We start from the raw sequence: 57,671 nt of genomic DNA, 5'->3' as shown, positions 1-57,671 counted from the left end.
CGGTTTCTTTGGAATGGATTTATTAAAATAAAACAGCCATCTTCATTGTATTCGATGAAAAACAGTAAAGACAGCTATTGGAAAAAATTCTACATTTAGTAAGGGCTCAAGGCCGAACCACAATATATAGTAACTTGGTGACAATATCAAGCGCAAAAAACCCGCCTGAAAACCTTATTGTGCTCTACAATCAATTGATAAAACAGCCAATTTTCCCCATGCCAGACAACAGATTTTTTTATAAAAAATTACAATTTTTGTTGGTTCACGCCACAGTTTGACTGTTTGCCAACTGGTCAAAAGCCTGCTTAAGCAAAGCAGGATCATTGTTGGCCAACAGGCGATGATCAGACAAAGTGCGACGCCACAGGCGCGATCCTTTCTGACCATTGACCAGCCCCAGCATGGGCTTGACGAGCAAGCGCATGGGCACCCCGTCCTCCAGCTCTTGGCTGACATAAGCCATCATGCTTTCAACAATAGCCTCATTGGAAAGAACCTCAACATCAGGCCATAACAATTGGCTGGCCTCGCGCAACAGATAAGGTTCGTGCCAGGCGGCCCGCCCTATCATAACACCATCAAACTCATTGGCCCTGGCCTGCATTTGCCGTACATCGTTGAGCCCACCGTTCAGAATGAACAGGGCATCGGGAAAGTCCCGCTTGAGCCTGGCAACCACATCATAACGCAAGGGCGGGATTTCCCGGTTATCTTTGGGTGATAAACCTTTTAACACGGCATTGCGGGCATGGGTTACAAAAACCCTGCAACCCGTATGATAAATTTCTCCAACAAAATCACGCACAAAAGCATAAGACTCATCGTAATCAAGCCCCAGACGATGCTTGACGGTGACGGGCAGATCAACGGCATCCTGCATGGCCTTCATACAATCAGCCACCAGTTTGGGCTCGGCCATTAAACAGGCACCAAAAGACCCTTTTTGTACCCGCTCGGAAGGACAGCCGCAATTTAGATTGATTTCATCATAGCCCCATTCCTGCCCCAGTCGGGCACAGTGCGCCAGTTCATGTGGCTCGCTACCGCCCAGTTGCAAGGCAACGGGATGCTCTTGCTCATTAAATCGCAAGTGTCTGGCAATATCCCCATAAATCAGCGCCCCCGTGGTAATCATTTCGGTATACAGCAGCGCCTTGGGAGCCAAAAGACGATGAAAGAAGCGGCAATGACGGTCCGTGACATCAATCATGGGTGCAACCGACAATCGCCATGGCGCATCGGCACGGTGGTAAAGCCCGCCAGGCGCCCCATTTTCCTGCTGTTTATTTTCGACGATCGTCATACAATTTTCTCGCTCTTACATCCAAAATAGCGTCACTGCTGGCATCCAGCAATCTTTTCAATTCATTCAGTTTTTTCAGCACATCCGACTTATAAACCACACCCAGCAATACTGGCCTCTCATCCATACTCAAGACTGGCAAGCGTTCACCGTTGAAGGCTTCAAAATAGTCCTGTACTTCATCCAGCGTCATATCCGGTTTCAGCGCGGTCAAATAGGAACGATTAACCAGCTCTCCGGATAAAGGTGCCTTCAGATCATTGCCCGACAACAGAAAGCTGCTGATGTCCTTATGCGCAATAACACCCTGGTATTCGTTCATTTCATTAACCACATAAATGAAACGAACACCATATTCAATAAACATGTCCAAGGCATCTTGCACCGTTTGATGATGTTTAATGACTGTGCTGACCGGGCTAACCAGACTGGCCAACCTGAGTCGTCGCAGACTATGACGCAGCTGCAAGTCTTTGTCACGCGACTCGGTAACCGCATACATGACTGCACCCGCAATGGATCGGGAGGTGAAATATGAAAATACACAAGCCAGCATCAGGGGCAGTATTATAGTATAACTGTGCGTCATTTCAAAAATCATGAGGATCGCCATTAAAGGCGCACTGGTAGCGGCAGCCAGAAAAGAGCCCATGCCCAGCAACACAAACATCGCGGTATCGGCGGGCACGACCGGCAAGAGCAAACTGAAAACCTGCACACATAGCAAACCCAGGGCACCGCCTACAAACATCACAGGGGTAATGACACCGCCCACCGCGCCTGACCCCACCGTAATACCCGTAGACAGCACCTTGCTAAGCAAGATAACCGCTACCGCCGACCAGGCCCAGGAGTCATGCAAAAAAGAGTTGATGATACTGTAGCCATTGCCGGCCACCCGTGGCTCTATCTGCATTAACAAACCCAGCACCAGGCCTCCGAGCGTCAGCCGCAGTGGCAAACCCAATCCGGTTTTTTTAAACAGACGTTTGGCAAAATCAAGAAAACGCAAAAACTGTGGCGCAAGCAAGCCCGACAACAGACCCAACAAAATGGCAAACACCAGAAAATACGGGGAAACCGGCGCCAGTTCGGGTAAATCGTACATGACATGGTAATAACCCAACAGCCGCATGGTAATGTTTGCCGTTGCCGCCGACAACAGCAAAGGCCCCAGAATCCGCATGGACATGCTACCCAGGACAATTTCCGCCACAAACAAGGCTCCTGCAATGGGCGCATTATAAGCCGCCGAAACCCCTGCCGCCGCACCACAAGCCACCAGGAGGCGTAGGGGAATGGCTTCAAAGCAAAAGAGCCGGCCGGTGGCAGAGGCACCCATGGCTGCCAGGTGAATCATGGCCCCCTCGCGCCCAACCGATCCCCCGGTAGCAATCACGCTTAGTGAAGACAAAACCCGTAAAACCCCCTGCCTCAACGACAAACGGCCATCACCAATGGCGACCGCCTCCATGTAATCGGCATTACTGTCCACCTTGAGTTTGCTTGCCCACCATAACAGCAACCCGGCTACAAGGCCACCCAACGCCGGATACAGGATGCGTTCTGGTGCAGACCAGCTGCGCGCAACCGAAACAATAGACCCTGACTGCCCGGACAGAAACAACTGGACCTGATGGATACCCCAATAAAAAACAATAGTCGCCAGTGCACCGACCACGCCCATGAGCAGGGCCCACACCAGTAAGGCAGGCTGCCCCGAAAGCCACCGGGCCTGTTTGCATTGTTCCCTGAGCACGCCAAGGCCATCACTGAAAATCATTGTTCATCCAAAAATGCCAGGATTAAAAAAATCATTATATCCAAACCTTGTTATAACCCATCAACACCCTGACATGCTTTATTTTTATATACAGCAAACGAATGTATCATTCCCTCTTCAACCTGGACTAAAATACGAAGCATCCGTGTTAACTTAATTTATGTGATCAATACCTGATATGGCTGTTTTTACGAATCTGACTACCTCTGAAGCCGAAGCATTTCTTGCTGAATATGATCTGGGTGAGCTTGTTTCCTTAAGGGGCATTACAGCCGGCATCGAAAACACCAATTATTTCCTGAGCAGTACGCAGGGTGAGTATGTTCTGACCATTTTCGAAGTACTAACCCATGAACAGCTGCCCTTCTACATTGAATTAATGCACCACCTGGCCAGCAAGGGCGTCAAGGTACCCATGCCGCAAACCCGCAAAGATGGCAAGCGCATTGGCACCCTCAAAAACAAACCCGCCTCAATCGTTACCCGTCTGGCTGGCGGCTACGAAGCATCACCCAGTGTCAATCACTGCATTATTGCCGCCCAAACCCAGGCCCAGGCACACCTTGCTGCGCTGGATTTTCCAATTGGACAGCCCAATTTACGTGGACTCGACTGGTGGCAAGCCACTTACCCCAGCATCCAGCCTTTCCTGAACCAGGAATTGACCCATCTGTACCAAACCTCACTGGACGAACAAATAAAGGTCCAGGGTTCGGCCCTGTGGCAAAACCTGCCGGAAGGCCCCTGTCACTGTGATATGTTCCGTGATAATGTCCTGTTTGATGGCACATTTGAAAACCCAAGCATGGGCGGCATTATTGATTTTTACTTTGCCGGCTGCGATAAATGGATTTTCGACGTGGCCGTGGCCGTCAATGACTGGTGCATAGAACGCGACACAGGAGCTTTTCTCGAGGAACATGTAAAGGCCTGGTTGCAAGCCTACAACCGTATACGTCCTTTTACTGAGGAAGAACGGCAAGTCTGGCCTGTCGCCCTCAGGGCTGCCGCCTTGCGCTTCTGGACATCCCGGCTGTATGATTTTTACATACCACGTCCGGCCCAAACCCTGAAACCACACGATCCTACCCATTTCGAGCGCATTCTCAAGTTGCGTACTGTCTCAGCCATTCCACAACTGCCATAAGCAATCATGCAAGCTGCTAAACTTCCCTTTTCCGCAGGGCTACAATGGGTCCAGGCCGCTTTTGCCTTGTTCAAAAAGCAGCCTACGGCATTGCTGGCCATTACGTTTATTATCAATTTCCTGAGCCAAATTCTGATCATTCTGCCACTGATCGGCTTGCCGCTTTTCATTGTCAGTATTCCCATTTCCAGCCTGATAATGGTAACCGCCTGTCGTTCCATCGATCATCACAATAAAGTCATTCCAGCCGAGTGGATCCAGCCGCTCAAGAAACCCGCGGTTATCCAACGTTTGGCCATCATTGGTTTTTTATACGCCAGCATCTTCGTACTGATTACATTCATTGCCTTTTACCCCACCCTGAATGCCCTCAGCCATGAAGACATGCAAAAAATTTCCCGTTTGCTTTCCGACCCCGAGTCCAAGCTTACCCTGAACGACATTCCCAGTTTTTCCATTAGCATTTTTCAGTATGTGTTATGGGCTGCCCTAACATTTTTAACCGCCATTACTTTTTGGAATGTCCCCCAATTAATCGGATGGGAAAACATGAGTGTTAAAAAGGCCCTGTTCTATTCCCTGGTTGCTTCCTGGCGCAATAAACTTGCCTTTATCGTTTATTTTTCCGTTTGGGGTATATTATTTTATGTCAGCCAGTATCTGCTCACCGACCTGCTGGTGGCTATAGGACTCCCGCTCATGCTGGTTGCCTTTGTTATCCAAATCCTGGTCATGATTATTGCCGTCAGCATGTATTGCGGTTTTTATTCCAGTTATATTGCCATATTTGGCAAACCCGACGTTCGCGCCATACAACCCTGAATCACATCCATCCTGTTTTTTTCCAAGAGCCATCATGATTAAAAAACTTGTCATTTCCAGCCTTCTGATTGGATCACTTAGTGCCTGTGAAGGCATGAATACCGCAGGCATGGTTGACGCGGCCTCTTCACTGTTCCAGGCCGCCACCATTAACGATGCCGACATCCAGGCGCTGGGCGTACAGTCACAACAGCAACTTGATCAACAAAATACCGTTGCCGATGCCAATAACAGTTATACCAAACGACTGGACAACATCACCCGCAACCTGCGCAGTTACAATGGCAAGGCACTGGACTACAAAGTCTACCTTAACCCGGAAGTAAATGCTTTTGCCTTGCCTAATGGCAGCATTCGCGTTTATTCGGGCCTGATGGATAAAATGACAGACCCTGAACTGCTGTTTGTGATTGGTCATGAAATTGGCCATGTTATGAATGGTCACTCAAAATCACAGGCACGTACCGACCTGCTTACATTAGCCGCTCGCAAAGCTGGTGCCGCCAGTGGCAACACTATTATTGCTTCTTTGTCAGCCAATGAGATTGGCACGCTGGCCCATAACCTGGTAAATGCCCAGTATTCGCAATCACACGAACTGGAATCTGACAGCTATGGCCTGAAAATCCTGCAGGAAAACAATTACGATAAATCACATGCTGTATCAGCCTTGCGCAAACTGGGAAGCGGTGGTGGTGGCTTCTTCTCCAGCCACCCCGATTCTGCCAAGCGGGCAGACCGGATAGAAAAAATGTAATAAATCCCAACCATAAAAAAAACGCTTCATAAGAAGCGTTTTTTTATGGTTTTGAGAAGGCAAAACAACAAATGTGTTTTGCCTTGTTCATGCTGTGCCTTACAGCGCACCAACCAGTTCAGGAACCGCTGTGAACAGGTCAGCAACCAAACCGTAATCGGCCACACCAAAAATAGGTGCTTCCGCATCTTTATTGATGGCAACGATCACTTTGGAGTCTTTCATACCTGCCAGGTGCTGAATCGCACCGGAGATGCCGACCGCAACATACAGTTGTGGCGCAACAATCTTACCGGTTTGACCAACCTGCCAGTCGTTAGGCGCATAACCGGCATCAACTGCGGCACGTGAAGCACCCAATGCAGCACCCAGTTTGTCAGCCAGAGGATCAAGAATCTTGAAGTTCTCGGCGCTGCCCATACCACGACCACCAGAAACAATAATGGAAGCAGCGGTCAGTTCAGGACGATCGCTCTTGGCAACATCACGGCCAACAAATGAAGACAGGCCTGAGTCGGCAACTGCGTCAACGCTTTGTACCGCAGCAGAACCACCTTCAGCAGCAACAGCATCAAAAGCGGTAGTACGTACGGTAATGACTTTTTTCGCGTCAGCACATTCTACGGTTGCGATAGCGTTACCGGCATAGATGGGGCGTTGGAACACATCGGCAGACTCTACAGCGATGATGTCGGAAATTTGAGCCACATCCAGTTTGGCAGCCACACGAGGAGCCACGTTTTTACCCGAAGCTGTAGCCGGGAACAAAATATGGCTGTAATTACCGGCAACGGCAATAACCTGTTCAGCCACGTTTTCAGCCAAAGCATCAGCCAATTGAGGCGCATCTGCCAGCAATACGGCGCTGACACCAGCCACTTTGGCGGCTTGATCGGCAACAGCCTGAGCACCACTACCGGCAACCAAAACGTGAATATCACCACCAATTTTTGCTGCTGCGGCAACGGTATTTAATGTGGCTGCTTTTAATTCTGCATTATCATGTTCAGCAATAACCAAGATCGTCATATTAAATCACCTTTGCTTCATTCTTTAGTTTATCTACCAGAGTAGCCACGTCAGGAACGGTAATACCGGCTTTGCGTGCTGGCGGCTCTGATACTTTCAATGTTTTGATACGAGGAGTCACATCAACGCCCAGATCTTCCGGTGTAAAAGTATCCAGTTGTTTTTTCTTCGCTTTCATGATGTTGGGCAACGTTACATAACGTGGCTCATTCAGGCGCAAGTCTGTGGTGATAATGGCAGGCAATTTGACTGAAATGGTTTCCAGACCACCGTCAACCTCACGGGTAACCTTGGCGCTGTCACCTTCAATTTCAATTTTGCTGGCAAAAGTAGCCTGAGGCCAGCCCAGTAATGCAGCCAGCATCTGACCAGTCTGGTTGGCATCGTCGTCGATGGCCTGTTTACCCAGAATAACCAGTTGGGCCTGTTCTTTTTCGGTAACGGCTTTAAGCAGTTTTGCCACGGCCAATGGCTGAAGTTCAGCATCTGTTTGAACCAGAGCGGCACGGTCAGCACCGATGGCCATTGCCGTACGCAGTGTTTCCTGGCACTGTGTGACACCGCAAGAAACCGCCACTACTTCAGTAGCAACACCCTTTTCTTTCAATCGTGTTGCTTCTTCAACAGCGATCTCATCAAACGGGTTCATTGACATTTTTACATTGGCAATATCTACCCCGGTTTGATCTGATTTGACGCGCACTTTGACGTTATAGTCAACGACACGTTTTACAGGTACTAATACCTTCATCCAAGTATCTCCTAATATTGGCAACTTTACTGCCATAAACAAAACCCATCAATTCTACAATGTAGTCATGATAAAGGTAAGCTATTTTAATACAACTGACTATTTTTCTTTACTGAAGACCTGTTTCAGCTTTTATAAAGAAGCCAGTGCCTTGATATGTGCGGTTACACTTCTTCCCAACGCCGATAAACTATACCCTCCTTCCAAAAAACTGATGATTCGTCCGTGTGCATACCTATCGGCCACTTCCATCAGTTGTTTGGTTATCCATTCATAATCTTTTTCCACCAGATCCAATTGCCCCATTTCATCCTCACGATGGGCATCGAAACCTGCCGATATAAGCACCAGTTCGGGCTCAAAGGCATTTAAGGCAGGCAACCACCTGTTCAGGACAATGTCCCTGATCACATCGCTTTTGGTAAAGGCAGGTACCGGTGTATTGAGCATATTGGGCGCAACATTGCCAATACCACAGTCAGGATACAGCGGATACTGAAAAAAACTGCACATGATGATATGGGGATCATCCTTGAAAATATCCTCGGTACCATTACCATGATGAACATCAAAATCAATGACGGCAATTTTTTTCAATTGAAATTTTTCAATCGCATAACGGGCAGCAATGGCAAGATTATTGAAAAAACAAAAACCCATGGCCCGGCCACGTTCGGCATGATGTCCCGGAGGCCTGACCGCACAAAAAGCATTAAGCGCATGACCCGCCATAATTTCATCAACAGCCAGAATGCCTGCTCCTGCTGCAGAATACGCGGCCCGCAAGGTATGCGGATTCATGCTGGTTTCCTCGTTGTCTATACTGAAATAACCCTCCTGGGGCAGGTTTTCTTTCAGATAGGCAAGGTATTCTGGCGTATGTACCCTTAACACATCGGTATCTGAGGCATTAGGCGCATCAAGGTGCCTTAGGCATGAGGAAACACCACTGGCCAACAAACGATCATTGATTTCATCCAGGCGGGCAGGCGCCTCTGGATGCCACTTATGCATCATGTGCAAACGACAGTTTGGATGTGTAATATATAAAGTCTCCACGCTCAACTCTCTGATTGAATAGTGTTATGGCTAAAAAAAACACCATTTATTTTAATGAATCATTACAATCTAACATACTTCTTTCAAAGAAGTCGGCCTATCCATTACATTTTTCATCAAATCAAACGTGGTACGCCCTAAATCCCAATTACCGCGTCCAACCTTAAAACAAGCATACCGAATCATGATGTTAAAAACCAGAACCCCGCTCTTGATAGCCCTAAGCTCCCTGCTTTTAACAGCCTGTGCCGGCGCCCCTGTTGAGCAGAAAAATAAAACAGCCATCAACAACGCAAACACATCGACCCAATCCGCCAAAACCGGTTGGCAGCTTGAAAACTCTCCGCTGTCAGCCAATCGGGAGCAGTTTGTAAAACAAGTGTCCCAACGTTATGGCATTCCCGAAACATATGTACAAAACCTGCTGAACAATGCCCAATACAATGAAAGGGTTGCCCGGCTTATTATGCCGCAAGGCCCCAAAGGCCGCATCAAGCGTGTCTGGCCCAGTTACCGTGCACGTTTTGTCGAACCGGTCCGCTTGCAACAAGGTACCGAATTCTGGGAAGCCAACCGAAGCGCACTTGCACGGGCTGAAAGCCAGTACGGAGTACCCGCAGCCGTTATTGCCAGCATTATTGGCGTAGAAACAGTTTACGGCCGTTACATGGGCTCATTCCGCATGCTGGATGCCCTGTATACCCTGGGCTTCAATCACCCTGATGCCTCTCGCCCCGAGAAAAGCCAAATGTTCAGAAATCAGCTGGCTGCCTTGATAAATCTTGACTACCAGGGAAAGCTGAATGCCTTGCACGAAGAGGGTTCTTTTGCCGGTGCAACCGGTCTACCGCAATTCATGCCAATCAGTATTTTGCACTACGCAATTGACGGTGACAAAAACGGCAAAATTGATTTACGTAACAGTACAGAAGACGCCATTATGTCTGTGGCCAATTTCCTGGTTAAACACGGCTGGCAAAAAAACACACCGATCTTTGCACCTGTTCGCCTGCCTGCCAATCCCGCTGCCTTGGTTGATGGTGGCCTTGAGCCTTACCTGAGCTGGGAACAATTGCAATCTTCCGGTGCAACGCTTTCCAACAACAGCAACAACAGCAACTGGAAGTCGGGTAAACAACTGGGCGTTATCAACCTGCCTGATGAAATCCGTGGGCAAACCGAATATCGCACCGCCACACCCAATTTCTTTGCAATCACCAAATACAACCGCAGCTACTTCTACGCCACCGCTGTTGCCGACCTGGCCCAGGCTCTGGCCCAGAAACAACGCAGCAACGGTTACAACATTACTTTTCCATAAGTGCTGCCTTGCAAAGAATGAGTACTGCATGGCAATCGCTTGCTGTGTAAAGAAACGGAGGCCTCGCATCCTATCTTGCGAAGCCCCCTGACGGAGCCTTTACAAGCTGTTTTTAAACCCGGCCAGCTTAGTGAGCGGCAAACTGGGCTTCTTCGGTAGAGCCTGTGAGTGCTGTGGTTGAAGAACGACCACCTTCAATCGTTTGTGTAACCGCATCAAAGTAACCTGTTCCAACTTCACGCTGGTGTTTAACCGCTGTAAAGCCCAAGTCAGCAGCTGCAAACTCTTTTTGCTGCAACTCAACGAATGCGCTCATTTGACGACGGGCATAACCATGAGCCAATTCAAACATGCCATAGTTCAGTGCATGGAAGCCTGCGAGTGTGATGAACTGGAATTTATAACCCATGGCACCCAACTCTTTCTGAAACTTGGCGATGGTAACGTCATCCAGGTTTTTCTTCCAGTTGAAAGATGGTGAGCAGTTATAAGCCAGCAATTTGCCAGGGAATTGTTTATGGATGGCTTCAGCAAATTTTTTGGCATCATCCAGGTTAGGGGTTGAGGTTTCACACCAGAGCAGATCTGCATAAGGCGCATAAGCCAAACCACGTGAAATTGCCTGATCAACACCGGCACGGGTACGGAAAAAGCCTTCAACAGTACGTTCACCAGTGATGAACTCACGATCGTTTTCATCAATATCACTGGTGATGAGGTCGGCGGCATCGGCATCGGTACGGGCCAGCAACAAAGTGGGAACACCCATTACGTCGGCGGCCAAACGTGCTGAAACCAGTTTTGCAACAGCATCACGGGTTGGGACCAACACTTTGCCACCCATGTGACCACATTTTTTGGCTGCAGCCAGCTGATCTTCAAAGTGAACGCCGGAAGCACCTGCCTCAATCATGGATTTCATTAATTCGTAAGCATTCAGAACGCCACCAAAACCGGCTTCGGCGTCGGCAACGATAGGAGCGAAGAAGTCGATAAAGCCTTCATCGCCGGGCTCTTTGCCTTCCATCCATTGAATCTGGTCACATCGGGTTAAAGCGTTGTTGATGCGACGAACAACGTTTGGTACAGAGTTAACCGGATACAGGGATTGATCGGGATACATTTCACCGGCAATATTGGCATCGCCAGCTACTTGCCAGCCAGACAGGTAAATGGCTTTAAGGCCGGCCTTGACCTGCTGCATGGCCTGGTTACCGGTAAGTGCGCCCAAAGAGTTGACGAAAGGCTCGGTGTGCAACAAATTCCACAGTTTTTCTGAGCCACGACGTGCCAGGGTATATTCCTGTTGCAGGGAACCTTGCAACTTGACAACATCTTCCGCGCTGTAATTGCGCTTAATGCCCTGCCAGCGTGGGTTTTCGGCCCATTCTTTTTGCAAGTTACGGATTGCTGTTTCACGGTTTGACATAGTCATCTCCTGGAAAAATAAAGATAAAAAATAAAGATTAAAAATGTTTGAGAAGTTGGATAAATTCTATCTCTTTGCGGCACCGCAAAACACACTTATGTCTTATATAAGACCATTTATTTTTTATATATTTTTCATATACTTATAAATTTCATTTTATAATATGGAATGCTTTTTTTGTTTATGAAATATTTTTTTCAACATCGCAACATCATTTTTTCATATTATGAAATGCTGTATTCACAATATAAAAAACAAACATATAAGCAAGGGTTATGATCAAAACCAGCCAGCCATAAAAAACACCGTCATGATGACGGTGTTGTAAAAAGGGAAAAGTTCAGGCGCTAAAAACAGGACCAAAACTGGTTGGATAATGTAATAAACAGGCTGGGCTGTGTATACATAATAAATACCAGTGCAAGAACCAGTACCAAGCCACCATAAATAAAACATTTTTTTAACATTGGATGCATGCCGATTTTACTCCTGGACTAAGCGACTACCACCGGACGAACAATGGCACTCTCTTTAATCGGTAAATTCATGGCAGTGGCAAAAACACTAAGCGCAATGGCCAAATACCAAACAGGGTCATAACTGCCATAGATATCGTACATGATACCACCCAGCCAGACCCCCAGGAAAGAACCTATCTGATGACTGAAAAACACAAACCCACCCAGCATCGCAAAATGCTGGACACCAAATATTTGCGCCACAATCGCATTCGTCGGCGGCACGGTGGATAACCAAAGCAAACCCATGACAGCTGAAAACACATATACGCTCACAGGCGTCAGGGGTGCCAACAGGAAAATAATAATCGTAATCCCACGCAAGGTATAAATACCGGCCAGCAAATAACGTTTGGGATATTTTTGTCCCATCAGGCCAACCGCATAAGTGCCAAATACATTAAAAAGCCCGATTAAAGCCAGGGCATAGCTGGCCACTTCCGGATTCATGCCTGCATCTTTAAGGTAACTGGGCATATGAACGCCAATGAACACGACCTGAAAGCCGCATACGAAATACCCGGCCACCAGCAAGCGGAAACTGGGGTATGCAAATGCTTCTTTAATGGCAGGGACAATACCCTGGCGTGCACCCGAGGCAACACCGGCCACTGGTGAAGGCTCACGCATGCCCATACCCAACGGAACAATAACCAGGACCAGGCCACTTAACACCACCAGGGCAATCTTCCAATCAAACACATCAATCAGAAAATTCTCAACGGGCACCATTAAAAACTGGCCGAAAGAACCGGCTGCAGCAACAACCCCCATGGCCCATGAACGACGGTCAGCCGGAATATTACGTCCTATGACACCAAAAATAATCGCGTACGTCGTACCTGACTGGGCTATACCAATTAAAAAACCACTGGACAGCATAAATCCCAGACCGGTGGTTGAGTAGGCCATTCCCAACAAACCAAGAGCATACAAAACACCCCCCAGGATAATGACCTTGACTGCACCGAAACGATCAGAAACCATCCCGGCAAAAATACCGGTGAACCCCCAAACGAGGTTTTGCATGGCCAGGGCAAATGAAAAGGTTTCCCTGTCCCATTCGTTGGCCTGGGTAATGGGCTGCAACCACAAGCCAAAACCATGTCGTATCCCCATTGACATGGTGACAATAAAGGCGCCACAAAACAAGAGCTGCGCCATAGTGAGAACTTTTTGTTTTTCTGTTTGAACATCCATTATTACAACCCTTTTAGCTTTGCACAATAAGCAACCCAGAATGCAGCCGCCACGGCCACAAAAGAAGCCAGTCCGGCACCTATCCAAGGCCCCGAAAACTGTCCATAATCAAGCATGACGCCATAGGCAACCGGCCCAAGTGCCGAGCCGACATCCATACCCGAATAAACCAGCCCATAAACCGAGCCCATGGCCCCTTTGGGCGCCACCCGCCTGATAAGCATATCGCGCGACGGTCCGGCCATCCCAAACAGAAAACCAGCTACACATAAACCAAAAATAGCCCAGGACGACGGAACAAGACCACTGGCCAGGAATAAATAGGCCAGCCCTGAGCCAAACAAAGCCACGCCCACTATTTTTTCAGTCCTGCTGGTAGTGCCGGCCAGAAAACCACCAATCAGCAACCCCGCCCCTGCCGAGAGCATATAAAGCGACAAAGCCGTACTGGCAACCTCTTTGGTCGTGTCATAAAGCGCACCCATAATGGGTACGGTGAAATTCTGCACCGAAGACATGGCAATCGTGCCACAGGCAAAAAAGATAAACGCTCCCCATAAAGCCGGATTTTTCAGCAAAAACAACAATTTTTGAACAAACCCCATGCTTTGATGGGGTTCGGGATGTGCAGTCTGCCCACTATCCTTGACGGGCGCAATCAATGCCCCCTTGAGATACGTTAGCAAAAGCAGCAATAGCAACAACACCCCGGCAGCCGCTGCGGCAATTCGCCATGAACCGGTCATGGCAATCATGAACGCCATGAAAACAGGCGCAAATGCCCAACCCAGGTTACCTGACACTCCATGCACACTGAATGCATGCCCCAGGCGTTTTACCCCGACATGTTGATTGATGAGAGAAAAATCCACCGGATGAAAAATGGCATTACCCAATCCTCCGATAATAGCCGCCAATAGCAAAGCCGGATACCCTGGCGCCAGGGCGATAAGGAAAGCGGAAATTGCCATAAATGCCAAACCAAAGCGTAAGACTGGCCGCCCCCCTTTTTTATCAACGATAAAGCCTGAACTGGCCTGCCCCAGCATGGAAACCACGAAAAACACCATGGTGACCAAACCAAGCTCGGCAAAACTGTAACCAAATTCCCGGTTAAGTGAAAGATACAGAGATGGCAATACCAGCTGAAAAAAATGTGACCCGGCATGCACTACCCCAATCAGGGAAATGACTTGCCAGTCACGGCTTGCCGCTTCTTTTTCATCCAGCGTTGCATCAGGAGATAATACTTGCGTGTTCATGTCTCATTTTGTTTTTAAAAAAATTAACCACCCTGATACGAGTGGTTAATTAATATTTTCAAAAAGTTATTTCATGCCTGTTTCCGGAGAATAGGCCATGCCTTGCGCATGTAGTAAAACATGGACCATACCGTTAATATGGCAGCCACATAAATAAGTACCTGCCCCACCTGATAAAAAGGAATACCTTGCCAGGTTTGAGCAAACATCAAACAGGGAATGGCCACCATTTGTGCCGTGGTTTTAAGCTTGCCCAGCCAGTGCACGGCCACACTATCACGGGCACCAACAGTCGCCATCCATTCACGCAGGGCGGAAATGGTTAATTCACGTCCAATAATAATAAGCGCAATAAAAGAATCCAGCCGGCTCAGATCAAGCAAAATGAGCAAGGCGGCACACACCATCAGCTTGTCGGCAACCGGGTCCAAAAACGCCCCGAACGAAGAAGTCTGATTCCAGCGCCTGGCCAACCAGCCATCGAACCAGTCAGTAAGCGCAGCTACAATAAAAGCCAATGCACCAATCGTATCGCGCAAATGAATGCCCATCCACTCGGTAGGCAAGTAATACAGGGCAATGACCAACGGAATCATGGCAACCCGCATCCAGGTCAAAATAATGGGTATGTTCATTGTTTTCATAATGTGTAATCCTACCACTATCTTAGTGATTCGTAGATACGTTCTGCCAAAGCCTGCGAAATTCCTTCCACCGATCGCAAATCATCAATACTGGCGGCTGCCACACCAGAAAAACCACCAAAACGTGCCAGCAGCTTTTGTCTGCGTTTGGTACCCACTCCCTCGATTTCCTCAAGCCTGGATACATTACGGGTTTTGGCCCGTTTGGCCCGCATGCCGGTAATGGCAAAGCGGTGCGCCTCATCACGCACCTGTGCTACCAGCATCAAGGCCGGAGAACCCAAACCAAGCGCCACCGGTTCCCGTTCATCGGTAAATACCAGGGTTTCAAGTCCCAATTTACGCCCTTCACCCTTGGCCACACCAACAATCACGCTGGTATCCAGACCCAACTCTTCAAATACCTGCCGGGCAATTTCAACCTGACCCTTGCCGCCGTCAATCAACACCACGTTTGGCATGGGAGATTCCGCATCGGCCACTCTTGAGAAGCGTCGTTCCAACACCTGGCGCATGGCGGCATAATCGTCACCCGGTGTAATACCCGCTATATTGTAACGACGATACTGCGAAGGTTGCATGTCATGATGAAGATAAACCACACATGAAGCCTGGGTAGCCTCTCCGGCAGTATGGCTGATATCGAAACATTCAATCCGAATGTCATCCAGTGCATTCTCATCGGTATCCAGCCCAAGCAACTCGGCCAGCGCCCGCGTACGGGCCGCTTTTGCCGTCGACTCGGACAACACCCGCGACAAGGCCAATTGGGCATTTTTCACTGCCTGTTCAAGCCAGGCTTTTTTAATACCCTGAACACGCGTCTGCAACCGCACCTTCACCCTGCCTGCCGCATGCTCATTCAGCATATCCAGCAATTCCGGTTCAGACAAGGGGTGAGAGCAAACCAATAAGGCAGGCATCACATTATCAAGATAATGCTGTGCCACGAAGGCACTTAACACATCAGAAGGCGTATCGCCATCTGTTTGTGCCGGAAAAAATGCCTTGTCACCCAGATGCCGCCCGCCTCTTACCATGGCCAAATTGACGCAGACCTTGCCGCCCAGCATTTCAACCGCAATAATATCCACATCACCACCACCGGCTTCTTCCATGGATTGCTGGTGCAAAACCGTGGCCAGGGCATGCATCTGATCGCGCAAAACGGCAGCCTGCTCGAATTCAAGTGCATCGGAAGCCGCCATCATGCGCTTCTCAATATCATCAATCACATCACTGGCCTGACCATCCAGAAAACGCACAGCCCTTTCCACGTCCTGCCGGTAAGCATCTTCGGAAAGCGCCTGCACACAAGATGCGGAACAGCGCCCGATCTGATGCAGCAAACAGGGACGGGAACGGTTGGCAAAGACCGTGTCTTCACAGGTGCGCAAACGAAACACCTTTTGCAGGATCTGAATGGTTTCCCGCACTGCCCAGGAGTTTGGATAGGGTCCGAAAAAGCGCCCTTTCTTGCTGGTGCTGCCCCGATAGTACACAATCCGCGGGAACGCATGATCGCTAACCATTAAATAGGGATAGGATTTGTCGTCCCTGAATAAGATGTTATAGCGCGGGCGCAATGATTTAATGAGATTATTCTCAAGAATCAGGGCCTCGGCCTCGGAGCGCGTGACAGTGACTTCCAGACGCACCACGCGGGCCACCATATGGGCAATACGCGGACTGGACGGGGTTTTCTGAAAATAGGAAGAAACCCTTTTCTTCAGGTCACGCGCCTTGCCCACATAAAGGACCGTACCATTTTCATCCAGGTGTCGGTAAACACCCGGCAAATGAGGCAGGTCACTCAGAAACGATTTTATGTCGAAAGGCTCGGGCATCTTGGTACCGCTTATTCAATTGCAAGGCTTCCCAATTCATGAAAGGCATGGCTGGCATCAGGCGCTGAATCCGTTCAATGGACTCGCTTGTAATGGCAAATTCAAGCCGTTCAAGCAATTCATCAGCCAGGTCAGGACGGTTGCACACCAGCACCATATCACAACCGGCGTTCAGGGCTGCCTGCGCACGTGCGACGATATCGCCAGCGACCGATGCACCTTCCATCGTAAGATCATCAGAGAACACCACCCCATTATAGACAAGTTGCCGGCGCAGAATATCCTGCACCCATTTCCGGGAAAAACCGGCAGGTGAATTATCAACCTTGGGATAAATAACATGGGCGGGCATCACAGCGGGCAAAACCATATCACCCAGCCACTGGTATGGCAGCGCATCTTCATTCATGATTTCATCCAGGGTACGCTCATCCACCGGAATGGCCAAATGGGAATCGGCTTCCACAAAGCCATGCCCCGGAAAATGTTTGCCACAGGCCGCCATACCCGCCAGGCAAAGCCCCTGAATAATGGCTCGCGCCAATGTGGTCACCACCTTGGGATCGCGGTGAAAAGAACGACTGCCAATCACCTGACTGACCCCATAGTCAAGGTCGAGTACCGGTGCAAAGGTAAAGTCCACCCCACAGGCACGCAACTCGGCCGCCATGACATAAGCCAGCTCAGTGGCGGCACGAATGGCCGACTGCGGATCCTTCTCCCAATAACACCCCAATTCGCGCATGCCGGGCAAGTGTGTAAAACCGTTGGTTTTGAAACGCTGTACCCGCCCCCCTTCATGGTCAACCGCAATCAGCAGAGGCGCTTTCCGGACTTCATGGATTTCCCGGGTAAGTGCACTTAGCTGTTCGGGGCTTTCATAATTGCGGGCAAACAAAATAACCGCCCCCACCAACGGGTGACGCAAACGTTCTTTTTCGCGCTGGGTTAACTGCGTGCCCTGCACATCAACCATAACGGGTCCGGGCGGTACTGCCAATGATTGCATTTTATTGTCCTTTTTTAGATTCAACCAGGACAAATGCCATGGCCAGATCAGATTCGTCGGTAACTGACACATGTGCCGTACCAAACCGTTGTTCATACCAGGTTTTAAGCGGTTCAGCCAGCACCACCACGGGCTTGCCACTGGCCGCATTCAGGGTTTGCATCCCGGACCAATACATGGGCATGCGCATGCCCAAGCCAATGGCCTTGGAAAAAGCCTCTTTGGCAGCAAAACGAGTGGCCAGAAAACGGATGCCACGGGCCGCATCACGCGTGTAGCGCCTCTCAAACTTGAGGATTTCCCCTGGCCCCAGGATGCGTTTTACAAAGCGCATGCCAAAACGGTCATAAGACGACTGTATCCGGTGAATATAAATCAGGTCTGTGCCAATACCGGCAATTCCCTGCGGGCCCGCCTGTCCGATTAGTGTCTGCATGTCTTCGCCAGTCCCCAATACATCTACACTTTAATGAAGTGTTCCCGATAATACTTCATTTCCTCAATCGACTCATGAATATCGGCCAGCGCCTCGTGCTTGCTTTTCTTGGCAAAACCCTTGTAAACCTCGGGTTTCCAACGGCGGGAAAGTTCTTTAAGCGTACTGACATCCAGATTGCGGTAATGGAAATACTGTTCAAAACGAGGCATGTACTTGAACATGAAACGCCGATCCTGACTAATGGTATTGCCACACAGGGGAGATGCACCTTTCGGCACATATTTGGACAGGAACTCAATCAAAATATCTTCAGCCTGCTCTTCTGTTAAAGTGGAATCTTTAACTTTTTGGATTAATCCACTTTTACCATGGGTGGACGTATTCCATTTATCCATGGCATCTAATACACTATCAGGTTGATGAATAACCAATACAGGCCCTTCAGCCACAATAGTCAGATCCGGTTCGGTAACCACAACGGCGATCTCCAGGATTTTTTCTTTTTCAGGATCCAGACCGCTCATTTCCATATCCAGCCAAACCAGACGCAAATCATTTACTGCCATTTTCATTTATCCTTAATACTGAGTTTCGTTATTTTCGCACAGAGCAATCATTAACATATGACAACAACGCTGTTTACACTCTTATTTATCCTGTTTCTTGGCCTCGAAGCCATCGTTAGACTTTGGCTGTCAAGCCGTCAAATCCGTCACGTCAGCCAGCACCGCAACGCGGTTCCTGCAGAATTCTCTGAAAAAATAAGCCTGCGCAGTCACCAGCGGGCAGCTGATTATACGATTGAACGCATGAAACTGGGGATGGGCGAGTGGATATTTGACGCAATGATACTCATCAGCTTTACCTTATTAGGTGGTTTACATCTGCTGGATGCTTTCCTGCAAACACAAATTTCAGGCGACATGTGGCGACAACTGGCCCTGCTTGCCGCCATTGGCATTATTACCGGCCTGCTGCACCTGCCTTTCAGTTTATGGCGTCAATTCAAGTTAGAGGCCAAATACGGCTTCAACCGCATGACATTTAAACTGTTTATCAGCGATACGATTAAAGGCATTATAGTCAGCCTGATTCTTGGCCTGCCCTTAATGGCCGCCATTTTATGGCTAATGGCTGAAGCCGGCAACGCCTGGTGGCTCTGGGCATGGGCTCTTTGGGTTGGATTCAATGTACTTATCCTGTATTTGTACCCCACATTTATTGCACCGCTATTCAATAAATTCACCCCGCTTGATAACCCCGAACTGGCTGAACGCATTAATAAACTGGCTTCGCGCTGCGGGTTTACGCTAAATGGCCTGTTTGTCATGGATGGATCCAAACGCTCTGCCCATGGTAATGCCTACTTTACCGGTTTTGGCAAATCACGGCGCATCGTGTTTTTTGACACTCTGCTGAACAAACTCAATGGTCCTGAAATTGAGGCCGTGCTTGCCCATGAGCTGGGTCACTTCAAACACAAACATATTATCAAGAGAATGGCCATCAGCTTCTTTGTTGCCCTGGTGTTTTTTGCCTTGTTAGGTTATGTCAAAAACACCATCTGGTTTTACGAAGGCCTGGGTGCCCCCCCGGCACTCATGCACAGCAATGATGCGCTGGCACTCATTCTGTTTTTCATGGCCGTGCCGGTATTTACCTTCCTGCTCTCTCCGCTGGCAAGCTGGTTTTCCCGTAAAGACGAATTCCAGGCCGATCAATATGCCAGTGAGCAAACCGAAGCCCAATCACTGGTCTCAGCCCTGGTCAAACTTTATGATGACAATGCCGCCACACTCACTCCTGATCCGATACACTCGGCCTTCTATGACAGCCATCCACCGGCCTCTGTCCGTATCCAGCACTTGTTAACCGGTTCAAAGGCGTAAACACATGAAAGGACGCGTAATTTCCGCCCATGGCCGTCATTACCAGGTTGAACTTGAAAACGGTCAACTGCGGCAATGCTACACCCGTGGCAAAAAAACCGGCATCTGCGTTGGCGATTTTGTTCGCATTCAACCCCAGGGAGAGGACGAAGGCAGCATTGAAGAAACCCTGGAACGACAAAACCTGCTCTACCGCTCGGATGAAATGCGTTCCAAGCAGTTTGCCGCCAATGTAGACCAGTTGCTCATTGTGGTCGCCACCGAACCGGTTTTTTCTGATGATCTTACCGGACGTGCCCTGACCGGCGCCTGGAGTGCAAACATCAGCCCCATCATCCTGCTGAACAAATGCGATCTGGAAAGCGGTTTGGCCCGCGCGCAGGAATCCCTTGGAATTTACCGTGAGATGGGCGTTCCGATTATTTCATGCAGTATTTACGAGCCCGAACAGTTAAAGCGCGACCTGCTACCCTTGCTGAAAGACAAAACCAGCCTGTTGCTTGGGCAAAGCGGCATGGGCAAATCAAGCATTTTAAATGTGCTTATTCCAGATGCCAAAGCGCACACCCAGGCGCACTCGGTAGCTTTGGGTACCGGCAAACACACCACAACCAGCACACGGCTGTATCACTTACCCGGCCAAACCGGCTGTCTTATTGACTCGCCCGGCTTCCAGGCATTTGGTCTTTACCATTTGGCACAAACCGATATTGCCAATGGCTTTCCTGAATTCAAGGAACATATTGAATCATGTCGCTTTTATAATTGCACCCATTTGCATGAGCCGGGATGTGGCGTGCTGGCTGCGCTGAAAGACGGCAAAATAAACAGCAAGCGCCATGAGCTTTATGAGCGTATCCTGCTTGAAAGCCAGTCAGCAAAACGCTATTGATTAAAAGAAAAAACGGGCAAAACCACCCCTCGCTTATGCCGTGGCAATCCTGGTGGTTTTACCTGCTTTGCTCAAATGGCTGCCTGGTGCAGGCGATGATACAAATTTCTGATAACCGAGGCCGTTGCACCCCAGATAAAATAAGAATTCCAAGGCATTGAAAAATAATTTCTGATCGTGCCATCGGGCAATTTTGCATTGTGCAAACGGTGGTTGCGTGGATCCATAAGGAAAGACAAGGGGACATAAAACACCTCTTCCACCTCGTTACTGTCCTTCTGGATTGAAAACCCTTCATCAACCCAGCCCACATAGGGCTTCATCAGAAAACCGGTCCCGGTAAACAGGTCTGGCAACTGGCCAACCACCTCTATACTGGAAGCCGGAATACCAATTTCTTCTTCCGTCTCACGCAAAGCGGCATCTTTGGCAGAGGGGTCGCTTGCCTCAACCCGTCCTCCAGGAAAACTGATTTGACCGGCATGTTTTTTCAGCCGAGGGGAACGTTTTGTCAAAATAACATGAATTTCTTTGTTGACATAAACCAGCGGCAACAGGACAGCCGCATCTATATACGTTTGCTGTTCTGTGAATTTGACATTATTCCAGTCGTGCAGCAGCGACTCTGCCTGCCAGACAAAACGATGATCAAAAGCCTTTTGAAATAAATCGGGGGTCAACAATGAGCCTGGCACCGCAGACAGGTTTTCACTGGCCGGAGACCAAGGCTGAATAACCGGATCAAATGGCAATATTATTTTTTGCTGGGGCCTGATAATTTCTTTCGACAAATAAAAATCCTCTGAAATAAAAAAAGCACCTATAAATATAGGTGCTTTTTCCTTCAGGGACAACTGAATTTCATAAAAAATGAAATTATGCTGCCACTGTTTTGCGTACCAGTTTTTCTTTAATACGAGCAGCTTTACCGGAACGGTTGCGCAAGTAGTACAGTTTGGCACGACGTACATCACCACGACGTTTCACTTCGATGGAAGCGATGGTGGGAGAATACAACTGGAATGTACGCTCTACGGCTTCACCGGAAGAAATTTTACGTACGATAAAAGCAGAATTCAGACCGCGGTTACGCTTGGCAATAACAACACCTTCGTAAGCCTGCACACGTTTACGTGTACCTTCAACCACGTTTACGTTAACGATAACTGTGTCACCCGGTGCAAACTCAACAGCTGGTGTACCACCAGTCAGGCGATCAATCTCTTCTTTCTCGAGTTGTTCGATAAGGTTCATGAGAACTCCTTAAATCATCATACACGGCTAAAAACTGATACAAAGCATTTATTTTTTACGCCGTACTTGCAGATAACCCTTTACCCGCAAAGCCGCCAGAGGATGAATACAATAAAGCAGAAAATTATATATCCTTAAACGGATAAATGCCAGTGTTTTCTTATGTTTAAGACATTAAGCACCTTTTTACAGACCAGAAAAAGTAATATTTTCACAACATTCGGGTGCTATTGAGTACTATATTGGCTAATACTAGGCTAATACCCTGCCATGGTACCAATAAACAACACAAGGGGTATGGCCACTGCCCATACCAGTGCGGAACAAACGTCCATAAACATTCGACCTAAAGACAAATGGTTTTTACGGGGGTGGCAATGATGCTTGAGATTGTTTAACATGGCATACGTTTGATCATATGGGGACCAGGAAATGTCGTTAGCCATATGACGATTGATTGAACCTGATGAAGAAAGTTTACCTGCTTGCATTTATAGCCTCCTGAAAGTTCGGGACTGCCGGATATGGCATTAGCCACACCCGGCAGAAGTACCAGGACCCTAACCTGGGATATCGCAACTATGCATGCGATAACCTGTACTGTATATTTATACAGTAATTTTGGCAAGTGATTATTTTCTCCTTGGTGAAAACACAACAAAAAAACCGCCTGCCCCAAAAGGAGCAAGCGGTCTTATATCCGTGCAAACAACAAGCGCTTACTTGCTATCGCGAGGATTCGGGCCCAATAAAAGCCGGCAAAACAAGCGGTTTAAACCGTTTTCAAATAAGCAAGGCTTTCCTGGGCCAGGTCGCCAGCCTGTACAGCTGCTGACAATGCGGAGACGCGAGGCAACAAATGCGCGGCATAAAAAACGGCCGTAGACTGTTTTTGCCTGTAAAAAGCTTCGTCGCGCCCCTGGCATTTAAGCGCGGCACGTGCCAGTTGCCAACCGGCATGCACATAACCAGAGAGCATCAAAAATGGCACGCTACCCATGAAAACAGCACGCACATTACCCGCTTTGGCAGTCTCAAGCACATAATCAATGCTGGCCTCGTAGGCTTGAATGGCAATGTCCAGACGGGTGGCAATAAAAGCCGATTGACTGCTGCTATTGGCTGCCTGCTTAAGCTCAGCCACGGTTTCATGCATGGCTTTGACAAATCCTTTGGCAACGGCACCGCCATCACGCAAGGTTTTGCGACCCACAAAATCATTGGCCTGGATAGCCGTGGTACCCTCATAGATGGATAAAATACGGGCATCACGGTAATACTGGGCAGCACCTGTTTCTTCTATAAAACCCATGCCTCCATGCACCTGTACACCCAGCGAGGAAACCTCAACGGCATTTTCGGTAGAAAACCCTTTTACGATAGGCACCAGGTACTCATAAGCCGCCTTGTTACTGGCCCGGACGGACTCATCCGGATGATTGACTGACAGGTCATTGGCACGGGCCGCATACATGGCAACCGCACGGGCACCCTCGGTAAGGCCACGCATAGTGGCCAGCATGCGCTGCACATCGGGATGATTGACAATGGGCACTGGCCCGGCAGACCCTTCCAGGGCATTGCTCTGGACCCGTTCCTGAGCATACTCTTGAGCTTGCTGCAAGGCGCGTTCGGAAACGGCGATACCCTGGATACCCACGTTATAACGGGCCGCATTCATCATGACAAACATATACTGCAGACCCTGGTTTTCCTGGCCTACCAGGTAACCAATCGCCCCCTCACCCACCTCTTCCGATTTGCCTGAGCCGAACAACAGCACTGCAGTGGGACTGGCATTGATACCCAGCTTCTCTTCCAGGGAAGCGCACCATACATCATTGCGTTTACCCAGGCTGCCATCTTCATTGACCAGGAATTTAGGCACAATAAAAAGTGAAATTCCCTTGATACCCACCGGTGAACCTGGCGTACGGGCCAGCACCAGATGCACGATATTTTCTGCCATATCGTGCTCTCCGTAAGTAATGAAAATTTTCTGGCCAAAAATACGATAACTGCCGTCATCCTGGGGAACAGCCTTGGCATTCACCAATGCCAGATCCGAACCGGCCTGCGGCTCGGTCAGGTTCATGGTGCCGGTCCAGCGCCCTTCAAGCATGGGAGGAATATAGGTTTCCTTTTGTTCCCGGGATCCTGCCTGGGTAATGGCTTCTATGGCGCCATCGGTTAACATGGGGCACAAGGCAAAAGACAGATTGGCTGCATTCAGGTTTTCAGAAGTGGCTGCCGCCACGACTTTGGGAAAGCCCTGCCCACCATGTTCAGCATCATGCTGCAAACCTTGCCAACCACCCGAGGCAAAAATTTCAAACGCTTCTTTAAAACCCTGCGGGGTTTTGACATGCCCATCGTTCCAGATGGAGTGTTCGCGATCGCCAACCACATTCAATGGTGCCACCACCTCTTCCACGAAACGGGCATTTTCCTCTAGCACCGCCTCTACCACATCTTCGGAGACCTCTTCAAATCCGGGCAATGGCAAAACATCGTTCAACAAACCCATATCTTTAAGATTGAAGACAATATCTTCAATTGGCGCTTTATAGCTCATTTTTGTCCCTGCTCAATAGTTATAAATTCAAAAAAACGACCTGACCAATTTCGATGGCCAAAAAACCAATATAAAACGGCCCACATCTGGCTACCAGAAAAAAAACCCAAGTCTGGTTAATATAAACGATTTATTCTACGATAAAACTGTTAAAATTTGTTTCGATCGCGGGTTTTAAATTTAATATAAAACAATATATTGGCGTTTTTATTTTTAAAACGAGTCTGATTGACCCGGTGCGCGACAGGCCCCGCCGTTTAGGGCGGAGAGGATATCAATTCAGCGGTGTTGCTCTGGTGTACGCCAGCCATTGCATCAGTTGCCTGTCCGCTTTTCAGATATCTGCTGAAAAAAACCTTCAGCCAGACAACATGCCTGCTCCCAGGCAAGTGCCTCATCATCAGACAAAACGCCTGTTGCCAGCTCAAGCACACAATATGCCTTGCGACAATAGGCAAACCGCCATGGTTTCAGGAAAGAAATCACTTTAAGCACCTGATAATCACGGCCCAGAAAAATCACGCAGATGGAAAACCGCATGCCCACGGTATGTACGCTGCTGCAGGGCCGAATCAATAATACCTGGTTGGCAGGCCAGTTTTTTTTGCCAAGCAGGCCCTTGAAGCGCTGCCAGAAGGTGTTTGCCTGAGACAGTTGCATTAAGACAGGCCTGAATGAAGCAGTTTCATGCCGATTGGAAAGGCAATCACAATAAATGTACAGGGAAAAATACATAACACCAAAGGCAACAGCATTTTGACAGGTGCTTCCATGGCCAGTTTTTCTGCCCGAAGAAAGCGTTCCGAACGTCGTTGATCGGATTGCGCCCGCAAAATGGGCCCCAGCCCCATACCCAATGCATCGGCCTGCGCCATGGCCGTGACCCACTGACGCAAAGCCTGCACCCCGGTACGGTCTGCCATGGCCCGCAAGGCATCCAGCCGGGGCATGCCTGCACGCATATCATTAAGCGCATGCCCAAGCGCCTGACGCAAAGGTCCTTCAGGACTGAGTCGGGCTGTCTGAATAAGTGCCCCCTGCAGGTTCAGCCCGGACTCCACGCACAAAGTGGTCATATCAAGCATGAAGGGAAAAGCCTTCAATATTTGCCGCTGCCTTTGTCTGCCCCGCAAACGCAGCCAGTGCCGGGGTAACCAGCCACAAAACAGGCCTGGCACTATGGCAAGCAGCAAAGACAAACCCAAAGGCCGTGATAAAACACGAACACTCACCCACATCATCAGTAAAGTGCCAGTCAGTCCGGCCAGCAACTGCAACGCGCTCATATTCATGCAAGTCAGATTGCGTTCCAGTCCTGCATGACGCAACTCTTTGTCAACCCGAAGCCGGTACTTCCAGGGTAAAAATGGTTGCACAAAATGCCCCATACGATCTATCCATGGCCAAAGCAGCCTCAACATCCAGGGATGTGCATCCCCCGAGGGCAATGAGGCACCTTGCATGCCGGGGCGAAGCAACAGAAGCACACACAAACATAAGCAAACCCCCGCAGCACTTATACTTAACCAGAACTTCAATTTCTGCTCCTAAATATCTATGGACACGATTTTTCTAATCATCCATGCCCCGGCCACCTCAAGCACCACAATAACGGCCAGCACAACCCAACCTATAGGTGTTTCCCATAAAAACCGCATGGACTGCGGATCAATCACGTTAAGCACCAGCATCAGGCCAACGGGCAGGCTGGACATAACCCAGGCCTGCATTTTTCCTTGAGAAGTGAGCGCCTTGATGCGTCCCTGAACCTGTATCCGTGAACGTAATGTCAGAGAGATCCGATCCAATGCTTCGGACAGATTCCCCCCGTTTTGAGTCGCGATTTTCAGGACTGACACCACCAACCCGGTTGCTTCCGAAGGCATGCGTTGAGCAAGGTTGTCCAAGGCCTGTTCAAATGACAACCCCAGACGCTGCTCCCGCTGCATCAAACCAATCTCCTGTCCCAAGGGAGACGGTGCTTCCTCGACCAGCAACTTCAGGGCATTTTGCACGCCTGTTCCAGCCTGCAGCGCACCAGACAGGGACAACAACATATCCGGCAATTGGCGGTCAAACCGCTCAAGACGACGTTTTCTTAACACAGACAGCACATGACGTGGCGCCATCAACATCACCAGCCCCATCACCACAGCAACCGGCAAGCTATTAGACAGCAACCAGACCAGAATAACGGTCAACGCGCCCATTAGCACAGCCAATACCCACAACTGCACCGGATCAAAAAACAGGAAAAAATCACCCAGACTTTTTTGGGTCTGGTACTTGAAATCATGTTCATACTTCCTGAAAGCGCTCAGAAACCATTTCAAGGCAAACCAGAACAGAATGGCAGCAGCAACACTGCACAACACCAATACAAACCAGATCATGCTATTTTGCATACGCGGGGCCCATATCATTCCATAACGATATCGTTGAATGAGGCCGCATGAGCACTGCCCTCATGACGCTGGCTGAACAGCGTCGGGTCAAAATCAAGCCCATCCTGTCTCATCCGTTCAAAGCAATTGGGAACAATGCCTGCCCCCACAAAAACACCTCCACCTTTTCGTTCAAAGGAAAATATCTCCTGGGTTTTAATAATGCCGTTCTCCAACCCGCCCACCTCGACAATTGAGGTTACCACCCGACGCCCATTGGACAGGCGGGTTTGCTGAATAATGAATTCAATACTGGCAGCAATATGCTCACGCACCGCAAGCAGTGGCAAGTCCATTCCCGCCATTAAAATCATGGTCTCAAGCCGTGACAGAGCATCACGCGGGGTATTGGCATGCAAGGTGGTTAATGAGCCCTCGTGCCCGGTATTCATGGCCGACAGCATATCGAAGGCTTCCGCCCCACGACATTCGCCCACCACAATCCGGTCTGGACGCATGCGAAGGGCATTGCGCACCAAATCACGAATCATGACTTGCCCCCTTCCCTCGAGGTTGGCTGGACGCGCCTCCAGTGCGACCAGATGCTCATGATTAAGCCGCAATTCCGCGGCATCTTCAATCGTGACAATCCTTTCATCTGCCGGAATGCAATTGGACAAAATATTCAACAAAGTGGTTTTGCCAGAACCGGTTCCCCCCGAAACAATTATGTTTTTACGCTGCCGGACACACAATTCCAGAAAACGACTCATACAGGGGTCCAGTGAACCCAGTTTCAACAAGTCCTGCATGCCGGGACGGCGCTGGGGAAACTTCCTGATCGTCATGCTTGCCCCCTTCAGGGCAATCGGTGGAATAATCGCATTGACCCGGGAACCATCGGCCAACCGGGCATCCACCATGGGAGAACTCTCATCAATACGCCGGCCAATAGGCGCCACAATCCGGTCTATAACGCCCACTACCGCCTGCTCCGAACTGAATGCGGCATGATGCCGTTGCAAACGGCCATTTTCCTCGACATAAATCTCATCATGACGATTTACCATAATCTCGGTAATATTGGCATCTTGCAGCAAAGGCTCAAGGGGCCCCAGGCCCACCGCTTCATCGAGCACCGCCTGCATCAGTCGTTGTCTGTCTGCGTCGGGAGGGATCTCTTCATCGGTCCGGATAATTTCGTCCAGTAATCCCCCCGCTTCGCTCCTGAGCGCCTCGTCACTCATCATGGAAACATCCCGGCGACGCAAATCCAACGCCTCTAGCAAGGCTCCGTGGAGCCGCCGACGGATATACAAGTCTTGTGCCAGATCTTGCCGTGGTTTTTCCCGGACAGACCCAGATGATTGGGGCATCTTCTGTACCGTGAATGCCTGAGACTTTGCCGCCCATTCTTCCTCTGAGACGACCCCATCTGAAAGCTGACTTTTCATTGCACTGGCGATACGCTCTGATCCACCTTGCAAGCCTTGATGATTACTCAAATGACTGATTTGCCTTATTTTCATCATGCAAGGGCCAATAATAATCTCATCGCCTTCCTGCAAAGGCCCGTGACAGCTTATTCGCTGACCATTCAAGACAGTACCGGTAATCGCTCCCAGATCTTCAATAAATACTCCCGCATCCCTGACCTCCATCCGGGCATGTTTCCTGGCTACACGCCAGCTGCGCAATCGCAACCCACATCCGGCCAAACGACCAATATCAAATGGCAATGGTATTTCCCTGATTTCCTTTTTACCATCTTCAAACTGCATTTCAATTCTCAGCATGGCGCGCTCCTTTTCCACTCATCATGAATTACCTTGCTTTCCTGAACCGAATACCGGTTACCGGGGCATCAAGAACCGGATTCCATACTGAACCTTGCAACTTGTTGCCCTGCCATTTACGCTGTCGTGGCTTGCTCTCATTCGCTGTTTTTGTATCGGGAGCCATACTTTCATCTTCCTGTGCTTCGCTTTTTACATGTACATTAAGCACGGGGCCTGCCTCAAAAGTACTATCCAGAATCAGCTTTGAACGCTTGACACGTTTTTGCAAATCCTTGTTATCGGCAGACACCACCACAGGCCGGACAAAAATCGCCAGTTCCGATTCATTGTTCTGGAATTTACGGGACTTGAACAAAGCTCCCAAAATGGGGGTATCCCCAAAACCCGGCACCTTGTCATTGTTTTGGACCTGATCACGCGAAATGAACCCGGCCAGCACCAATGTCTCTCCGGACTGGACATTAAATTCGGTGGATGTACGGCGGGTTTTAAGGGCTGGTCCACCAGCCAGGTTCAGCGAGGCATCGACTGAACTGACCTCGACATTGATTTTTGAGCGCACCGTACCGTTTTTTTCTATCCGGGGTGTAATGAACAGACTCACGCCATAGGGTTTGAAAATAGTCTGGGTATTGCCATTATTGTCAGTCACTGAATACGGTACCTCGCCACCCGCCAGGAACTCTGCGGTAGACCCGCTGCGCGCCATCAGCTGAGGTTGCGCCAGAACCACTGCCTCACCCTGGGTTGCCATAGCCTGAATGGTGGATGAAAGCACGGCACTGACACCAAAATAACCGGCTGGATTATTCATGGGAAACGATACATTCATGACCTGCTCACCGACCCGTTCAAACAATTTTGAAGAAGCGGCATCCCAGGTCATGCCTGCATTGAACCCGCCTGCTGACGCCGGATTCCAGCGCACGCCAAGCTCCTGCAGATAATTGCGCGGCAACTCCAGTATTTGCACATCCAGCAACACCATTTGGTCCCACCCCACCTGGCTGGTCATATCAATGATTTGCGGATAGTGTTTGGCCAAAATACCAACCCGCTCACGATCGGCATCAGTCAGGCTGTCACCCTCGACAATCACTTTGTCACCAACAATACTGGCACGTACTTTGGGAATCCGCACCAGAATGCGCCGGATATCCTGCATCAATTTTTGTTCTTCCGCCGCCTGCACAACAATCTGAAAAATCTGACGCTCTCCGTGCACGTCCCAGATTTGCAACGTGGTTTGCCCCTGGTCTTTGGCAAACACAATCACTTCGCGGTCATCATCGCTGACCGCATTAACCACCTTGCTATCTCCTACCGCGATACGGGCAATATCAGGTATGGGCAAAACCCGTATATCACCAATATTCAAGCGCAAATGAACCGGGTCATCCGCCGACCAAGCCGGCCCGGCAAGCATGATCACTAACCACCCGACGATCATTCTCAATATGACCGCTTTTGTTTTTCTTGCCAACATCAACTTCACTCCTCATCCATCCTGGTTACTGCTCAACTACAAAATCCGCCTGTGCACCGCTTGCCGTCTGCATTGAATCAGGCAATGTATTAATCCAGGCACTGACAATATCGTCTTGCACGGGCAACTCAAATACGCCACGCTCATCCCGTTTACCGGCCGTTTCAGGATTGGGCGGCAGAGCCAGACCGGGCAACTTCCTTAAGGCATCATCACCATAAATAACGGCCGGTTTTTTCCTGACAGGCGGTGGTGGCGTGGCAATGCCCAGAATACTGGCCAGATCTCCCCGCACCGCTTTTTGGGTTGCCTTGTTATCTTCCGGATTTCTGAGCAAGGCCGTAATCATGCCCGCCTGACGGGCAGCCACCAGTTTGGCCGCCTCCTCTGGGGCCGTATCCAGCGTGACGGTTGAATAACCCTGGTCAGCGCCACTGTCTTCAAGGCCTTCGGCATACCCGCTTTTGCTTTGCCGGCCGGTTGCCATCACCAATACCCCTTGCAGCAATGGTGCGGTAATTTGCCGCTTGCGATACTCGAAAGACACGTAAAGGTCGATCAGATCACCGGGCACCAGCATGCCCGATACAGAATTGATCGCATCCACCGGCATGGTGACTGCCCTTCTTCCCGGGTTGATTTTGGCGGAAAACGGTGCATTTTTAGCCTTTGCCACATTGGCCCATAAAACCGGGTCTCCGACTTTTAACGCTGTGGTAATAAGCTGTCCCTCTATCTGAATGAACTCTTCAGGTGCAAGGCTCCCGCTTACCACCCATGGCTCCGGGACTTCACGTACAGCCACGTGTACCGCTTCTATACGGGTACCCTCAGGCAAGTCATAAGCCGCCACCACTCTTTGAATGGTTTTGACCTGGGCTTCCTGTTCGATCTGCCTGATCTTGTCCTGCAAGTACTCCCTGGCCGCCCAAGCGGCAAACAAGCCCGCCAATACAGCCACTCCTACCATCACGGTCGTTTTATTCAGCCATTTACGCTTTTTCATTACTCCGCCTGTTTGTTTTTTTTCATCAGATAAACACCTGTCCCTGCCTTGATTGCATGTACAAAGACATAAAGTGATTGATTGCCTTTATGCCAAACACCCTGCTCCAGTAAATCTTCACTGTCTGGCACCCATTGACTGGCCAGCAAACGGGCCTTCAACTCATGCCGCGTTTGTCCGGCACTTTGGTTTAGCCAATAAAGCTGTTGCAGCACTTTTTCCCTGCCGGGTAATTCGATATCCATCAACAATTGTGCACCTGCCGGTATCCACGGTAAAAACCTGGCCGCCACCCGTTCATTGAAAGATGACTGGCTTAAAGTGGCTGATGACTGATTTTCAATGAGACTTAATTCACCCCTGAAACTGTTTTCAGCAGTGGCAAACAGACGCAACATGACATGCACCTGTGTCAGACTTGCATGCAAAAAAACCTGATCAGCGATCACGTCTGCATAACGGAAAACCGTCTGCTCTTCCTGAATTTGCCGCATAAAGCTATCCAGTGACTGGTCCCGGGTAAATACAACGGTCATGGCCGGTTCCCCAAACAGTTTCATTTCCTGCGCCAGGTCAAACTGTTCAATTTTTAATGAACGCAACAGACGACTGGATATTTGTGGCAAACTTTCTTTTGCCCAAACCGGCATGGCCAATGTCATGCCAACCGTTAAAACCAAAATCCGTATTAGTGGCCTGATCATTTATTGCTCCAGGTGATGGATCGGCAACATGCCTTGCCAGGGTTGCAGCCAGTCCAATACGGGCTGGGGTCGATCCCAGGGAGCATCTACGCTTTGTGCAAACGATTGAATTTTTCGGCCACTTGCATAGGACAGGCCAGCTGCGTTTTGCCAACCTTCTTGACTAACTGAAGACCGGGTATGCGCGGCCTGATCACTGGCAGCATGCCCGGCACCTGTCAGAATGCTGGTATGCCGCTTGATGGAAAGCGAAAAATGATCGAAAAAATCAAGTCCCAAACCAAGCACTGCATTGGCCTCGGGCTGTTTGCGTGCCGCAGCAAACATGGGTGTTACACTTAACGCCAGCCTGGCCAGACCCGGATCCTCAATTTCCCAGTCTTTACGCAGCAATGAGGCCTGTTCATGATTTGCGCCTGGCTGCATAAAGGCACTCAGTTTTTCGCTATGATCTACGGTCACGGCAATGGCATTATTGCTCAGCAATAAATTTCCTCGGCGGTCTCGCCAGTTTTTTTCCGGACCCAGCAAAAAACGGGAGGCCAGTTCAGCTTTGTTAATATCGGGAATTTCCCGACTCAGCTGGAAAGCCCCATAATGACTCGCATGCGAAGCCTGCAACCCCATATCCAGCAAACGCCCCAGCCAACCCATTCCCACAAAGAACAGCAACAAAACCAGCATGATCACCAAACCTTCGGCCAGGGCCTGACCACTTTGCAATGTCCGTTTCATTCAACCACCTTTAGTTCTGTATCAACCAAACGCGCTTGCCAGAATGGGTGCCAAAAATTGGCCTTTTCAATCCGCCTGTCAGTGCGTGCCTGAGGCCTTTCAAAAAAAGTTTGTGCCCGACTGTTAACCGTAAAGTCATGCCCCCATGCGTTCTTGCGAGTCAAAGAAAGCGTGAATGCCACCGAAGACTGACGACCGGCATTGGCAATATCCACATAATTGGCCAGACCACCACCTTGCCAGCGCTGGCGAGCCGCCACTGCACGTGAATTGGCCAGCGGGTTCTGGTTGCCACCATAAATATTCCATTGGGTGGCTTGCCTTACCCAACGCCAGAAATCCATCCCGGAAAAATTATCGGGCGGTGTCTGCGTGTGAGGCAAATCCATGGCCATGCTGTTGGCATTGCCAGGCACCCATCCCCATCCCATGGGATACTCCCTGAAATAACAGCCAATCCAGCGATTCGAACGCAAGGCATGATAAGACTCGGTGTCGATAGACTGCCAATTTCCTTTTTCATCCAGGACGGTTTGCCCCCTGCGCCTTAATTCATGACGTTTCCAGGGACATTTATCATTCACCATCCATGCATTTTTGCGAACATGATTGCGCTCATCCAGAAAACGATACACACCGGCCACCTGCCCGATTAATGAGCGATAATTGCCCGTGGGCTCAAAAACCGCAGAAAACCCTTGCAAATTGTCATGCTGGACTTCCCAGGACAGATTCTCACGAATATGGGATTCTGGATAATTGGCCAGAATCACTTTCTCGATAGCCCGGTTACGGGCGGACTCTAGTGTTTTGTCAATCGCCAGACTGGCTGCCTGCAGCACCTGGTGTACCGCTTTGTCGTGCGCTTCAAAAGCCTGAAACAACTCATTGCCTGGACTGGCAATGGTGGTAATGGCCCGTGCCTTGCGGGCAGATTGATAGGCCTGTAGATGCCCACTACCAAACATCATGCCGATTAAATAGGCAGGTGGATTTCCGGCACTGGCCTGCTGACCCTGCGTGGCACTGAATTTTGCCCAAGACCCCAGGGTAACCAAATGCGCCATGGCCATTTGATGACCAATTTGGGCAATATTGATATAAGCCTGCATGTTCAGGGCACGGGCCTGAATAAGCGCCCCCGAATACGCGGCAGCATCGACCGTATTAAGCTGACGCGCCTTGACACCAATGAGCCTGCCAGTGCTGAACAGGGCATTAATGGCAATGGCAATAACCCCCAGCAACAGTATCCCCAGCACAAGCGCCTGACCAGACTGCCCATGAGTTTGCCTTGCTGCATGACTGGGGAGCATTGCCATTATTGCCCGCCCGAACCTGCATTGCCGGTAAAGCTTTTAAGGGATTTGGCCGTGGTTTGCGCCGAAGCGGCCTGTGCGGCATTTTGTGCGGAAGCGGAATACTCGGTACCGTCTTCACCCGCCAATTCACTGGCCATGGCCGCGGTTTGCGAGCGAATGACCTGACCAAACAATTGATACACGGCAATTGCGGAAATGGCCACCAGGGCAACGATAATAATATACTCGGTCATGCCTTGTCCGCGCTGCCTGAAACGGGCTTTTTTCATGGGGTTCTCCTTATAAATAGCAACAGGCATAGTTTGCTACCACCCTCATGGATCAACAATTCGCAAAAACCGAAATAGCCAAAAGCATCATGGACAAACAGGACCATTTTGCAAATGAGCGCACACCCCCTATAATTTGCCTTCATCCATTTGAATTATTGCCTGTGCCATGACAGATAAACCCATCCCACGCCAAGCATCCAAAGAAACCAATGTCAAAACGGCGCTTCGGGTGATTGAAATCATTGAAATTTTCGCCAAGGAATGCCGTCCCCTGGCGCTATCTGAATTGGCGAAATTGCTGAATGCCCCCATGTCGAGCTGCCTTGCGCTTATCAGGACACTGGTCAGTTTGGGGTATTTGTATGAAACCAATCGCAGGGCCGGTTACTACCCTACCGGACGGCTGCTGGCCATGGCACAGAAAATATCCGCTGCTGACCCCATTCTGGAACGTATTTACCCAAGCCTGGAAGAGTTGCGCAACATCACGAATGAAACGGTGGTGATTGGCAAATTGCATAACAACCAAAAAGTACTTTATCTGGAAGTTTTGCCTTCCGCCAATCCGATTCATTATGTGGCAATGGCCGGTGAGCAAAAAGAAATTAATGCAAACTCATTGGGTAAGGCCCTGTTTTCAACCCTGGGTAACGATGAAAAGGAAGAAGTGCTAAGCCATCTTCCTTTTCACGCCTTCAATACCAAAACCATTGCTGGCAAAGCGGCTTTTCTGGCAGACATCGAACAATCATTGCAAAGGGGCTGGTTTGGAAATTTTGGTGAATCCATTCCCGATGTGGGCGCATTGGCTTGGCCAGTCAAGCTTTCTGGCAGCTACTATGCCATTTCGATTGCCGGACCCTTGTACCGGATTCAGGCGAATCTGGAAGACTTCGCCCAAAAACTAAGAGTCATCAGTACGTTTATTGAAAAATCCGCCTGAACAGAATGAACCGGCAAGCAGATCTTCGCACGCTTTTATGCTTGAAGCGCAGCCAGATCAGTTTAACCTGGGTTCATTTAATATGACTTGGGCAGGCCCAGTACCTTTTCCGCAATAAAACACATAATCAGCTGCGGACTGACCGGGGCAATACGCGGAATGAAACTTTCGCGTAAATAACGCTCTACATGGTATTCCTTGGCATACCCCATCCCCCCCAGGGTTTGAATGGCCGTTTGGCAGGCATTGAATGCCGCTTCAGCGGCCAGATATTTGGCTGTATTGGCAAATTCACCGCACGGTTTATTGCTGTCATACAAACTGGCGGCTTTGCTGACCATCAGGTCTGCGGCCTCCAGATGCATCCAGGCCTGTGCCAACGGGTGTTGAATTCCCTGATTGGCACCAATAGCCCGGCCAAAAACCACCCGTTCTTTGGCATACCGGGTGGCCTTTTGCAGGGCAACCTGTCCCAGCCCCACCGCTTCGGAAGCAATCAGAATCCGTTCCGGGTTCAAGCCATGAAGAATATATTCAAAACCCCGCCCTTCTTCACCCACCCGGTCTTCTTCGGGAATTTCCAGTCCGTCAAAAAACAGCATGTTTGAATCCACGGCCTTGCGTCCCATTTTTTCAATTTCACGCACTTCAACATAGTCACGATTAAGATCTGTGTAGAACAGGGACAGGCCCTGGGTAGGCTTGCTGACGTCTTCAAGCGGGGTAGTACGTGCCAGCAACAGCATTTTATCTGCCACCTGGGCGGTGGAAATCCAGATTTTACGACCATGAACAATATATTTATTGCCCTGTTTGACCGCTCTGGTTTTAAGCTTGGTGGTGTCCAGCCCGGCATCGGGTTCAGTAACGGCAAAGCAGGCTTTTTGCTTGCCCTGGATAAGGGGTGGCAGGGCACGCTGTTTTAAGTCTTCCGAACCAAACACCACCACCGGATTCAGGCCAAAAATATTCATATGCACAGCCGATGCACCGGTAAAACCGGCCCCGGAACGGGAGATGGTTTTCATCAACAAGGCGGCTTCGGTCATTCCCAGGCCCGCACCACCATACTCTTCAGGCATGGCAATGCCCAGCCAGCCCGCTTCAGCCAGTGCCTTGTAAAACTCCTCAGGATATTGGCCATCAGCATCCCTGGCATGCCAGTAATCATCATCAAAATCGGCACATAAGTTTTCTACTGCCTCCACCAGCATCTGCTGGTCGTTGTTCAGCTCAAAATTCATGGTTTACTTCTTCCTGTATTATTAATCAGAGAATCAATCACCGACTGATCCAGATCCGTTTCTTTTAAAACTTCTTCGGTATGCTCACCAAGACTGGGCGCATGGCGGTATATTTTTAAAGGTGTTGCCGAATATTTGCCCAACGTGCCCGGGGTACGAATCCGTCCCTCGGTCGGATGATCCATTTCCACAACCTGCTCAACCGCTTTGATATGCGGGTCTTCCACCAAATCTTCCACACTGTATAAAGGAGCCGCCGGAATATCCGCCCGGGCAAAACAATTCAGCCAGTATTCGCTGTTTTTTTCAGCAAGAATCTGCGCCACAAAACTGTAGACCTCGGCAATATTGTCGGCACGCACCGAATGACTGGAGAATATGGACCCCTCCAGCAAATCTTCCCGACCAATCAAAAGCAGGAAATTTTTCCAGTGTTTATCGTTATAAATCAATACACTGATATGGCCATTGGCGGTTTTATATGGTTTGCGATGCGTGGCCAGCAAACGGGCATAACCCATGTCCCCTTTCTCGGGCACGAATGTTTTTCCGCCCAGATGATCCCCCAGCACAAACTGGCTCATCCCCTCAAACATGGGAATCTCGATTGACTGGCCTTTGCCCGACGCCCGGCTTTGGATGACACCGGCCAGGCAGGCAATGGCAGCCTGCAGGCCAATAGTCCGGTCTGCCAACGTCAAGGGTACATAGCGAGGCTCATCACCCGAGTTTTTCTCGTACAAGACGGGGATACCGGTCATGCCCTGGATCAGGTCGTCATAAGCCGGTTTTCCTGCATAGGGGCCGTCAGTCCCAAAACCGTAGGCACCGGCATAAACAATGGCAGGATTAACCGCGCAAACGTCTTCATAAGATAGTCCAAGCCGCGCCATGGCCTGCGGACGCACATTGTACAGAAACACATCTGCCGTTTTTGCCAGGGCCAGGCAAGCCAACCTACCCTGCTCTGTTTTCAAATCAAGCACAATGGAACGCTTATTACGGTTCAAATGTAAATAAAGTGCCCCCATATCTTCATTAACCATTGGGCCCACTTTTCGCATGTTGTCACCAGATGGCGGCTCTATCTTAATCACATCTGCCCCCAAATCAGCCAGCATCTGGGTGGCAAACGGCCCCATAACCACCGAGCTTAAATCAAGTACTTTGATGCCGCTCAATGGCCCTGGGTTTGGTTCATGATGATTATTCATATTATTTTTGCTCAATGCCAGCCGCCTTGATCAAGTCGCCCCACAACACATATTGCTGCTTCACGAAATCAGCAAATTCCTGCTGGGTTCCACTAAAAGCATCAAACCCCAGATTGGCCAGTTTTTGCTTGATCTCTTTATCTTCCACAATCTCATTGATGGTTTTATTCAAGGTTTGAACGACCTCATCCGATAAACCGGCAGGTCCAAGAAAGCCGTTCCAGGAATTAATATCAAAATTATTAATGCCTGCGGCCTCCATAGAGGGCAAGTCTGGCAATAAGGCACTGGGCTTGGCGGTAGAAACAGCCAAAGCCTTGACCTTATTGGACTTAACGAAAGGAATACCTGAAGCCAGATCGGTAAACATGAAATCAACCTGCCCGCCAATCAGATCGGTGATTGCCTGAGGCGTGCCTTTATAGGGCACATGCAAAATATCAATATCAGCAGTATTCCCCAATGTTGCCCCTGCCACAATTCCGGTACTGTTTCCCGAAGCATAACTTAACTTGCCAGGATTGGCCTTGGCATACTCAACCAAGTCCTTGACCGTTTGATAAGGTTTGCTGGCATGAGTAATTAAAATAAAAGGCAAATTTCCACCGCGTGCTACAGCCGTAAAATCGTTAACCACATCATAAGATACATTTTTCATTAGCCAAGGTGCGGCAGACAAAGGCGTATTGGTGGAAATTAATATCGTATAGCCATCGGGTTTGGATTTGGCAACATGCTGCGCTGCAATCGTCGCATTGGCACCGGGTTTGTTTTCAACAATCACTGGCTGTCCCAAACGGGATGACATTTCTGAAGCAAAAATACGTCCTACCGCATCTGTGCCGGAGCCAGCTGGAAAGGGTACCACCAGCGTAATAGGCTGTTCCGGGTAAGCTGCCAATACGCTACTGCTGAAAAGGCTCAGGGCCAGAGCAGTCATTTTTTTCTTGATACCTGTTTTATACATTATGTCTCCTTTAAATTTTAATTTGGTTTTATCCAGCCATTGCCTAACGAATGACTCTTTCCGGCTTTTCTTCATAGGGGGGTGAGTAAATAATAAGTACTCTGGCAGGCTCTTCGCTGGTAACGGTAAAAATGTGTTTTTTATAAGGAGGGAAATAACAGCAATCGCCTGGCTCCAGTTCCCCTTTTTCTCCATCCATTTCCACATCGGCGCTACCGGAAATCAAATAACAGACCTGCTCAAGGTCTGGATGCGCATGTGGCAGTGCCCCCTGGTTTTTTTCTATTGTCCCGATCAGGACTTCCATGTGTTTTGCGCCTACCGTTTCAGCACTGATCAACCTTTTGTTAACGGTACCCGTATGATTGGCTGGACTATACCCTTCAATTGCGTTTTCTTTAACAATCCATTTATGCATAAATACCCTCTTCTATTAAATTCCCGTATGTGAATTAATTTTCACACACATAAATTATTTTGTATTTAAGGGTAATTACTAAAATTGCCATTCGGCCATAAAAAATGCCTCCCGCCGCTACTTGAGCGAAGGAGGCAATTTGTTTTTTTTACCGCTTTAATTATCCAAAACCACACACTCACAAGGATCAATGCGCAGGTATACTTTGCTGCCGATGTCCAGCTTGGGCAAAAACCGGTTGTTTAGGCTGTCTACGGTTAACACTGTGTTTTCTGCCCTCACCTTGAAGCGCACCACACTACCCAGCAAATGTTTCTCGGTAATAATAGATGCAATCGGCTGGGAAACCTTTTTGCCAAAAGACAGGGAAGGATGATCCAGGATAATCGCTTCGGCCCTGATAGCCACACCATTAGGTGTTTGCAAGCCAAGCCAGCGCTGCGTATTGCCTGCATCCAGAAAATTGTAGGTGCCCATGAACTGTGCCACCATATTGCTATTGGGCCGTGCATACAACTGCTCTGGCGAACCCGATTGCTCGATACGGCCCTGGTTCATTAAAAAAATCCGGTCTGACATAGTCAGGGCTTCTTCCTGATCATGGGTGACAAAGATGGTGGTTAGCTGCAACTCTTGCTGCAATTGGCGGATTTGCTGTCGCAAATGGCGGCGAATACGGGCATCCAGTGCAGACAAGGGTTCATCCAGCAACAAAATACGAGGCTCCATAACCAGGGCCCGGGCCAGGGCCACCCTCTGACGCTGGCCGCCCGACAGCTCATGTGGCATGTTTTTTTCCTTGCCTTGCAATTCGACCCGCGCAATCGCCTGCCCCACCTTCTCTTGAACCAACCCCTTGTCCATTTTGCGCAAATTCAGGCCAAAGGAAATATTGGCTTCCACGGTCATATTGGGAAACAGGGCATAACTTTGAAAGACCATGCCAATACCCCGATGCCGGGCCGGCGCAAACGTGATGTTTTCATTGTCCACCTGAATATACCCGCTATCAGGCTGGGTCAAGCCTGCAATGCAACGTAACAAGGTAGACTTGCCACAACCGCTTGACCCCAACAAAGTCACAAACTCACCTTTTTCAATGGTAAAACTCAATTCATCAAGAATAACGGAATCGCCAAATCGCTTGGCCAAATTGGAAACGGTTAAATAAGACATGATTTAAGCTTTATTGAAACGGTTGGCAAGCAAGGTAAACAGCAGAATGAACACAAAATAGCTGATCACAATAGCACTGGTAAAATGACCACTGGTCTGGCGCATATTGAACAGGTAAATCTGCAGGGTTTCAAAGCGGGTTCCCACCAGCATATTGGCAAAAACGAATTCACCAAACAGCAATGAAAAGGCAATGAACCATGCCGAGGCAATGCCCTTGCGGATATTGGGCAGCACCACCTGCATGAAGGCCTGAAAACTGCTGGCACCCAACAGACTGGAGGCATCCATCAAATCATGCAGGTTCAGGGCCCGCAGATTATTAACCAGGGAACGATACATAAAGGGCAACACAATCGTGAAATAGCAGCCCACCAGAATCCAGGGAGTACCCATCATGGGTGAGCCGGCATAAATTTGCAGCAAGCCTGCCGTGGCAACAATTGGCGGCATGGCAAATGGAAGCAGAATCACCAGATCCATGATTTTCCGCCATTGCCGATAACGGTATTCCATCATAAAAGCCAATGGCAGAATCACCAGTAAGCTAACGATAATGGAAACCATGCAAAGTAAAACAGATCGGCCAAAGGCCATCAGAAAGCGAGGATCGCTCCAGAGTTGCACATACCACTTCAAGCTTAAGGCATCAGGCAAAATGGTTGCGCCCCAGGAAGTTGAAATGGAATACAAAAAAGTGGCCAGCAAGGGCACCAGCAAGATCAACATCACCACACCAATCACAAGCAGATGCATGCCCTGTCTGGAGTCCTGTTTATGCATAACGTCTCCTGCGCATCAGCCACTGGTTAATCATGGTGACCATGACCAGCTGTACAACCAGAACAATGGAAAGCGCCGCGGCCAGGTTCGGGTTCAGGGAAATATCACCGGCCACCAGGGCCCCGATACGAATCGGGATCAGGTTAACATTACTGGCCGTGAGCGCAAAAGCCGTGGCATATGCACCCAGTGCATTGGCCAGCAACAACACAAAAGTACCCAGTAAGGAAGGGAAAAGAATGGGCAGCACCACCTTGCGCCAGTAATCAAAAGTACTGGCGCCCAGCAATCGGGATGCTTCCTCCCAGTCATCCTTCAGGGCATCAAATGCCGGGTAAAGCAGCAAAATAGCCAAGGGAATCTGAAAATACGTATACACCACCGTCAAGCCGGCACGGGTGTATAAATCAAACCCGTTCAGAAACCCCATTTTATTCAACAACAACGTAATGGCACCATTGGTTCCCAAAATAATAATGAACGCAAATGCCAGGGGCACGCCGGCAAAGTTATTGCTCATATTCACAAAGGCAATCACCCATTGCCGAACCCTGCCTTGCACAAATCGTAAGGACGAAGTAGCCAGCAGGCCAATCAGCAGTCCCAGAAAACTGGAGTACAGTGATAACCAGAAACTGTTTTCAATGGCAATCAGGTAAAACTTGCTACTTAAAATTTTTTTATAATTGGCCAGCGTAAAACCACCCTCGTCTGCCATAAAACTGTTAACCAGCACCCAATAGGTGGGAGCCAGGCAAAAAGCGCCCAGCATCAACACAAAAGGAACAAAGAGCCATAAATGGGCCCTGGAAGGCTTGGCGAGCATCATGAGAGGAAAGACTTCAGTTCATATCAATATAACTTTATGTTGATGCATGGTTTTGCGCTTATTGATGAATCAGCACATGTTCCTGCATCAGTTCAGGCAGCTTCTTGGACAAGGCATCCCAGGCGGCCTGGTCTTTGATGGGCTGAACATTTTTGTACGCTTCGGCAGGCAATAACCTGGCTTTGGCTTCTTCAGTCAACACAACCTTATCGCGAATGGGACGGGCATAACCCTTGGCCAGATTGTTTTGACCGGCATCGCTAAAGATGTATTCACGCGCCAGTTTGGCCGCATTGGGGTGCTTGGCGTATTTATTGATAATAGTGGCATAACCCGCCATGATTGAGCCATCTTCAGGAATCACAACGGTAAAACGCTTGGGATCAATCTGGTCACGATAGTTAAGTGCATTGAAGTCCCACAGCACCCCCACTTCCACTTCACCTTTTTCAAGTGTGGCCAGTGTGGGATTGCTTAATGACAGACGTTTTTGCCTGGCCAGTTCACCAAACAGTTCCAGGGCTGGGGTCACGTTTTTTTCATTGCCACCCAAGGCAACCGCCGCAGCCAGTACTGCATTGTTGGCCTGTGCCGCTACGCCGACATCTCCCAACGTAACCTTATACTTGCCAGAGGTCAGGTCTTTCCAGCTTTTGGGTGCGTTTTTAACCGTGTCATTATTGATGATGAAAGCGATTGCGCCGGTATAAGCCACTGCCCAATGACCTTCCTTGTCTTTCGCCCATTCAGGAATTTCATTCCAGGTGGTGGGTTTGTAGGCCTGGGTCACTCCCTTGTCAACCGCGATAGGGCCAAAACTTTGGCCAACATCGCCAATATCAGCCGTTGCGTTTTCTTTTTCTGCCGCAAACTTGGCAATTTCCTGTGCCGAAGACATATCGGTATCCTGGTGTTCCAGCCCGTAGTTGGTTTTCAGGTCAGCCCAGGTATCTTTCCAGTTAGCCCATGAGTCAGGCATACCCACACTATCCACACGACCTTCTTTTTTTGCCGCCTCAATAAGCGAAGTCAAATCAGCGGATTGTGCCTGTGCCACCAATGGCAACGATGCCAGACAGACTGCCAGCCATGCTTTTTTCAAACTCATTGTTCTTCCTTGGGAAAATAAACAAGGCACACAATATGCCTTTTGCATAAGAATAAGGAGGAACCGAGTATAAGGATGCTTTATTGCCAATTCATGACATGCACAACAAATTGCAAGGCATTAAGCAAACACCCTTATTCGGCATACAGCCATGTCATGCAAAACAGATAACAGCCTATCATTACCAGTATCAGGTATAACCAATACCAGTATAAGAAATGGTCTTGTTCATCATTCCCATTTCCCATCATAATAAATCTGACTTTTATCAATTTAAAAATCCAATCACTTCATCAGTCAAAGGCACAGCAATGCAAACAATCCAAGAGGAAAGCCAGGAAGAACACTGGAAACGCAACCTGTACGTGTGCGTATTCGGTTCATTTACCACCTTAATGGCCATGACGCTGGTGCTGCCATTTCTGCCCATCTACATTGAGCAACTGGGAGAAACCGACCCCGAATCCATTATTCGCTGGTCAGGTTATGCTTTTAGCGCCACCTTCCTGACAGCGGGCCTGATGGCGCCCGTCTGGGGAAAATTTGCCGACCATTATGGCCGCAAGCCCATCTTGATCCGCGCCAGCCTGGGTATGGCCTTTAGCATTGCCTTAATGGGCATGGTCAGCAATGTGCAGGAACTGTTTGGTTTGCGTCTGTTGATTGGGATTTTAGGGGGTTATGCCTCGGGCGCCACGATTCTGGTGGCCACCCAAACCCCCAAAGCACATACTGGCTGGGCCGTAGGCACCCATGCTGCCGGCATGTTGGCGGGCAACCTGCTGGGGCCATTGGTGGGGGGCTTGCTGCCCGGTTATATTGGCATTAGAAATACTTTTTTTCTGGCTGCCAGCGTTATCTTCATTGCTTTTCTGGCAACCGCCTTTTTAATTAAAGAAACCAATTTCAAGCGCAAAACGGCCACCAGTCAGAACGTTAACCAAGGCGAAGGTTTCTGGCAAAACGCCCCCAGCCGCAACATGGTACTGTTAATGCTTGGCTGTGCCTCCCTGTTAATGTTTGCCAATTATTCGGTTGAACCCATCATCACCCTGTACATGGCCAGCCTGCACACCCTCACGCAAAACATTCCATTGCTGGCTGGTATTGCCATTTCAGTCACTGCCTTTGGCAGCCTGCTGGGATCGGCCAGAATTGGCCGACTGGGTGATCAGAAAGGCCATCTTTGCGTGCTGGTTGCCTGTTTTTTGTTTACCGCCCTGACCCTGCTTTTACAGGCCTTTGCCTGGGCTGACTGGCAATTTATTGCATTAAGGTTTTTAATGGGGATTGGCTTAAGCGGCCTGATGCCAGCCATTACCGCCCTGATCCGGCATAATGTGTCGGGCCATATTGCCGGCACCGTACTGGGTTACTCAACGTCTGCCCAATATCTTGGCATGGTCCTGGGCCCGGTTGCCGGTGGCATGGTGGCAAACCTGTATGGAATGACGGCCGTATTCATCATGACTGCAGGCATCATGGCCACAGCCGCCTTGCTGATTGGCATATCAAGAAAGCGCCAGCACAAGGTGGCTTCCCACTTGATTAACCCAATCAACCGTTAAAACCTTATTTTTCTTCCTCATGCCGGGTCACCAGTACCTGGTCAATCCGGTAATTGTCAATATCCACCACTTCGAACTTGTAGCCCTCATACAAGACGAAGTCGGTGGGACGTGGCACTTTACGCAGCTTGTACATGATGAACCCGGCCATGGTTTCGTAATTGTTTTCAAAACCCTCAAATTCCTTAATGGTCAGGGCGGCCATCACCTCCTCGATAGGTGTCATGCCGTCCATCAGCCAGGAATGGTCATCGCGTTTTACAATCCACTCTTCCTGCAGGGAACCCACCAAATCCCCCATCACGGTACTCATGACATCTTGCAGGCTTAGCAGGCCCACCACCAGTGCGTACTCATTCACCACCAGACTGAAATCTTCCTTGGCTGCCCGGAACTGCTCAAGCGCCTCGAACAGGGTGAGTGTATCGGGCAGCACCAGCACCTTGCGGACAATGGGGGCGGTTCTAAGAGATAAATCCTTGCCCTGCAGGATACGGGGCAAAATATCCTTGGAATCCACATAACCAATGACATGGTCTAGCGTATCCTGACAGACCGGAAACTTGCCATGTGGAAATTCGGCGATTTTCTGGCGGATATTTTCTTCGGTTTCATTCAGGGAAAAATACACAATGCTTTCACGCGGTGTCATGGCAGAGGGCACAATGCGCGAATCCATCTCGAACACGTTGCGAATCATGTATTGTTCCTGCTGCAAGACTCCACCGCCCTGTGCGCCGGCTTCGGCCAGGGCCACAATATCATCACCGGTAATTTCCTCTTCGCGCACTTGCGGTACCCGCATAAGACGAAGAATGAGATTGGCCATACTGCTGAACAACCACACCAGGGGCGCAAACACCAGCATGCAAAACTTCATGGGCTTGACCACAGCCATGGCCTGTTTTTCAGGCCGGGCCATGGCAAGGCGCTTGGGAATCAGGTCTGAAAACATCACAAACGAGGCCGTGACCAGTAAAAAGGACAGCAAAAATGACCAGGTGCCCAGCATAGGCCCGTTGTAAATAACCGAAACAAGTGTGGCCACATAAGGTGACAAGGCGCTTTCACCGACGATACCGGCCATAATCGCTACCGCATTTTGCCCGATCTGGATCACGGTAAAAAAGTTGCCGGGGTTTTCCTGCAAGGCCAGCACCTCTTGTGCTTTGGCATTACCCTCATTGGCCAGCAGACGCAGCTTGATTTTGCGTGAAGCGGCCAGGGAAATTTCCGAAATGGAAAAGAAACCACTGATAATAATCAGCAGCAAAAGAAAAAACACGTGTGTGAGCAAATCACCAACCGACATAAACAACCACTAAGAGTCTGTAACCCTGTGATTTTGTACCATTTGACAGGAAATGGCAATGGAAACCGGCTTCTTAGAGGCATGGTTTCCCCTATCGCTGAACCATTATGCGTCCAGCCTGAACAACCCATTGAAAAGATAAAGAGCCGCTGGATACTGGCTGTTGATTTTCCATCCTTACTGGGCAACCCGGGCTAGCTCCATCGCCCGGGGGCGTAGGTAAACACCGGCAAAGACCAGCGCCAGCGAATGGCGGCAATACGTAAAGCCAGACCAAAACCGAATGAAACCAGCAAATTAATGTCATGGCTAACACCCCAGTGCCGCAGGCATAAATACAATATGGCAACCAGCAGCGAAACACTGGCATACAGCTCCTTGCGTAGCACCATGGGCGTGCGATTACACAACAGGTCACGCAATATGCCCCCAAAGATACCGGTGGTAATACCCGCCATAATAACAACGGTGGTGCTGTATTCCAGCTTCAGGGCCACATTACAGCCAATAACGGTAAAGGCGATCAAACCCATTGCGTCGAGCACCAGGAAAATGGAATGCAATCGATGCATGTAACGGGCAACCACCATGGTAAAAAGGCCGGCAAGAATCGTGATGTGGATATACATGGGGTGCTGGGTCCAGGAAACCGGGTAATTGCCCAGCAACATGTCACGCACCGTACCACCGCCCAAAGCGGTAATAAAGGCAACGAAAGCCACACCAAACATGTCCATATTGCGTCGGCCGGCGGCAAGCGCACCCGACATGGCCTCGGCGGTAATCGCCACGATATAAATATAGAGAAGCAAACTTGAATCCTTGTTGTTTTATGCTGCCTCTCCCCCTGTCCTTTTACCTGAGAGTTTATGCAGTTATATAAACTGCTTGCCCCTTCGGTGGGTTGCCAAACAACCTCTCTCCAGCTGGCGTTACGATTGTGCTGTTGTCCTTGTCAAAAAAACAGCCACCATTCGAATACGTTTCGCAGTTACGATGCCTGAGCGATTATGGGAGTTTGCGCCTTCGGCGGGAACCACGCTTTAAGCTGGCCCCTCTCTCCTGCGAAGCGAGGGATTATACTGCAAGTAAATCGTAATTTGTGAGGTAGTGGTAATTTAAATTGATATGAATTCCCACGCGAGAGCGTGGGAACTAGAAATCCTCGCTCCCATCATGCTTTTCTGGCTCCCATGCTCCTGCGTGGGAGCGCAAAAATGGGTACCCAACTTTTTAGGCTCAGTTCACTTCGCCCGGAAACGCGCTGCTCACCACAAATAAGCCTTATTGGTCCTGTTTTCCATTTCCAGTGTTTCTGAAGTGTCATGAATCAAGGAGCGCAGCCACATGTTGGCCGGGTCGCGGTGAAACCGCTCATGCCAGAACTGGTTGACGGTATAGGAAGGGAATTTCAATGGCAACTGCACCATTTTGACCGCATTTTCCGATTCAAAAATAATGCCAAGCCGTAACGGCACAATAGCGACAAGGCTTGAACTGGCCACAATTTGTCCCAGACCGATGAAATTGGGAACATTAGCCACATAATTGCAAACAATCCCTTTGCGCTCCAGGAATTTCTCGATAATGGAATGGGATGTGCCCGTTAGCATCACTTTCACAAATTTTTGTTGCTGCAACTGGGCCAAGGACATTTTGCCATCAACATCCGGATGATTTTTTGAGGCAATCAATACAAATCTTTCATTATTGAGTTTCTGCTTGTAAAAACCCGCCTTCATTTCCTCTGTAAACCCCAAAGCAATATCAGCCTCACCGGTTTCCAGTTGCCGTGCAGTTTCATAGCTTAAATTAGACACTTCAATATTCACATTGGGTGCCTGTTTATCAATAACCGATAAGAGCCTTGGCAGCAATATCGTTTGACCCAGGTCGGGCATGCAAATCCGAAAACAGCGACTTGAAGTCAAAGGATCAAATACCAGGCTTGGCTCCAGGCATTGCTCCAGCAGTTTAAGTGCCTGATACACCAATGGTCGCAGCGCTTCTGCCCGTGGTGTTGCCTTCATGCCACCCGAGGTACGCACAAAAAGCGGATCGCCATAATGTTGACGCAATTGCGCCAGCACCACGCTTACCGATGATTGACTCAGACCCACAGAATCGGCGGCGCGCGTTACGTTTTTGCTTGCATATAAGGCCAAAAAAATCCGAAGATGTCGTATATCCAGTTCGTTCAAGGAAGACACCCATTATTAATAAAACCGATGATGGGTATTAATCATAATCTATTGTAAGAATAATTGCACCTGCTCTATAGTTAGCCTTCAAAAAGCATAAACATGAGACACTATTATGGATAATCTTGGAACACTGGAAGAATTACCAGCTGAATATGTACAGGCACTTAGTGAGGAAAACCTGGTTCCCTTATGGCCAAGCCTTGGCGCCGTTTTACCTGCGGATATTCCTGCCAGAAACACCCAACCCACACATTGGTCTTACAACAAAATCCGCCCGCTGTTGTTACGGGCCGGTGATCTGACCCCGATTGAAAAAGCGGAAAGACGCGTGCTGGTCATGAGCAATCCGGGACATGGCCTGGATGCAATGAAAGTCAGTCCGTCCATGTACGTGGGTATGCAGTTGCTGTTACCCGGTGAATGGGCGCCCAGTCATCGCCATACACCGAATGCAGTCAGAATGATCATTGAAGGCGATGGGGCGTACACCACGGTAGCCGGGGAAAAATGTCCCATGAACCGTGGCGATCTTATTTTGACACCTTCCGGGCTCTGGCACGAACACAGTCATGATGGCCAGAATCCGGTCGTTTGGCTTGACGTGCTGGACTTGCCCCTGATTTACTTCATGGAAACCAGCTATCACAACGTGGGTACCCGGCAAACCGTCAACCCCACCAAAGGCCATGGCATTTATGCCAATGGCGGTGTACTCCCCGCCCCCGTCTTCACGCGTCATCATAACCCTTACCCCATGTTGCGCTATCCATGGTCACAAGTACGGGCCAGCCTGATAGCCTTATCCGAAGCACATCCAAACGAAAAATCGGTTCAGGTTGAATACATTAATCCGGAAACCGGTGACAGCGCCCAGAATATTCTGGGATTTTATGCCTTGATGATCCAACCCGGCCAGACACTGGACTTGCCGGCGCGCTCTCCTGCCAGCCTGTTTCATGTGATTGAAGGAAAAACAAAGGCTGAAATCAGCGGTAACACATTTGAACTGAATGAAGCAGACACCTGCTGTGCCCCTGGCTACACACCGGTTCGCCTGCATAATCAAGACACCGCCCGCCCCGCCTTTATTTTCATTGCCGATGAAAGCCCTTTACACCGAAAAATGGGTGTACTGGAAACCCGGTAAAAACATATAAAACATAATAAAACCACCACAACAACACAGAGAAGAGGAGACCCTTCATGAGACATTTTTTTCTTGCGACAGCCCGATCCGCCTTGGTCGTTTTGCTGGCCACCCTTTCAGGTATCACCAACGCGCAAGCACAAACTGACACTGCCTTCCCCGATCGACCGGTAACCATCATTACCCCATTTTCAGCTGGCAGCGGGCCAGATGCCGTCCTTAGAATGGTAGCTGAAAGCCTGACCAAACAATGGGGACAAACAGTCATTATCGACAATCGCCCGGGTGGTGCAGGCTTCATTGCCATTGAGCAGGCACGCCGCGCCAAACCCGATGGATACACGCTATTGCAGCTTGACAGTGAACAGATCAGTGCCCTGCCTTACTTGTACCCTTCCAGAAAAATATCGCCATTAGAGATTTTTGAACCGGTAGCCGCCTTATTCAGGACACCGTTTTTTATTGCCGTTCCCAGCAACTCTCCCTGGAAAAACATGGGGGATCTCATTAAAGCAGCACAAACAAACCCCGATTCTGTCAGTTATGGATCATGGGGTGTTGGCAGTCCGGGGCACCTGGGCGCCCTGCAACTGGAAAAGATGAGTCACACTAAAATGCTGCATATTCCCTATAAGGAAACCGCACAGCTTTATGTCAATCTGGGGGGTAACGAAATCCAGTGGGCCTTTGCCAGTGTCGGCTCCAGTGAAAGCCTGTATAGGAAAGGCAGCCTGAAGTACCTGGCCATTGCGGCCAAAAGCCGACACCCAGGCATGCCGGACGTACCCACTGTGGCCGAAGCGGGAGGACCACAGCAACTGACGGTAGACTCATTTGCCGTGTTACTGGCTCCCAAAGGCACCAATACAAAAATTATTGAAAAAATCCATGCTGATGTGTGGAAGGCCGTTCAAACTGAAAAAGTAAAAAACAATTACGCGGCCTTTGCCTTTGAGCACCTGGACTGGAGTCCGCAGGAAATCACAAGAATCAGCAAATTAAAAGGAGAGACATACGAAAAACTGGTTCGTGAAGGAAACATTCGACTGGACTGATCCATTCACGACTATCCATTGACAAAGCATTGCGACCTGACCGGTTGCAATGCTTTTTTACCATAACAGCACCCTTCATTTTTCCTGGATGACATCGGCAATGACTTGCCTGAGCCACCGGTTACCGGGTTCCTGATGATACCGTTCATGCCAATATTGCTTCACATCATAAGACGGTATTTCAATGGGCACATCAACACGTCTTACGGTTTTATCCCGACATATGATCTGCGCCAAATGCACGGGCGCCAAAGCCAGCAAATCGGTGGTGCGGACAATATCCGCCAGCCCAAGAAATGAGGGCACCCACAGTTCAATATTCCTCGAGATACCGGCATCATCAATCGCTTTTTCCAGCAGCCAATGCGCGGTACCGCTGCTTTTTACCGCAACATGTCCCTCGGCCTTGAATTGCTCAATCGTCAGTTCATGGTTAATGCGCGGATGATTATGACGGATCAGGCACACATAATGCTCCCGGAATAATTTCTGCTGGTAAAAACCCGGGCCCATGATGGTGGTAAAGCCCATGGCAATATCAACCTCACCACGTTCAAGCTGAAGCGGTGTCTGTTCCGTAAAATCAATGACTTCTATCCTGACCTTGGGGGCCAGCCTGTTCAACACATTTTTAAGCCGGGCAATTACCACCACCTGCCCCGTACTGGTCATGCTTAATCGAAAAATACGGTTGGAGCCAAGCGGATCAAAACTGGCTGCCCCCTCTTCTATATCCGCCAACAAACCAAGCGCAGACCGAATGGCGGGCAATAGCTCGGCAACCCGTGGGGTGGGCTGCATGCCTGTCCGGGTACGAACAAAAAGCGCGTCATTGAAATGCGTGCGCAATTTGGCCAGACGGATACTGACCGATGGCTGACTTAAGCCCAGTATTTCAGCGGCGGCCGATATATTGCAGGTGCGTGTCAATGCGTCGATCAGGGCAAGATCACGTATGTCGAGATTACTCATGAGCCTTTATACAGTATCAAAATCCATTCACCAATTTTACCCCTATTATTGTTAAATACAATATCAACTATAAATTTCAATTTATTGAACCAATAATAAAGTTCATGAATACTAACAACATTCATTAAGGAGACGATAAAAAATGCGAATTTGCCGTTTTGACAACAATCAACTGGGCGTTGTACAGGGAAATGATATTTATGATGTCAGTGCTGCCCTGGCGCTGCTACCCGAACAGGCTTATCCCTTTCCCGGCCACGATCTTTTGATCGCCAACCTGGAAAGCCTGCGCCCCCGGCTCATGCAGTTAATGGAGAATGCGCCAAAGAAAGCGCTGACGGACGTTCAATTGCTGGCACCTGTTGCCAACCCGGGGAAAATTATTGCCGCCCCTGTCAATTACCTGAAACACCTGGAAGAAGCACGTGCCGATAAAGAAATACACCATGCCAACCAGATTGGTGAAATTCAGCGGGTGGGCCTGTTTTTAAAAGCCAACAGCTCACTGATTGGTGTATCGCAACCCGTAGAACTTGCCCACCCGGAGCGCAGAAACGACCACGAAGCCGAGGTGGTGGTGGTGATTGGCAAGACGGGCCGCAATATTGCGGCCAAAGATGCCCTGCAATACGTTGCCGGCTACTGTGCCGGCCTGGACATGACCACCCGTGGCCCGGAAGAGCGCAGCATGCGCAAATCCATTGATACCTACACGGTGCTGGGCCCGTGGCTGGTGACGGCAGATGAAATCCCCGACCCCGGATCACTGGCGTTTCGCCTGACCGTCAATGGTGAAGAACGCCAGAACGCCAACACGAAAGATCTGGTGATTGATATTCCTCACCTTATCGAGTTCGCTTCCTCTTTTTACACCCTCAATCCCGGTGACCTGATCTTTACCGGCACGCCAGAAGGGGTTGGTCCCGTTGAGCCCGGAGACCGCATAGAAATGGAACTGGAAGGTGTAGGAACAATCGCTGTTAATGTTACAACCATGGAGACTGTATGAAACAAGCATCAAACGATCAAATTTTAATTGCCGGTGGTGGCATTGGCGGTTTAGCGGCAGCCCTGGCCCTGGCCCGCATTGGCAAAGAAAGTCATGTATTTGAACAGGCCGATGAAATCAAGGAAATTGGTGCCGGTATCCAATTGGGGCCCAACGCCTTCTACACCTTTGATGAGCTGGGCATTAGCGATGAAGTCAATAAACTTGCCGTCTTTCCCGATGATATCATCGCCATGGACGCCATCAGTGGTGAAGAAATCCTGCGCCTGCCCGTCAGTGAGCTCTATCCGGAACGCTTTGGGAAACCTTATGGCCTGATTCATCGTGCAGATCTGCATGCCGTTCTTTTGCAGGCCTGTCGGGATAGCGGGAAAGTCACCCTTTCAGCATCCAGCAAAGTGGAAAGCCATGTTTCAGATGGAAAGAGCGTTACCGTCACCACCTCGGATGGTCAAACACATACCGGACCCGCCCTGATCGGTGCTGACGGCCTGTGGTCCACTGTACGGCAAAGTATTGTTAACGATGGCAAGCCAAGGGTTTCAGGGCATATCGCCTACAGGGCCGTCTTGCCTATTGACCAGGTTCCCGAAGCCAACCGGAAACATGCCATGGTGATCTGGATGGGTCCCCGCTTCCATCTGGTGCACTACCCGTTGAGACAATCTGATGTCTTCAATCTGGTTGCGGTGTTTCATAGCGACAAGTATGACGAAGGCTGGGATACCTATGGAGATCCGGAAGAACTGAGAGCGCGCTTTCAGGGTGCCCGCCCGGAAGTGCTGGGCATGCTGGAAAAAATCGAATCCTGGCGTATGTGGGTGTTATGTGACCGTGACCCGGTTGGCAACTGGACCAAAGACAATGTTACCCTGCTGGGTGATGCCGCGCACCCGATGCTGCAATACCTGGCACAGGGTGCCTGTATGGCCATGGAAGATGCGGTTTGCCTGGCCAAACACGTCCAGGCTTCAGGGGGAGACTTCAGCAAAGCGTTTGACTCATACGCCAAGGCCCGTTATTTGCGCACCGCCCGTATCCAGCAAACCGCACGCTTATATGGGCAAGCCTACCACGCAAGCAACGCCACCCGCGACCTGAGAAACGCCTTCCTTAAGGAAAGGACGCCCGATCAGGTCATGGAAGGCATGGCATGGATGTATGAGAAGGATCAGATTCCAGCCTAGCATCGGTTGAATTTTACTTGACCAGGCGTTCCCACGCGGAGCATCACTGCCATTAAGTTAAGCATTTTTTATGACTCACTCCCATGCTCCTGCTTGGGAGTGCGCGTTTTATTCAAGGGCGCAGGCATTGCCACGTTTGCCACAATCACTCAATAAGTAAATCCTGACCCCGACTCACTATTCTGCTACACTTTTCCCATGTTTAACTATAAACAAGGCCAAACCATGAAGCCTTTTAAGCAAACGAGCATTAACCCCCCTGTTTTTTTCTCGGCTGCCGCTCTTATTCTACTTCTGATTGGCCTTGCTGCTTTTGCACCTGACTTTACCCAACAGCTATTTAGCAATACCCAGACCTGGATTCTCAGCCATGTAAGTTGGTTTTATATTCTAACTGTCGCCATCATTTTACTTAGCACCTTCTTTTTAGCTATCAGTCGATATGGCGACATTAAATTGGGGCCAGATCACTCTACGCCTGACTTCAAGAACTTCACCTGGTTTGCCATGCTTTTTTCTACCGGCATGGGCATTGGCCTTATGTTCTTTGGGGTGGCTGAACCGGTCATGCATTTTCTTAGTCCTCCTACCGGCGAAGGGGGAACCGTCTTGGCGGCACGTAACGCCATGAGCATTACCTTTTTTCACTGGGGGCTACATGCCTGGGCTATTTATGCCATTGTGGGTTTGGTTCTTGCATTTTTCTGCTACAGACACGGCCTGCCGCTAAGACTAAGCTCTGCGCTTTATCCTATTATTGGAGACCGCATTTATGGCCGCACCGGTCAGGCCGTTGACACCTTTGCCGTTCTTGGTACCGTCTTTGGCGTGGCCACCTCGCTGGGCTTTGGGGTAGCGCAAATAAATAGTGGCCTGAACTATTTATTTAATCTGCCCGTTACCCTCCAGGTACAAATTGTCCTGATTATTATTGCCTGTGGTTTAGCGACCCTATCCGTAGCCAGTGGCCTGGACCGGGGCATTAAGATTCTTTCAGAAATCAACCTGGGGCTTGCCTTTTTATTACTTTTGTTTGTACTCATTCTAGGCCCTACTGTCTTCCTGCTCCAAACTTTTGTAGAAAACACGGGGGCCTATTTATCAAATATAGTAACGGCAACCTTTACCCTTTATGCTTATGAACCCAATGACTGGATTGGTGGCTGGACCCTCTTTTACTGGGGTTGGTGGATAGCCTGGTCACCTTTTGTCGGTTTATTCATTGCCCGTATTTCACGAGGCCGCACTATCCGTCAATTTGTACTGGGCGTGTTGTTAGTGCCATCGGGCTTTACTTTATTTTGGATGACCGTTTTCGGTGATACCGCCATCTATTATATTTTAGTTGAAGGCATGAGCAACTTTGGCCTGACCGTTCAGAACGACGTAGCACAGGCCCTGTTTGTTTTCCTGGAAAAACTGCCTTTAACCAGCCTCACTTCCATTCTGGCGCTATGTATGGTTGTTGTGTTTTTTGTTACCTCTGCAGACTCTGGCGCTTTGGTTATTGATTTGCTGGCCTCTAAAGAAAACATGCCCTCTCCGGTATGGCAACGTATATTCTGGTCTGCCTTAACCGGCGTGGTTGCCATTGCCTTGCTTTTGGCCGATGGCTTGCAAGCACTGCAAACGGCAACCATTGTTAGCGCCTTGCCTTTCTCTATTATTTTATTAGCCGCTATTTTTGGTTTATTTAAAGCCCTTAAAACCGAGGCCACCAAACGGCAAATTCGTTACCAAACAGTGGCACGTACACCGCCTTTGGCCCAAGGACAAGACTGGCAACAACGTTTACGTAACTTGGTCACTTTACCCGAACAAAACCAGGTTGTTCGCTTCATGAATCTTACCGTGGCACCGGCAATGAAGGCAATTGGCGCAGAACTGCAGGATCTGGGCTTTGAGGCAGAAGTCATGCAAAAATCATCTCCTGACAGCGATGCCAAAGGTTGGGCGCTAACCGTTGCGCATCACGGCGAATACCAGGACTTCAGCTACCAGGTTTATCCTGTCGCTGAAAATCGTCCTACGCTGAATCCGGTAGACACCGAACGCCCAGATAAGGAAATATACTACCGGGCCGAGGTGCATTTAACTGAAGGCGGGCAAGACTACGACATCATGGGATGGACTAAAGACGATATTATTGTAGATATCATTAATCAATATGAACGTCATCGCCATTTCTTGCATATGGTGCATGATAACGAACCCATTCCTGATGATAAGTAAGCAACCGTGGAACTGGCTCCCATGCTCCAGCGTCACTGCCATTAGGTTAAGCATTTTTTGAGATAATAAGCGGATTTGATTGACAGTTGAACATGGCTAAAAAAAGCAGGCAATTGAAGTTACCCAAGAGCGGCTTGAAGCGAATGGCTTCAAGCACCGTCACCGTCAGAGCGATAAAGCGTTCACACGCGAGCGCCGCCTGTCCTTCGCGTTGGTTGTGGTGTTGATCATGAGGAATAGCGTGAAATCGTTACAAAACGTCGTCAATGAGGCGATGACGGGGTTGGAGCAGCCACCCGTGACCGCCAGCGCTTATTCGCAGGCGCGGTATAAACTGAAACACACCGCCTTTATCGAGCTTAACCAGGCCGCCGTCGTGCAAACGCATTACGGTGATGGTGATTACCTGCGCTTCTGGGACTTGCGGGTACTGGCGGTCGATGGTTCCAGGATCACCCTGGACCCCCTCTGTCAGACTAGTTGTCCGATATTTTGATTTTTACATTTTATCCATTTGAGGGAGCGGATAGAGTTTTTCAATATCATCCTACAGTCCTGACCTTAAAGCGCAGATCGTTAAAAAATGATGCCGCCGAATAACCAGAGTGTTGCCCAAGTGAGCGTCAAGCTCGGCATTGAGTGCAGCCTCTATCGTAATCTTGGTCAGTATCTGGCTGAATTCATTCAGGTCCTTTTCGGTCTTCAAGCCTTTGGCTGCTTCACGAGCAAACGCTTCCAGTTTCTTTTTGTCCAGCTACTCATCCGTGAGCGAAAATCCATATAGAAAGCATCTATTTTCTATACATATTACCTGCAACATATATAAAAAAACAGATTTTCTATACACATTACCAGCAACATGTATAAAAAAACCGTTTTTCTATACATATCATCTGTAACATATATAGAAAAACCCATTTTTTTATATATGTGGAGTTCATAGTGACACCGATTACGCCCCTTGAACATTTAAATGCAGAACGATTCGATACTCCTCTCATCCTAAAGAAGCTCACAAGTAGCAGCCGTTATCTTGCTGAACTGAAAGGCGTGGCCGCCTCTATCCCAAACCAAGGCATTCTTATCAACACCCTGGGTTTACAAGAGGCAAAAGACAGCTCCGAGATCGAAAACATCGTAACCACTCATGATGAGCTGTTTCGGGACGACGCCGACCCTGACGGATTTGCCAATCCGGCAGCCAAAGAAGTTATGCGCTATCGCCAAGCCAAACCAAAATGCTTATATAGAGCGATTTAATCGCAGTTATCGCACCGAAGTCCTGGACCCGCATTTGTTCTCATCGCTGGATCAGGTGCGAGACCTCAGTTGGGCCTGGATGTTAAGTTATAACGAGGAACGACCCCATGAGTCATTGGGTAACTTACCACCCAGTGAATTTAAACGACAGTTAGCAGCAGAAGTCTCTAGTTATGAACTGTGCGCTTGACGGTAAGCTTACGCTTTTTATTATTTCGCTTGTAAGGGAGTAAGCGTTCGGCCATCTCATCTTGACAGCGGTTTTCTTTAACCTGTTTTTTTACATCGCTGTCTGTGGTTGCCAATTATGCGGCAACAGTTCAGCAATACGGCTGGCGGGCTGAGTGGGCAAGCGTGTGAGTACATCCTTCAAATAGGCATACGGATCATGCCCATTGAGCT

The 57,671-nt window shown here is 49.4% G+C and carries 55 protein-coding genes, 2 pseudogenes and 2 riboswitches; of the genes and pseudogenes, 16 read left to right on the top strand and 41 right to left on the bottom strand.

Features of this window, described 5'->3' with window-relative positions; all coding sequences use genetic code 11:
* Positions 1-265: 265 nt before the first annotated feature.
* Both dusA and KU392_RS07870 read right to left on the bottom strand, forming a co-directional pair.
* Positions 266-1,306, bottom strand: a complete 1,041-nt coding sequence (gene dusA / locus KU392_RS07875; RefSeq protein WP_217735034.1) for a tRNA dihydrouridine(20/20a) synthase DusA — start codon at positions 1,304-1,306, stop codon at positions 266-268.
* Positions 1,287-3,089, bottom strand: coding sequence for a ClcB-like voltage-gated chloride channel protein (locus tag KU392_RS07870; RefSeq protein WP_169294568.1), 1,803 nt, complete (start codon positions 3,087-3,089; stop codon positions 1,287-1,289). Before KU392_RS07870 ends, dusA begins: the two co-directional genes overlap by 20 nt.
* A gap of 178 nt (positions 3,090-3,267) precedes the next feature.
* Here KU392_RS07870 and KU392_RS07865 point away from each other — a divergent pair, with 178 nt between their 5' ends.
* From KU392_RS07865 to KU392_RS07855, 3 genes are read left to right on the top strand one after another with little or no spacing between them, the layout of a single operon-like run.
* The gene (locus KU392_RS07865; protein ID WP_217735033.1) at positions 3,268-4,236 is read left to right on the top strand and encodes a homoserine kinase; all 969 of its coding nucleotides are present in this window, start codon (positions 3,268-3,270) and stop codon (positions 4,234-4,236) included.
* Positions 4,237-4,242: 6 nt separating this feature from the next.
* Positions 4,243-5,058 (top strand): BPSS1780 family membrane protein, encoded by an 816-nt coding sequence (locus KU392_RS07860; RefSeq protein WP_169294570.1) that lies wholly within the window; start codon positions 4,243-4,245, stop codon positions 5,056-5,058.
* A 34-nt stretch (positions 5,059-5,092) separates the two neighbouring features.
* Positions 5,093-5,815: a M48 family metalloprotease gene (locus tag KU392_RS07855; protein ID WP_217735032.1), complete on the top strand. Its 723-nt coding sequence runs from the start codon at positions 5,093-5,095 to the stop codon at positions 5,813-5,815.
* A 99-nt stretch (positions 5,816-5,914) separates the two neighbouring features.
* Here KU392_RS07855 and KU392_RS07850 read toward each other — a convergent pair whose 3' ends face one another.
* From KU392_RS07850 to KU392_RS07840, 3 genes are all read right to left on the bottom strand, one after another.
* A complete protein-coding gene (locus KU392_RS07850; RefSeq protein WP_217735031.1) occupies positions 5,915-6,844 on the bottom strand; it encodes an electron transfer flavoprotein subunit alpha/FixB family protein in 930 nt (309 codons plus the stop codon).
* Between the two features lies 1 nt (position 6,845).
* A complete protein-coding gene (locus KU392_RS07845; RefSeq protein WP_169294573.1) occupies positions 6,846-7,595 on the bottom strand; it encodes an electron transfer flavoprotein subunit beta/FixA family protein in 750 nt (249 codons plus the stop codon).
* A gap of 132 nt (positions 7,596-7,727) precedes the next feature.
* Positions 7,728-8,654 carry a histone deacetylase family protein gene (locus KU392_RS07840; RefSeq protein ID WP_217735030.1) on the bottom strand — a complete coding sequence of 309 codons (927 nt, stop codon included), beginning with the start codon at positions 8,652-8,654 and terminating at the stop codon, positions 7,728-7,730.
* A 184-nt stretch (positions 8,655-8,838) separates the two neighbouring features.
* Between KU392_RS07840 and mltB the strand changes: the two genes are divergently transcribed.
* Complete coding sequence (gene mltB, locus KU392_RS07835; protein ID WP_246587382.1) at positions 8,839-9,975, top strand: lytic murein transglycosylase B; 1,137 nt, start codon at positions 8,839-8,841, stop codon at positions 9,973-9,975.
* Between the two features lie 127 nt (positions 9,976-10,102).
* Here the strand turns inward: mltB and aceA are convergent, their stop codons facing one another.
* From aceA to orn, 8 genes are all read right to left on the bottom strand, one after another.
* The gene (aceA, locus tag KU392_RS07830) at positions 10,103-11,404 is read right to left on the bottom strand and encodes an isocitrate lyase (protein WP_169294575.1); all 1,302 of its coding nucleotides are present in this window, start codon (positions 11,402-11,404) and stop codon (positions 10,103-10,105) included.
* A 494-nt stretch (positions 11,405-11,898) separates the two neighbouring features.
* Positions 11,899-13,122: an MFS transporter gene (locus KU392_RS07825; RefSeq protein ID WP_217735029.1), complete on the bottom strand. Its 1,224-nt coding sequence runs from the start codon at positions 13,120-13,122 to the stop codon at positions 11,899-11,901.
* Positions 13,123-13,124: 2 nt separating this feature from the next.
* Complete coding sequence (locus KU392_RS07820; RefSeq protein WP_169294577.1) at positions 13,125-14,384, bottom strand: MFS transporter; 1,260 nt, start codon at positions 14,382-14,384, stop codon at positions 13,125-13,127.
* A gap of 71 nt (positions 14,385-14,455) precedes the next feature.
* On the bottom strand, positions 14,456-15,028 hold the full coding sequence (gene pgsA, locus KU392_RS07815) for a CDP-diacylglycerol--glycerol-3-phosphate 3-phosphatidyltransferase (RefSeq protein ID WP_169294578.1): 573 nt from the start codon (positions 15,026-15,028) through the stop codon (positions 14,456-14,458).
* Positions 15,029-15,045: 17 nt separating this feature from the next.
* Positions 15,046-16,875 carry an excinuclease ABC subunit UvrC gene (gene uvrC / locus KU392_RS07810; protein ID WP_169294579.1) on the bottom strand — a complete coding sequence of 610 codons (1,830 nt, stop codon included), beginning with the start codon at positions 16,873-16,875 and terminating at the stop codon, positions 15,046-15,048.
* Positions 16,838-17,884, bottom strand: a complete 1,047-nt coding sequence (nagZ, locus tag KU392_RS07805; RefSeq protein ID WP_169294580.1) for a beta-N-acetylhexosaminidase — start codon at positions 17,882-17,884, stop codon at positions 16,838-16,840. Before nagZ ends, uvrC begins: the two co-directional genes overlap by 38 nt.
* Position 17,885: 1 nt before the next feature.
* Complete coding sequence (acpS, locus tag KU392_RS07800; RefSeq protein ID WP_169294581.1) at positions 17,886-18,320, bottom strand: holo-ACP synthase; 435 nt, start codon at positions 18,318-18,320, stop codon at positions 17,886-17,888.
* Positions 18,321-18,343: 23 nt separating this feature from the next.
* Positions 18,344-18,889: an oligoribonuclease gene (gene orn / locus KU392_RS07795; RefSeq protein ID WP_217735028.1), complete on the bottom strand. Its 546-nt coding sequence runs from the start codon at positions 18,887-18,889 to the stop codon at positions 18,344-18,346.
* Positions 18,890-18,946: 57 nt separating this feature from the next.
* Here orn and KU392_RS07790 point away from each other — a divergent pair, with 57 nt between their 5' ends.
* Both KU392_RS07790 and rsgA read left to right on the top strand, forming a co-directional pair.
* Complete coding sequence (locus KU392_RS07790; RefSeq protein ID WP_217735027.1) at positions 18,947-20,212, top strand: M48 family metallopeptidase; 1,266 nt, start codon at positions 18,947-18,949, stop codon at positions 20,210-20,212.
* A 4-nt stretch (positions 20,213-20,216) separates the two neighbouring features.
* A complete protein-coding gene (gene rsgA, locus KU392_RS07785) occupies positions 20,217-21,104 on the top strand; it encodes a ribosome small subunit-dependent GTPase A (RefSeq protein ID WP_169294584.1) in 888 nt (295 codons plus the stop codon).
* A gap of 71 nt (positions 21,105-21,175) precedes the next feature.
* Here rsgA and KU392_RS07780 read toward each other — a convergent pair whose 3' ends face one another.
* From KU392_RS07780 to KU392_RS07715, 14 genes are all read right to left on the bottom strand, one after another.
* On the bottom strand, positions 21,176-21,895 hold the full coding sequence (locus KU392_RS07780; protein ID WP_246587381.1) for a CoA pyrophosphatase: 720 nt from the start codon (positions 21,893-21,895) through the stop codon (positions 21,176-21,178).
* An 85-nt stretch (positions 21,896-21,980) separates the two neighbouring features.
* The gene (rplS, locus tag KU392_RS07775; protein WP_169294585.1) at positions 21,981-22,358 is read right to left on the bottom strand and encodes a 50S ribosomal protein L19; all 378 of its coding nucleotides are present in this window, start codon (positions 22,356-22,358) and stop codon (positions 21,981-21,983) included.
* A 257-nt stretch (positions 22,359-22,615) separates the two neighbouring features.
* On the bottom strand, positions 22,616-22,849 hold the full coding sequence (locus KU392_RS07770) for a hypothetical protein (RefSeq protein WP_217735026.1): 234 nt from the start codon (positions 22,847-22,849) through the stop codon (positions 22,616-22,618).
* A gap of 281 nt (positions 22,850-23,130) precedes the next feature.
* A complete protein-coding gene (locus KU392_RS07765) occupies positions 23,131-24,933 on the bottom strand; it encodes an acyl-CoA dehydrogenase (RefSeq protein WP_217735025.1) in 1,803 nt (600 codons plus the stop codon).
* Positions 24,934-25,248: 315 nt separating this feature from the next.
* Positions 25,249-25,593, bottom strand: a complete 345-nt coding sequence (locus KU392_RS07760; protein ID WP_169294587.1) for a DUF192 domain-containing protein — start codon at positions 25,591-25,593, stop codon at positions 25,249-25,251.
* Positions 25,593-26,420: a type II secretion system F family protein gene (locus KU392_RS07755; RefSeq protein ID WP_287812107.1), complete on the bottom strand. Its 828-nt coding sequence runs from the start codon at positions 26,418-26,420 to the stop codon at positions 25,593-25,595. Before KU392_RS07755 ends, KU392_RS07760 begins: the two co-directional genes overlap by 1 nt.
* A 60-nt stretch (positions 26,421-26,480) precedes the next feature.
* Positions 26,481-27,326, bottom strand: coding sequence for a type II secretion system F family protein (locus tag KU392_RS07750; RefSeq protein WP_169294588.1), 846 nt, complete (start codon positions 27,324-27,326; stop codon positions 26,481-26,483).
* Between the two features lie 26 nt (positions 27,327-27,352).
* Entirely contained in the window at positions 27,353-29,113 is a 1,761-nt protein-coding gene (locus KU392_RS07745; RefSeq protein WP_217735024.1) for a TadA family conjugal transfer-associated ATPase, read from the bottom strand.
* Between the two features lie 28 nt (positions 29,114-29,141).
* On the bottom strand, positions 29,142-30,602 hold the full coding sequence (locus tag KU392_RS07740) for a type II and III secretion system protein family protein (RefSeq protein ID WP_246587380.1): 1,461 nt from the start codon (positions 30,600-30,602) through the stop codon (positions 29,142-29,144).
* Between the two features lie 25 nt (positions 30,603-30,627).
* A complete protein-coding gene (cpaB, locus tag KU392_RS07735) occupies positions 30,628-31,608 on the bottom strand; it encodes a Flp pilus assembly protein CpaB (RefSeq protein ID WP_217735023.1) in 981 nt (326 codons plus the stop codon).
* The gene (locus KU392_RS07730; protein ID WP_217735022.1) at positions 31,608-32,312 is read right to left on the bottom strand and encodes a hypothetical protein; all 705 of its coding nucleotides are present in this window, start codon (positions 32,310-32,312) and stop codon (positions 31,608-31,610) included. Before KU392_RS07730 ends, cpaB begins: the two co-directional genes overlap by 1 nt.
* Entirely contained in the window at positions 32,313-33,047 is a 735-nt protein-coding gene (locus KU392_RS07725) for a pilus assembly protein (protein ID WP_169294593.1), read from the bottom strand.
* Positions 33,044-34,369, bottom strand: coding sequence for a hypothetical protein (locus KU392_RS07720; RefSeq protein WP_246587379.1), 1,326 nt, complete (start codon positions 34,367-34,369; stop codon positions 33,044-33,046). The genes KU392_RS07725 and KU392_RS07720 overlap by 4 nt, the downstream gene beginning before the upstream one ends.
* On the bottom strand, positions 34,369-34,638 hold the full coding sequence (locus KU392_RS07715) for a Flp family type IVb pilin (protein WP_189385101.1): 270 nt from the start codon (positions 34,636-34,638) through the stop codon (positions 34,369-34,371). The genes KU392_RS07720 and KU392_RS07715 overlap by 1 nt, the downstream gene beginning before the upstream one ends.
* A 169-nt stretch (positions 34,639-34,807) precedes the next feature.
* Between KU392_RS07715 and KU392_RS07710 the strand changes: the two genes are divergently transcribed.
* The gene (locus tag KU392_RS07710) at positions 34,808-35,584 is read left to right on the top strand and encodes an IclR family transcriptional regulator (RefSeq protein WP_217735021.1); all 777 of its coding nucleotides are present in this window, start codon (positions 34,808-34,810) and stop codon (positions 35,582-35,584) included.
* A 77-nt stretch (positions 35,585-35,661) separates the two neighbouring features.
* Here KU392_RS07710 and KU392_RS07705 read toward each other — a convergent pair whose 3' ends face one another.
* The 8 genes from KU392_RS07705 to KU392_RS07670 all read right to left on the bottom strand — a co-directional run bounded on the left by KU392_RS07705 (position 35,662) and on the right by KU392_RS07670 (position 43,323).
* Positions 35,662-36,828: an acyl-CoA dehydrogenase family protein gene (locus KU392_RS07705; RefSeq protein WP_217735020.1), complete on the bottom strand. Its 1,167-nt coding sequence runs from the start codon at positions 36,826-36,828 to the stop codon at positions 35,662-35,664.
* Positions 36,825-38,042: a CaiB/BaiF CoA transferase family protein gene (locus KU392_RS07700; RefSeq protein WP_217735019.1), complete on the bottom strand. Its 1,218-nt coding sequence runs from the start codon at positions 38,040-38,042 to the stop codon at positions 36,825-36,827. Before KU392_RS07700 ends, KU392_RS07705 begins: the two co-directional genes overlap by 4 nt.
* 1 nt (position 38,043) lies before the next feature.
* On the bottom strand, positions 38,044-38,982 hold the full coding sequence (locus KU392_RS07695) for a Bug family tripartite tricarboxylate transporter substrate binding protein (protein ID WP_246587393.1): 939 nt from the start codon (positions 38,980-38,982) through the stop codon (positions 38,044-38,046).
* Positions 38,983-39,052: 70 nt separating this feature from the next.
* A complete protein-coding gene (locus KU392_RS07690; RefSeq protein ID WP_217735017.1) occupies positions 39,053-39,427 on the bottom strand; it encodes a cupin domain-containing protein in 375 nt (124 codons plus the stop codon).
* Positions 39,428-39,583: 156 nt separating this feature from the next.
* Positions 39,584-40,603 carry an ABC transporter ATP-binding protein gene (locus KU392_RS07685; RefSeq protein ID WP_217735016.1) on the bottom strand — a complete coding sequence of 340 codons (1,020 nt, stop codon included), beginning with the start codon at positions 40,601-40,603 and terminating at the stop codon, positions 39,584-39,586.
* A 3-nt stretch (positions 40,604-40,606) separates the two neighbouring features.
* Entirely contained in the window at positions 40,607-41,386 is a 780-nt protein-coding gene (locus KU392_RS07680) for an ABC transporter permease (protein ID WP_246587378.1), read from the bottom strand.
* On the bottom strand, positions 41,379-42,215 hold the full coding sequence (locus tag KU392_RS07675; RefSeq protein WP_246587377.1) for an ABC transporter permease: 837 nt from the start codon (positions 42,213-42,215) through the stop codon (positions 41,379-41,381). Before KU392_RS07675 ends, KU392_RS07680 begins: the two co-directional genes overlap by 8 nt.
* A 58-nt stretch (positions 42,216-42,273) precedes the next feature.
* Positions 42,274-43,323, bottom strand: a complete 1,050-nt coding sequence (locus KU392_RS07670) for an ABC transporter substrate-binding protein (RefSeq protein ID WP_169294656.1) — start codon at positions 43,321-43,323, stop codon at positions 42,274-42,276.
* Between the two features lie 311 nt (positions 43,324-43,634).
* On the opposite strand from KU392_RS07670, the gene KU392_RS07665 reads away from it, so the two are divergent.
* Positions 43,635-44,891: an MFS transporter gene (locus tag KU392_RS07665; protein WP_217735015.1), complete on the top strand. Its 1,257-nt coding sequence runs from the start codon at positions 43,635-43,637 to the stop codon at positions 44,889-44,891.
* A gap of 4 nt (positions 44,892-44,895) precedes the next feature.
* Here KU392_RS07665 and paeA read toward each other — a convergent pair whose 3' ends face one another.
* The 3 genes from paeA to KU392_RS07650 form a co-directional block, all read right to left on the bottom strand.
* Positions 44,896-46,203: a polyamine export protein PaeA gene (gene paeA, locus KU392_RS07660; protein ID WP_169294658.1), complete on the bottom strand. Its 1,308-nt coding sequence runs from the start codon at positions 46,201-46,203 to the stop codon at positions 44,896-44,898.
* Between the two features lie 194 nt (positions 46,204-46,397).
* Positions 46,398-47,015: a trimeric intracellular cation channel family protein gene (locus KU392_RS07655; RefSeq protein ID WP_217735014.1), complete on the bottom strand. Its 618-nt coding sequence runs from the start codon at positions 47,013-47,015 to the stop codon at positions 46,398-46,400.
* 25 nt (positions 47,016-47,040) lie between these two features.
* Positions 47,041-47,139, bottom strand: a riboswitch (glycine riboswitch).
* A 42-nt stretch (positions 47,140-47,181) separates the two neighbouring features.
* A riboswitch (glycine riboswitch) is annotated at positions 47,182-47,278 on the bottom strand.
* A 193-nt stretch (positions 47,279-47,471) separates the two neighbouring features.
* Positions 47,472-48,413, bottom strand: a complete 942-nt coding sequence (locus KU392_RS07650) for a LysR family transcriptional regulator (protein WP_343212422.1) — start codon at positions 48,411-48,413, stop codon at positions 47,472-47,474.
* A 106-nt stretch (positions 48,414-48,519) separates the two neighbouring features.
* Here KU392_RS07650 and KU392_RS07645 point away from each other — a divergent pair, with 106 nt between their 5' ends.
* Positions 48,520-49,554 (top strand): cupin domain-containing protein, encoded by a 1,035-nt coding sequence (locus KU392_RS07645; RefSeq protein WP_217735012.1) that lies wholly within the window; start codon positions 48,520-48,522, stop codon positions 49,552-49,554.
* Positions 49,555-49,610: 56 nt separating this feature from the next.
* Positions 49,611-50,609, top strand: coding sequence for a Bug family tripartite tricarboxylate transporter substrate binding protein (locus KU392_RS07640; protein WP_217735011.1), 999 nt, complete (start codon positions 49,611-49,613; stop codon positions 50,607-50,609).
* 75 nt (positions 50,610-50,684) lie between these two features.
* On the opposite strand, the gene KU392_RS07635 is transcribed toward KU392_RS07640, so the two are convergent.
* On the bottom strand, positions 50,685-51,581 hold the full coding sequence (locus KU392_RS07635; RefSeq protein WP_217735010.1) for a LysR family transcriptional regulator: 897 nt from the start codon (positions 51,579-51,581) through the stop codon (positions 50,685-50,687).
* Positions 51,582-51,723: 142 nt separating this feature from the next.
* Between KU392_RS07635 and KU392_RS07630 the strand changes: the two genes are divergently transcribed.
* From KU392_RS07630 to KU392_RS07615, 4 genes are all read left to right on the top strand, one after another.
* Positions 51,724-52,590, top strand: coding sequence for a fumarylacetoacetate hydrolase family protein (locus KU392_RS07630; RefSeq protein ID WP_217735009.1), 867 nt, complete (start codon positions 51,724-51,726; stop codon positions 52,588-52,590).
* Complete coding sequence (locus tag KU392_RS07625; RefSeq protein ID WP_217735008.1) at positions 52,587-53,777, top strand: 3-hydroxybenzoate 6-monooxygenase; 1,191 nt, start codon at positions 52,587-52,589, stop codon at positions 53,775-53,777. The genes KU392_RS07630 and KU392_RS07625 overlap by 4 nt, the downstream gene beginning before the upstream one ends.
* Before the next feature lie 225 nt (positions 53,778-54,002).
* Positions 54,003-56,009, top strand: a complete 2,007-nt coding sequence (locus tag KU392_RS07620; RefSeq protein ID WP_217735007.1) for a BCCT family transporter — start codon at positions 54,003-54,005, stop codon at positions 56,007-56,009.
* A gap of 274 nt (positions 56,010-56,283) precedes the next feature.
* Entirely contained in the window at positions 56,284-56,505 is a 222-nt protein-coding gene (locus KU392_RS07615; RefSeq protein ID WP_169294676.1) for a hypothetical protein, read from the top strand.
* A 111-nt stretch (positions 56,506-56,616) separates the two neighbouring features.
* On the opposite strand, the pseudogene KU392_RS14310 reads toward KU392_RS07615, so the two are convergent.
* Positions 56,617-56,763 (bottom strand): annotated as a pseudogene (locus tag KU392_RS14310) (IS256 family transposase); the annotation flags it as partial.
* A 176-nt stretch (positions 56,764-56,939) separates the two neighbouring features.
* Here KU392_RS14310 and KU392_RS14430 point away from each other — a divergent pair.
* Positions 56,940-57,269 carry a Fic/DOC family N-terminal domain-containing protein gene (locus KU392_RS14430; RefSeq protein ID WP_343212421.1) on the top strand — a complete coding sequence of 110 codons (330 nt, stop codon included), beginning with the start codon at positions 56,940-56,942 and terminating at the stop codon, positions 57,267-57,269.
* A pseudogene (locus KU392_RS07600) lies at positions 57,235-57,459 on the top strand (integrase core domain-containing protein); the annotation flags it as partial. The gene KU392_RS14430 and the pseudogene KU392_RS07600, both read left to right, overlap by 35 nt.
* Positions 57,460-57,549: 90 nt before the next feature.
* On the opposite strand, the gene KU392_RS07595 reads toward KU392_RS07600, so the two are convergent.
* Positions 57,550-57,671: transposase domain-containing protein (locus KU392_RS07595; RefSeq protein ID WP_217735121.1), on the bottom strand; the 122-nt coding region annotated here is incomplete at its 5' end.

Source organism: Advenella alkanexedens, from assembly GCF_019132845.1.
GTDB lineage: Bacteria > Pseudomonadota > Gammaproteobacteria > Burkholderiales > Burkholderiaceae_B > Advenella > Advenella alkanexedens.
This window is presented reverse-complemented; position numbering and strand designations above follow the sequence as displayed.

Excerpts from the sequence above, each read along its gene's own strand:
- KU392_RS07745 (WP_217735024.1), bottom strand. The coding sequence starts at position 29,113 with ATGCTGAGAATTGAAATGCAGTTTGAAGATGGTAAAAAGGAAATCAGG.
- KU392_RS07625 (WP_217735008.1), top strand. The coding sequence starts at position 52,587 with ATGAAACAAGCATCAAACGATCAAATTTTAATTGCCGGTGGTGGCATT.
- KU392_RS07665 (WP_217735015.1), top strand. The coding sequence starts at position 43,635 with ATGCAAACAATCCAAGAGGAAAGCCAGGAAGAACACTGGAAACGCAAC.
- KU392_RS07615 (WP_169294676.1), top strand. The coding sequence starts at position 56,284 with ATGACGGGGTTGGAGCAGCCACCCGTGACCGCCAGCGCTTATTCGCAG.
- KU392_RS07715 (WP_189385101.1), bottom strand. The coding sequence starts at position 34,638 with ATGAAAAAAGCCCGTTTCAGGCAGCGCGGACAAGGCATGACCGAGTAT.
- KU392_RS07725 (WP_169294593.1), bottom strand. The coding sequence starts at position 33,047 with ATGAAACGGACATTGCAAAGTGGTCAGGCCCTGGCCGAAGGTTTGGTG.
- KU392_RS07825 (WP_217735029.1), bottom strand. The coding sequence starts at position 13,122 with ATGGATGTTCAAACAGAAAAACAAAAAGTTCTCACTATGGCGCAGCTC.
- KU392_RS07680 (WP_246587378.1), bottom strand. The coding sequence starts at position 41,386 with ATGCATAAACAGGACTCCAGACAGGGCATGCATCTGCTTGTGATTGGT.
- KU392_RS07620 (WP_217735007.1), top strand. The coding sequence starts at position 54,003 with ATGAAGCCTTTTAAGCAAACGAGCATTAACCCCCCTGTTTTTTTCTCG.
- paeA (WP_169294658.1), bottom strand. The coding sequence starts at position 46,203 with ATGTCGGTTGGTGATTTGCTCACACACGTGTTTTTTCTTTTGCTGCTG.
- KU392_RS07640 (WP_217735011.1), top strand. The coding sequence starts at position 49,611 with ATGAGACATTTTTTTCTTGCGACAGCCCGATCCGCCTTGGTCGTTTTG.
- acpS (WP_169294581.1), bottom strand. The coding sequence starts at position 18,320 with ATGCAGACACTAATCGGACAGGCGGGCCCGCAGGGAATTGCCGGTATT.
- rsgA (WP_169294584.1), top strand. The coding sequence starts at position 20,217 with ATGAAAGGACGCGTAATTTCCGCCCATGGCCGTCATTACCAGGTTGAA.
- orn (WP_217735028.1), bottom strand. The coding sequence starts at position 18,889 with ATGGCAGTAAATGATTTGCGTCTGGTTTGGCTGGATATGGAAATGAGC.
- dusA (WP_217735034.1), bottom strand. The coding sequence starts at position 1,306 with ATGACGATCGTCGAAAATAAACAGCAGGAAAATGGGGCGCCTGGCGGG.
- KU392_RS07750 (WP_169294588.1), bottom strand. The coding sequence starts at position 27,326 with ATGATCTGGTTTGTATTGGTGTTGTGCAGTGTTGCTGCTGCCATTCTG.
- KU392_RS07865 (WP_217735033.1), top strand. The coding sequence starts at position 3,268 with ATGGCTGTTTTTACGAATCTGACTACCTCTGAAGCCGAAGCATTTCTT.
- KU392_RS07720 (WP_246587379.1), bottom strand. The coding sequence starts at position 34,369 with ATGGCAATGCTCCCCAGTCATGCAGCAAGGCAAACTCATGGGCAGTCT.
- KU392_RS07760 (WP_169294587.1), bottom strand. The coding sequence starts at position 25,593 with ATGCAACTGTCTCAGGCAAACACCTTCTGGCAGCGCTTCAAGGGCCTG.
- KU392_RS07675 (WP_246587377.1), bottom strand. The coding sequence starts at position 42,215 with ATGATGCTCGCCAAGCCTTCCAGGGCCCATTTATGGCTCTTTGTTCCT.
- KU392_RS07855 (WP_217735032.1), top strand. The coding sequence starts at position 5,093 with ATGATTAAAAAACTTGTCATTTCCAGCCTTCTGATTGGATCACTTAGT.
- KU392_RS07710 (WP_217735021.1), top strand. The coding sequence starts at position 34,808 with ATGACAGATAAACCCATCCCACGCCAAGCATCCAAAGAAACCAATGTC.
- KU392_RS07690 (WP_217735017.1), bottom strand. The coding sequence starts at position 39,427 with ATGCATAAATGGATTGTTAAAGAAAACGCAATTGAAGGGTATAGTCCA.
- KU392_RS07705 (WP_217735020.1), bottom strand. The coding sequence starts at position 36,828 with ATGAATTTTGAGCTGAACAACGACCAGCAGATGCTGGTGGAGGCAGTA.
- KU392_RS07860 (WP_169294570.1), top strand. The coding sequence starts at position 4,243 with ATGCAAGCTGCTAAACTTCCCTTTTCCGCAGGGCTACAATGGGTCCAG.
- KU392_RS07740 (WP_246587380.1), bottom strand. The coding sequence starts at position 30,602 with ATGTTGGCAAGAAAAACAAAAGCGGTCATATTGAGAATGATCGTCGGG.
- aceA (WP_169294575.1), bottom strand. The coding sequence starts at position 11,404 with ATGTCAAACCGTGAAACAGCAATCCGTAACTTGCAAAAAGAATGGGCC.
- KU392_RS07730 (WP_217735022.1), bottom strand. The coding sequence starts at position 32,312 with ATGATCAGGCCACTAATACGGATTTTGGTTTTAACGGTTGGCATGACA.
- KU392_RS07765 (WP_217735025.1), bottom strand. The coding sequence starts at position 24,933 with ATGAGCTATAAAGCGCCAATTGAAGATATTGTCTTCAATCTTAAAGAT.
- KU392_RS07790 (WP_217735027.1), top strand. The coding sequence starts at position 18,947 with ATGACAACAACGCTGTTTACACTCTTATTTATCCTGTTTCTTGGCCTC.
- pgsA (WP_169294578.1), bottom strand. The coding sequence starts at position 15,028 with ATGAAAACAATGAACATACCCATTATTTTGACCTGGATGCGGGTTGCC.
- KU392_RS07670 (WP_169294656.1), bottom strand. The coding sequence starts at position 43,323 with ATGAGTTTGAAAAAAGCATGGCTGGCAGTCTGTCTGGCATCGTTGCCA.
- nagZ (WP_169294580.1), bottom strand. The coding sequence starts at position 17,884 with ATGCAATCATTGGCAGTACCGCCCGGACCCGTTATGGTTGATGTGCAG.
- KU392_RS07630 (WP_217735009.1), top strand. The coding sequence starts at position 51,724 with ATGCGAATTTGCCGTTTTGACAACAATCAACTGGGCGTTGTACAGGGA.
- KU392_RS07870 (WP_169294568.1), bottom strand. The coding sequence starts at position 3,089 with ATGATTTTCAGTGATGGCCTTGGCGTGCTCAGGGAACAATGCAAACAG.
- cpaB (WP_217735023.1), bottom strand. The coding sequence starts at position 31,608 with ATGAAAAAGCGTAAATGGCTGAATAAAACGACCGTGATGGTAGGAGTG.
- rplS (WP_169294585.1), bottom strand. The coding sequence starts at position 22,358 with ATGAACCTTATCGAACAACTCGAGAAAGAAGAGATTGATCGCCTGACT.
- KU392_RS07695 (WP_246587393.1), bottom strand. The coding sequence starts at position 38,982 with ATGACTGCTCTGGCCCTGAGCCTTTTCAGCAGTAGCGTATTGGCAGCT.
- uvrC (WP_169294579.1), bottom strand. The coding sequence starts at position 16,875 with ATGCCCGAGCCTTTCGACATAAAATCGTTTCTGAGTGACCTGCCTCAT.
- KU392_RS07850 (WP_217735031.1), bottom strand. The coding sequence starts at position 6,844 with ATGACGATCTTGGTTATTGCTGAACATGATAATGCAGAATTAAAAGCA.
- KU392_RS07700 (WP_217735019.1), bottom strand. The coding sequence starts at position 38,042 with ATGAATAATCATCATGAACCAAACCCAGGGCCATTGAGCGGCATCAAA.
- KU392_RS07645 (WP_217735012.1), top strand. The coding sequence starts at position 48,520 with ATGGATAATCTTGGAACACTGGAAGAATTACCAGCTGAATATGTACAG.
- KU392_RS07770 (WP_217735026.1), bottom strand. The coding sequence starts at position 22,849 with ATGCAAGCAGGTAAACTTTCTTCATCAGGTTCAATCAATCGTCATATG.
- mltB (WP_246587382.1), top strand. The coding sequence starts at position 8,839 with ATGATGTTAAAAACCAGAACCCCGCTCTTGATAGCCCTAAGCTCCCTG.
- KU392_RS07820 (WP_169294577.1), bottom strand. The coding sequence starts at position 14,384 with ATGAACACGCAAGTATTATCTCCTGATGCAACGCTGGATGAAAAAGAA.
- KU392_RS07685 (WP_217735016.1), bottom strand. The coding sequence starts at position 40,603 with ATGTCTTATTTAACCGTTTCCAATTTGGCCAAGCGATTTGGCGATTCC.
- KU392_RS07845 (WP_169294573.1), bottom strand. The coding sequence starts at position 7,595 with ATGAAGGTATTAGTACCTGTAAAACGTGTCGTTGACTATAACGTCAAA.
- KU392_RS07635 (WP_217735010.1), bottom strand. The coding sequence starts at position 51,581 with ATGAGTAATCTCGACATACGTGATCTTGCCCTGATCGACGCATTGACA.